The organism is Pseudidiomarina aquimaris (genome assembly GCF_003987395.1).
Classification (GTDB): Bacteria; Pseudomonadota; Gammaproteobacteria; order Enterobacterales; family Alteromonadaceae; genus Pseudidiomarina; species Pseudidiomarina aquimaris.
In genome coordinates this window covers 514,760-571,530 of record NZ_PIPT01000001.1, presented here as the reverse complement: position 1 = coordinate 571,530, position 56,771 = coordinate 514,760, and the positions used below count along the sequence as shown (strand labels likewise).

Annotated in this window: 55 protein-coding genes, 8 tRNA genes and 1 other annotated feature (2 of these 64 running past the window's edge); of the genes, 25 read left to right on the top strand and 38 right to left on the bottom strand. The window is 50.9% G+C overall.

Annotation, left to right across the window (positions count from 1 at the left end; genetic code table 11):
* The 10 genes in view from CWE21_RS02840 to rsxA are tightly spaced (at most 33 nt apart) and all read right to left on the bottom strand, a layout consistent with a single transcriptional unit that may run on beyond the window.
* Positions 1-10, bottom strand: the beginning of a protein-coding gene (locus tag CWE21_RS02840; RefSeq protein ID WP_241970200.1) for an ion channel protein Tsx. It extends 689 nt beyond the left edge of the window; only the first 10 of its 699 coding nucleotides appear in the window; it begins with the start codon at positions 8-10; the stop codon falls past the left edge of the window.
* Position 11: 1 nt separating this feature from the next.
* On the bottom strand, positions 12-674 hold the full coding sequence (gene rnt / locus CWE21_RS02835) for a ribonuclease T (protein ID WP_126832927.1): 663 nt from the start codon (positions 672-674) through the stop codon (positions 12-14).
* Positions 671-1,069 (bottom strand): lactoylglutathione lyase, encoded by a 399-nt coding sequence (gene gloA, locus CWE21_RS02830; protein ID WP_126832925.1) that lies wholly within the window; start codon positions 1,067-1,069, stop codon positions 671-673. Before gloA ends, rnt begins: the two co-directional genes overlap by 4 nt.
* Positions 1,070-1,080: 11 nt before the next feature.
* Complete coding sequence (gene nth, locus CWE21_RS02825) at positions 1,081-1,719, bottom strand: endonuclease III (RefSeq protein ID WP_126832923.1); 639 nt, start codon at positions 1,717-1,719, stop codon at positions 1,081-1,083.
* A gap of 33 nt (positions 1,720-1,752) precedes the next feature.
* Entirely contained in the window at positions 1,753-2,439 is a 687-nt protein-coding gene (locus CWE21_RS02820; RefSeq protein ID WP_126832921.1) for an electron transport complex subunit E, read from the bottom strand.
* Positions 2,436-3,068, bottom strand: coding sequence for an electron transport complex subunit RsxG (rsxG, locus tag CWE21_RS02815; RefSeq protein WP_126832919.1), 633 nt, complete (start codon positions 3,066-3,068; stop codon positions 2,436-2,438). The genes CWE21_RS02820 and rsxG overlap by 4 nt, the downstream gene beginning before the upstream one ends.
* A complete protein-coding gene (gene rsxD, locus CWE21_RS02810; RefSeq protein ID WP_126832917.1) occupies positions 3,065-4,123 on the bottom strand; it encodes an electron transport complex subunit RsxD in 1,059 nt (352 codons plus the stop codon). Before rsxD ends, rsxG begins: the two co-directional genes overlap by 4 nt.
* A complete protein-coding gene (gene rsxC / locus CWE21_RS02805) occupies positions 4,120-5,754 on the bottom strand; it encodes an electron transport complex subunit RsxC (RefSeq protein WP_126832915.1) in 1,635 nt (544 codons plus the stop codon). The genes rsxD and rsxC overlap by 4 nt, the downstream gene beginning before the upstream one ends.
* Position 5,755: 1 nt before the next feature.
* Positions 5,756-6,316, bottom strand: a complete 561-nt coding sequence (gene rsxB, locus CWE21_RS02800) for an electron transport complex subunit RsxB (RefSeq protein ID WP_126832913.1) — start codon at positions 6,314-6,316, stop codon at positions 5,756-5,758.
* Complete coding sequence (gene rsxA, locus CWE21_RS02795) at positions 6,313-6,897, bottom strand: electron transport complex subunit RsxA (RefSeq protein WP_126832911.1); 585 nt, start codon at positions 6,895-6,897, stop codon at positions 6,313-6,315. The genes rsxB and rsxA overlap by 4 nt, the downstream gene beginning before the upstream one ends.
* A 196-nt stretch (positions 6,898-7,093) precedes the next feature.
* Between rsxA and CWE21_RS02790 the strand changes: the two genes are divergently transcribed.
* On the top strand, positions 7,094-7,657 hold the full coding sequence (locus CWE21_RS02790) for a phosphatase PAP2 family protein (protein ID WP_126832909.1): 564 nt from the start codon (positions 7,094-7,096) through the stop codon (positions 7,655-7,657).
* On the top strand, positions 7,612-8,676 hold the full coding sequence (locus CWE21_RS02785; protein WP_126832907.1) for a glycosyltransferase family protein: 1,065 nt from the start codon (positions 7,612-7,614) through the stop codon (positions 8,674-8,676). The genes CWE21_RS02790 and CWE21_RS02785 overlap by 46 nt, the downstream gene beginning before the upstream one ends.
* Before the next feature lie 4 nt (positions 8,677-8,680).
* Here the strand turns inward: CWE21_RS02785 and CWE21_RS02780 are convergent.
* From CWE21_RS02780 to CWE21_RS02770, 3 genes are all read right to left on the bottom strand, one after another.
* Positions 8,681-8,757: transfer RNA gene (locus CWE21_RS02780), tRNA-Asn, on the bottom strand.
* A gap of 30 nt (positions 8,758-8,787) precedes the next feature.
* Positions 8,788-8,864, bottom strand: a tRNA-Asn gene (locus CWE21_RS02775).
* 534 nt (positions 8,865-9,398) lie between these two features.
* Entirely contained in the window at positions 9,399-10,613 is a 1,215-nt protein-coding gene (locus CWE21_RS02770; RefSeq protein ID WP_276567298.1) for a pyridoxal phosphate-dependent aminotransferase, read from the bottom strand.
* A gap of 180 nt (positions 10,614-10,793) precedes the next feature.
* Here CWE21_RS02770 and CWE21_RS02765 point away from each other — a divergent pair, with 180 nt between their 5' ends.
* From CWE21_RS02765 to CWE21_RS02755, 3 genes are read left to right on the top strand one after another with little or no spacing between them, the layout of a single operon-like run.
* Positions 10,794-12,164: an MATE family efflux transporter gene (locus CWE21_RS02765; RefSeq protein ID WP_126832905.1), complete on the top strand. Its 1,371-nt coding sequence runs from the start codon at positions 10,794-10,796 to the stop codon at positions 12,162-12,164.
* Positions 12,164-14,188, top strand: coding sequence for an excinuclease ABC subunit UvrB (uvrB, locus tag CWE21_RS02760; RefSeq protein WP_126832903.1), 2,025 nt, complete (start codon positions 12,164-12,166; stop codon positions 14,186-14,188). Before CWE21_RS02765 ends, uvrB begins: the two co-directional genes overlap by 1 nt.
* Positions 14,189-14,190: 2 nt before the next feature.
* Positions 14,191-14,691, top strand: coding sequence for a DUF2919 family protein (locus CWE21_RS02755; RefSeq protein WP_126832901.1), 501 nt, complete (start codon positions 14,191-14,193; stop codon positions 14,689-14,691).
* 89 nt (positions 14,692-14,780) lie between these two features.
* Here CWE21_RS02755 and CWE21_RS02750 read toward each other — a convergent pair.
* Positions 14,781-14,856, bottom strand: a tRNA-Val gene (locus CWE21_RS02750).
* Between the two features lie 30 nt (positions 14,857-14,886).
* Positions 14,887-14,962: transfer RNA gene (locus tag CWE21_RS02745), tRNA-Val, on the bottom strand.
* A gap of 247 nt (positions 14,963-15,209) precedes the next feature.
* On the opposite strand from CWE21_RS02745, the gene gltX reads away from it, so the two are divergent.
* The 6 genes from gltX to CWE21_RS02715 all read left to right on the top strand — a co-directional run bounded on the left by gltX (position 15,210) and on the right by CWE21_RS02715 (position 17,949).
* A complete protein-coding gene (gene gltX, locus CWE21_RS02740) occupies positions 15,210-16,619 on the top strand; it encodes a glutamate--tRNA ligase (RefSeq protein WP_126832899.1) in 1,410 nt (469 codons plus the stop codon).
* 14 nt (positions 16,620-16,633) lie between these two features.
* Positions 16,634-17,263 (top strand): carbonate dehydratase, encoded by a 630-nt coding sequence (can, locus tag CWE21_RS02735; RefSeq protein ID WP_126832897.1) that lies wholly within the window; start codon positions 16,634-16,636, stop codon positions 17,261-17,263.
* A gap of 146 nt (positions 17,264-17,409) precedes the next feature.
* A tRNA-Ala gene (locus tag CWE21_RS02730) sits at positions 17,410-17,485 on the top strand.
* Positions 17,486-17,512: 27 nt separating this feature from the next.
* Positions 17,513-17,588: transfer RNA gene (locus tag CWE21_RS02725), tRNA-Glu, on the top strand.
* Between the two features lie 97 nt (positions 17,589-17,685).
* A tRNA-Glu gene (locus CWE21_RS02720) sits at positions 17,686-17,761 on the top strand.
* A 112-nt stretch (positions 17,762-17,873) separates the two neighbouring features.
* Positions 17,874-17,949, top strand: a tRNA-Glu gene (locus CWE21_RS02715).
* A gap of 105 nt (positions 17,950-18,054) precedes the next feature.
* Here the strand turns inward: CWE21_RS02715 and CWE21_RS02710 are convergent.
* Positions 18,055-18,678: an arylesterase gene (locus CWE21_RS02710; protein ID WP_126832895.1), complete on the bottom strand. Its 624-nt coding sequence runs from the start codon at positions 18,676-18,678 to the stop codon at positions 18,055-18,057.
* A gap of 2 nt (positions 18,679-18,680) precedes the next feature.
* On the opposite strand from CWE21_RS02710, the gene CWE21_RS02705 reads away from it, so the two are divergent.
* Positions 18,681-19,361, top strand: coding sequence for an ABC transporter ATP-binding protein (locus tag CWE21_RS02705; protein WP_126832893.1), 681 nt, complete (start codon positions 18,681-18,683; stop codon positions 19,359-19,361).
* On the top strand, positions 19,351-21,864 hold the full coding sequence (locus CWE21_RS02700; protein ID WP_126832891.1) for an ABC transporter permease: 2,514 nt from the start codon (positions 19,351-19,353) through the stop codon (positions 21,862-21,864). The genes CWE21_RS02705 and CWE21_RS02700 overlap by 11 nt, the downstream gene beginning before the upstream one ends.
* Before the next feature lie 11 nt (positions 21,865-21,875).
* Here the strand turns inward: CWE21_RS02700 and CWE21_RS02695 are convergent, their stop codons facing one another.
* Positions 21,876-22,724 (bottom strand): alpha/beta hydrolase family protein, encoded by an 849-nt coding sequence (locus CWE21_RS02695; RefSeq protein WP_126832890.1) that lies wholly within the window; start codon positions 22,722-22,724, stop codon positions 21,876-21,878.
* A complete protein-coding gene (locus CWE21_RS02690) occupies positions 22,717-23,271 on the bottom strand; it encodes an inner membrane-spanning protein YciB (protein WP_126832888.1) in 555 nt (184 codons plus the stop codon). The genes CWE21_RS02695 and CWE21_RS02690 overlap by 8 nt, the downstream gene beginning before the upstream one ends.
* 112 nt (positions 23,272-23,383) lie before the next feature.
* Between CWE21_RS02690 and CWE21_RS02685 the strand changes: the two genes are divergently transcribed.
* On the top strand, positions 23,384-24,310 hold the full coding sequence (locus CWE21_RS02685; RefSeq protein WP_126832886.1) for a TIGR01777 family oxidoreductase: 927 nt from the start codon (positions 23,384-23,386) through the stop codon (positions 24,308-24,310).
* On the opposite strand, the gene trpA is transcribed toward CWE21_RS02685, so the two are convergent.
* The 7 genes from trpA to smpB form a co-directional block, all read right to left on the bottom strand.
* Positions 24,237-25,073 (bottom strand): tryptophan synthase subunit alpha, encoded by an 837-nt coding sequence (gene trpA / locus CWE21_RS02680; RefSeq protein WP_126832884.1) that lies wholly within the window; start codon positions 25,071-25,073, stop codon positions 24,237-24,239. The genes CWE21_RS02685 and trpA overlap by 74 nt on opposite strands.
* A complete protein-coding gene (gene trpB, locus CWE21_RS02675) occupies positions 25,070-26,287 on the bottom strand; it encodes a tryptophan synthase subunit beta (protein WP_126832882.1) in 1,218 nt (405 codons plus the stop codon). The genes trpA and trpB overlap by 4 nt, the downstream gene beginning before the upstream one ends.
* The gene (gene trpCF, locus CWE21_RS02670; protein ID WP_241970199.1) at positions 26,280-27,668 is read right to left on the bottom strand and encodes a bifunctional indole-3-glycerol-phosphate synthase TrpC/phosphoribosylanthranilate isomerase TrpF; all 1,389 of its coding nucleotides are present in this window, start codon (positions 27,666-27,668) and stop codon (positions 26,280-26,282) included. Before trpCF ends, trpB begins: the two co-directional genes overlap by 8 nt.
* The gene (trpD, locus tag CWE21_RS02665) at positions 27,661-28,665 is read right to left on the bottom strand and encodes an anthranilate phosphoribosyltransferase (protein WP_126832878.1); all 1,005 of its coding nucleotides are present in this window, start codon (positions 28,663-28,665) and stop codon (positions 27,661-27,663) included. Before trpD ends, trpCF begins: the two co-directional genes overlap by 8 nt.
* On the bottom strand, positions 28,665-29,270 hold the full coding sequence (locus tag CWE21_RS02660; RefSeq protein ID WP_126832876.1) for an aminodeoxychorismate/anthranilate synthase component II: 606 nt from the start codon (positions 29,268-29,270) through the stop codon (positions 28,665-28,667). The genes trpD and CWE21_RS02660 overlap by 1 nt, the downstream gene beginning before the upstream one ends.
* 2 nt (positions 29,271-29,272) lie before the next feature.
* Complete coding sequence (locus tag CWE21_RS02655) at positions 29,273-30,874, bottom strand: anthranilate synthase component 1 (protein WP_241970198.1); 1,602 nt, start codon at positions 30,872-30,874, stop codon at positions 29,273-29,275.
* 47 nt (positions 30,875-30,921) lie between these two features.
* Positions 30,922-31,018 (bottom strand) — a sequence feature (Trp leader region).
* 126 nt (positions 31,019-31,144) lie between these two features.
* Positions 31,145-31,624: an SsrA-binding protein SmpB gene (gene smpB / locus CWE21_RS02650; RefSeq protein WP_126832874.1), complete on the bottom strand. Its 480-nt coding sequence runs from the start codon at positions 31,622-31,624 to the stop codon at positions 31,145-31,147.
* Positions 31,625-31,760: 136 nt separating this feature from the next.
* Between smpB and CWE21_RS02645 the strand changes: the two genes are divergently transcribed.
* From CWE21_RS02645 to CWE21_RS02615, 7 genes are read left to right on the top strand one after another with little or no spacing between them, the layout of a single operon-like run.
* Positions 31,761-32,198, top strand: a complete 438-nt coding sequence (locus CWE21_RS02645) for a type II toxin-antitoxin system RatA family toxin (RefSeq protein ID WP_126832872.1) — start codon at positions 31,761-31,763, stop codon at positions 32,196-32,198.
* On the top strand, positions 32,199-32,558 hold the full coding sequence (locus CWE21_RS02640; protein WP_126832870.1) for an RnfH family protein: 360 nt from the start codon (positions 32,199-32,201) through the stop codon (positions 32,556-32,558). It abuts the gene before it with no gap.
* On the top strand, positions 32,555-33,076 hold the full coding sequence (gene sixA / locus CWE21_RS02635) for a phosphohistidine phosphatase SixA (RefSeq protein WP_126832868.1): 522 nt from the start codon (positions 32,555-32,557) through the stop codon (positions 33,074-33,076). Before CWE21_RS02640 ends, sixA begins: the two co-directional genes overlap by 4 nt.
* A gap of 30 nt (positions 33,077-33,106) precedes the next feature.
* On the top strand, positions 33,107-34,021 hold the full coding sequence (gene prmB / locus CWE21_RS02630) for a 50S ribosomal protein L3 N(5)-glutamine methyltransferase (RefSeq protein WP_126832866.1): 915 nt from the start codon (positions 33,107-33,109) through the stop codon (positions 34,019-34,021).
* Between the two features lie 22 nt (positions 34,022-34,043).
* Complete coding sequence (aroC, locus tag CWE21_RS02625) at positions 34,044-35,117, top strand: chorismate synthase (protein ID WP_126832865.1); 1,074 nt, start codon at positions 34,044-34,046, stop codon at positions 35,115-35,117.
* A 14-nt stretch (positions 35,118-35,131) separates the two neighbouring features.
* Positions 35,132-35,695 carry an elongation factor P hydroxylase gene (locus tag CWE21_RS02620; RefSeq protein WP_126832863.1) on the top strand — a complete coding sequence of 188 codons (564 nt, stop codon included), beginning with the start codon at positions 35,132-35,134 and terminating at the stop codon, positions 35,693-35,695.
* Entirely contained in the window at positions 35,692-36,831 is a 1,140-nt protein-coding gene (locus CWE21_RS02615; protein WP_126832862.1) for an ATP-NAD kinase family protein, read from the top strand. Before CWE21_RS02620 ends, CWE21_RS02615 begins: the two co-directional genes overlap by 4 nt.
* Before the next feature lie 2 nt (positions 36,832-36,833).
* Here the strand turns inward: CWE21_RS02615 and CWE21_RS02610 are convergent, their stop codons facing one another.
* Entirely contained in the window at positions 36,834-37,154 is a 321-nt protein-coding gene (locus CWE21_RS02610; protein WP_126832860.1) for a 2Fe-2S iron-sulfur cluster-binding protein, read from the bottom strand.
* A 144-nt stretch (positions 37,155-37,298) separates the two neighbouring features.
* Here CWE21_RS02610 and CWE21_RS02605 point away from each other — a divergent pair, with 144 nt between their 5' ends.
* A complete protein-coding gene (locus CWE21_RS02605; RefSeq protein ID WP_241970197.1) occupies positions 37,299-38,609 on the top strand; it encodes an NCS2 family permease in 1,311 nt (436 codons plus the stop codon).
* 6 nt (positions 38,610-38,615) lie between these two features.
* Entirely contained in the window at positions 38,616-39,101 is a 486-nt protein-coding gene (gene gpt, locus CWE21_RS02600) for a xanthine phosphoribosyltransferase (RefSeq protein ID WP_126832858.1), read from the top strand.
* A 98-nt stretch (positions 39,102-39,199) separates the two neighbouring features.
* Here gpt and CWE21_RS02595 read toward each other — a convergent pair whose 3' ends face one another.
* Together CWE21_RS02595 and tsaA are read right to left on the bottom strand one after the other, a co-directional pair.
* Entirely contained in the window at positions 39,200-40,912 is a 1,713-nt protein-coding gene (locus CWE21_RS02595; protein WP_126832857.1) for a proline--tRNA ligase, read from the bottom strand.
* A 56-nt stretch (positions 40,913-40,968) separates the two neighbouring features.
* A complete protein-coding gene (tsaA, locus tag CWE21_RS02590) occupies positions 40,969-41,673 on the bottom strand; it encodes a tRNA (N6-threonylcarbamoyladenosine(37)-N6)-methyltransferase TrmO (RefSeq protein WP_126832987.1) in 705 nt (234 codons plus the stop codon).
* A 269-nt stretch (positions 41,674-41,942) separates the two neighbouring features.
* Here tsaA and CWE21_RS02585 point away from each other — a divergent pair, with 269 nt between their 5' ends.
* Entirely contained in the window at positions 41,943-42,590 is a 648-nt protein-coding gene (locus CWE21_RS02585; protein ID WP_126832855.1) for a hypothetical protein, read from the top strand.
* 62 nt (positions 42,591-42,652) lie between these two features.
* On the opposite strand, the gene CWE21_RS02580 is transcribed toward CWE21_RS02585, so the two are convergent.
* From CWE21_RS02580 to CWE21_RS02535, 10 genes are all read right to left on the bottom strand, one after another.
* Positions 42,653-43,057: an H-NS family histone-like protein gene (locus CWE21_RS02580; protein ID WP_126832853.1), complete on the bottom strand. Its 405-nt coding sequence runs from the start codon at positions 43,055-43,057 to the stop codon at positions 42,653-42,655.
* 119 nt (positions 43,058-43,176) lie between these two features.
* The gene (locus tag CWE21_RS02575; RefSeq protein WP_126832851.1) at positions 43,177-44,820 is read right to left on the bottom strand and encodes an electron transfer flavoprotein-ubiquinone oxidoreductase; all 1,644 of its coding nucleotides are present in this window, start codon (positions 44,818-44,820) and stop codon (positions 43,177-43,179) included.
* Between the two features lie 9 nt (positions 44,821-44,829).
* The gene (locus CWE21_RS02570; protein WP_126832849.1) at positions 44,830-47,058 is read right to left on the bottom strand and encodes a putative bifunctional diguanylate cyclase/phosphodiesterase; all 2,229 of its coding nucleotides are present in this window, start codon (positions 47,056-47,058) and stop codon (positions 44,830-44,832) included.
* A gap of 8 nt (positions 47,059-47,066) precedes the next feature.
* Positions 47,067-49,016 carry an acetoacetate--CoA ligase gene (locus CWE21_RS02565; RefSeq protein ID WP_126832847.1) on the bottom strand — a complete coding sequence of 650 codons (1,950 nt, stop codon included), beginning with the start codon at positions 49,014-49,016 and terminating at the stop codon, positions 47,067-47,069.
* 17 nt (positions 49,017-49,033) lie between these two features.
* Positions 49,034-49,948 (bottom strand): hydroxymethylglutaryl-CoA lyase, encoded by a 915-nt coding sequence (locus CWE21_RS02560; protein WP_126832845.1) that lies wholly within the window; start codon positions 49,946-49,948, stop codon positions 49,034-49,036.
* Positions 49,945-51,915, bottom strand: coding sequence for an acetyl-CoA carboxylase biotin carboxylase subunit (locus CWE21_RS02555; protein WP_126832843.1), 1,971 nt, complete (start codon positions 51,913-51,915; stop codon positions 49,945-49,947). The genes CWE21_RS02560 and CWE21_RS02555 overlap by 4 nt, the downstream gene beginning before the upstream one ends.
* On the bottom strand, positions 51,912-52,700 hold the full coding sequence (locus tag CWE21_RS02550; protein WP_126832841.1) for an enoyl-CoA hydratase-related protein: 789 nt from the start codon (positions 52,698-52,700) through the stop codon (positions 51,912-51,914). The genes CWE21_RS02555 and CWE21_RS02550 overlap by 4 nt, the downstream gene beginning before the upstream one ends.
* Before the next feature lie 11 nt (positions 52,701-52,711).
* The gene (locus tag CWE21_RS02545; RefSeq protein ID WP_126832839.1) at positions 52,712-54,319 is read right to left on the bottom strand and encodes a carboxyl transferase domain-containing protein; all 1,608 of its coding nucleotides are present in this window, start codon (positions 54,317-54,319) and stop codon (positions 52,712-52,714) included.
* A 14-nt stretch (positions 54,320-54,333) separates the two neighbouring features.
* Positions 54,334-55,503 (bottom strand): isovaleryl-CoA dehydrogenase, encoded by a 1,170-nt coding sequence (locus CWE21_RS02540; protein WP_126832837.1) that lies wholly within the window; start codon positions 55,501-55,503, stop codon positions 54,334-54,336.
* Positions 55,504-55,505: 2 nt separating this feature from the next.
* Positions 55,506-55,925: a MerR family transcriptional regulator gene (locus CWE21_RS02535; RefSeq protein ID WP_126832835.1), complete on the bottom strand. Its 420-nt coding sequence runs from the start codon at positions 55,923-55,925 to the stop codon at positions 55,506-55,508.
* 218 nt (positions 55,926-56,143) lie between these two features.
* On the opposite strand from CWE21_RS02535, the gene CWE21_RS02530 reads away from it, so the two are divergent.
* Positions 56,144-56,771, top strand: partial view of an acetyl-CoA C-acyltransferase gene (locus tag CWE21_RS02530; protein WP_126832833.1) — the 5' portion only. It continues 551 nt past the right edge of the window; 628 of the gene's 1,179 nt are visible here — the first part of the coding sequence; it begins with the start codon at positions 56,144-56,146; its stop codon lies beyond the right edge, outside the window.

Here is a 56,771-nt window from a genome sequence, read left to right as displayed (position 1 = left end):
GGTATTTCAACTTAGTCTTCCTTTAGAGATGTTTCAATCGATGAGGAAACGAGCGGCCAGCCACCGAGGTTTTTATAGCGGTTGACCATCCAACAAAACAATTCTGCCGTGCGTTCAGTGTCATACACGGCTGAATGAGCTTCTTTACTGTCAAAAGCGATACCAGCGGCTTGGCAGGCTTTGATAAGCACTGTTTGGCCGAGGGTTAAGGCCGCGAGGGCAGCGGTATCAAAGGTGACAAACGGATGAAACGGATTGCGTTTTAGATTTGCGCGTTCAGCGGCAGCCATAACAAAACCATGATCGAAGGTCGCATTGTGGCCGACCAAGACGGAGCGTTGGCAGCCAGCGTCTTTCTGTGCTTTGCGGATCGGCTTGAAGATCTCCTTCATGGCTTCTTCTTCTGGTACCGCACCGCGTAACGGTGAGTCAGGATCGATGCCGTTAAAGTCGAGTGCTGCTTGCTCGATGTTGGCACCTTCAAACGGATCGACATGGTAGTGGAAGGTTTGATCTGGATGAAGCCAACCTTCGTCGTCGAACTTCAACGTCACTGCCGCGATTTCCAATAGGGCATCGGTTTTCGAGTTAAAGCCGGCGGTCTCGACATCGATGACCACCGGCAAGTAACCGCGAAAGCGTTGTTTCATTAGACTTGCGTCTGAATCACTCATAGATCGTCGCTTGCTTTACGTTCAATAAGTTCGATGGCGTAGCCGTCTGGATCGCGAACAAATGCAATCACGGTTTTCCCGCCTTTTACCGGTCCAGGTTTACGATAGACGTCTGCGCCTTTGGCTTCGAGCTCTTCGCATAAACCATAGATATCTTCGACACCTATGGCGATATGGCCATAAGCTTCGCCCATGTCATACTTACTTTTACCCCAGTTGTAGGTTAGCTCGAGTACGGTGTGGTCCTTTTCGTCGCCATAACCGACGAAAGCAAGGGTGTATTTGTACTCTTCGTTGTCGGCTTGACGTAGTAATTTCATGCCCATTAGTTCAGTGTAGAACTTGATGGAACGGTCTAAATCGCCTACACGTAACATGGTGTGTAACATTCTCATGGTCGTACTCCTTACTCGTCTGAGGTCTTGTCTTTAAATTCGCATAAATCTTCAATAATGCAACTGCCGCAGCGTGGCTTGCGCGCAATGCAAGTATAGCGGCCGTGCAAAATAAACCAGTGATGAGCGTCGACTTTGAACTCGGCTGGGATCACTTTTTCTAGCTTATCTTCAACCGCGCGCACGGTTTTACCAGGGGCAAACTTGGTACGGTTCGAAACGCGGAAGATATGGGTGTCGACAGCAATCGTCGGCCACCCGAACGCGGTATTGAGTACCACGTTGGCGGTCTTGCGTCCGACGCCGGGCAGAGCCTCAAGGGCTTCACGGTTTTCTGGGACTTCGCCGTCGTATTGGTTGACCAAGATCTCACAGGTCTTAATTACGTTCTCTGCTTTGGAATTAAATAAACCGATAGTCTTGATATAGTCTTTTACCCCATCCACGCCAAGCGCAAGCATTGCCGCAGGAGTATTCGCTGCGGGGAATAACTTACGTGTGGCTTTGTTGACTCCCACATCGGTTGCTTGCGCCGATAGCAACACAGCAATTAAAAGCTCAAAGCTCGAGTTGTACTCGAGCTCTGTGGTGGGATTTGGATTGTTTTCACGCAAGCGCGTAAGAATTTCAATGCGTTTTTGTTTGTTCATAATTTTATCTATTGGCGTTCTTCATGAGCGCTCTTATTGAGAAGTAACGCGCGCGCGTGTGACTTCTTTCACGGGTTTAGCCGCGCGTTGTTCGCGGTAATGATCAATCCAGTTTTTACCGGCAATAATAAAGCCCATGGCAATAAAGGCACCCGGTGGCAAAATCGCGAGCAGTAATGGGTAGTCGACCGCGAAAATCTCGATGCGCAAAGCAGCGGCCCAGTCACCGAGCAGTAGGTCAGCACCATCGAACAGGGTTCCGTTACCGATAACTTCACGAATGCCGCCTAGGACTATCAACACCAAGGTAAAACCAATTCCCATCATTAACCCGTCGTACGCGGCGCGTTGCCAAGGGTTCTTTGAGGCAAAGGCTTCGGCGCGACCAATGATGGCACAGTTGGTAACAATCAACGGGATAAAGATACCGAGTGACTGATAGAGGCCGTACACGTAGGCATTCATTAACAGTTGGATCACGGTGACAAAGGTCGCGATGACCATCACGAATACCGGAATCCGAATTTCCTTAGGCACCCATTCGCGTACCAGAGAGACGGTAATGTTTGAGCCGACCAATACCAATAAGGTCGCTAGACCCAGCCCCAGTGCATTGGTTACGGTCGCCGTTACTGCCAACAGCGGACACAAGCCTAAGAGCTGCACCAGCGCTGGGTTGTTTTCCCATAGGCCGTTCCAGGTGATTTCTTTGTAATTCATGCGGCACCTCCACAATTGGTAGGTTGTTGCGCCCACTCTTGCTTGTTTGCTTTGAAGGTTTGAACAGCGCGTGCGACGGCTTGCACCACAGCGCGCGGGGTAATCGTGGCGCCGGTGAACTGGTCGAACACGCCGCCGTCACGTTTGACAGCCCAGCGTGAGTCGTCGCTGCCTTGCACGGTCATGCCGTTAAACCTGGTGATCCAGTCACTTTTACGGATCTCGATTTTGTCACCAAGCCCGGGGGTTTCTTGGTGTTTCAGCGTACGTACACCCGCCACATTGCCATCCCAACGAATTGCAACGAGCAGACGAATGTTACCCGAATAGCCATTCGGAGCGACCACCTCAATGCCGGCGGCAGTCGGCTCGCCATTGAGTGTCGCAAGGTACATGGGCGTCGCTTCGCTTGCTAGGGCGTCGTGCTCGATTAAACGACACGAGGCATAGAGGTCGTTATCGTGTAATTCGGTAGGTAATAATTGGTTCAATACCTGAAGTAACTCACGTTGCTCTTCACGTGCAATGGGTTCGGCAGTGAGGCGTGCCGTCAGCATCACCAGTAGTGTTGCGACGATTGCAAAGGCGGCGAGGATCAAACCATTGCGTTGCATACTCTTCGCAATCATGAGCGACCTCCGTGACCGTAAGCGACCGGCTGGGTGTATTTATCGATGATCGGCACCGTCATGTTGGCAAGCAGCACGGCGAAAGCGACTGCGTCGGGGTAGCCACCCCAAGTCCGAATCGCGAATACGATAAAACCAATAAGCAAGCCAAAGTATAAGCGCCCACGATTCGATGTTGCTGCTGTGACAGGATCGGTGGCGATAAAGAACGCGCCCAGCATGGTCGCGCCGCTCAATAAATGCATGAGTGGTGAGACACTCTGGTCGGGTGCAAACATCCATGCGAGGGTGGCTGGAATCAAGAGGCCTAGCAGCATGCCGCCAGGGATGTGCCAGCTAATAATACGTTGTTTCAACAGCACGAGACCGCCCAGCAAGAAGGCAATGTTGACCCATTGCCAGCCAAGTCCGGCAAGGTCACCAAAAATAGGCTGCTGCAGTGCTTCGCTCATGGTTAATTGATGATTCAACGCGGTACGCAGGCTGTCGAGTGGGGTGGCCATCGTCAAGCCGTCAGCACCCATACGTAATTGCTCGAGGTTGTAACCTGCTGGAGTGAAACCCGTGAAGATCACCGATGCACTGTCCATAAAACTAAGATCGAATTGGCTGATTTCTTGCGGTAACGGCCAACTGGTCATCTGCACTGGAAAGCTGATCAGCAGCAGCACATAACCGGCCATTGCAGGATTAAAGATATTTTGCCCCACGCCGCCATACACATGCTTCACCACCACAATTGAAAAGGCGGTACCGATAACGATCAACCACCATGGCGCCAAGCCCGGAATACTGATGGCCAATAATATCGCAGTCACTAGTGCGGTATGGTCGCGCCAAGCAAAGCCAATCGGACGTCCACGCAAGCCCATGCAGGCCGCCTCAGCCCCCCAAGCGGTGATGATGGCTAAGCCGAGTTGCCACACTACGCCCCAACCAAAAAAGTAAATCAATGCGATGACACCAGGGATCAGCGCCAGGTAAACCCAACGCATGACCTGCTGCGTGGTGCGGCGCTGATGACTATGCGGAGAGGCTGCTAACTTAAAGGTCATGCGTTGTTCTCTCCATTCTTGGTTTCATTCTCGGTTTCGTTTTTGGACTGCTCTGCTGCAGCTTTTTGTTGTGCAGCTTTGCGCGCTTTAGCGCGGGCGATAGCAGCCTGAACGGCATCTTGTGGGTTTTCACCGCCAGCTTTTACCTGCTCGGCCTGTGCTTTCTTGCGTGCTTCAGCGGCTTTGCGATGACGTTCTAAACGCTCTTCTTTCTCGCGTTCTAAGCGCTCTTGTCGTGCTTCGAACCGTTCGCGCGCTATTTCAGCTTTGGCTTTTTCGCGCGCCATATTGCGCACTTCCGCTTTCGCTTTTCGATAGTAGTGCACGAGCGGAATTTCGCTTGGGCAAACATAAGCGCAAGCGCCACATTCAATACAGTCAAATAGGTTCTGTTGCTCAAGTCCGTCGTAATCTTTGGCCTTGGCTAACCACTGAAGTTGTTGTGGGAGTAGTTGAGCCGGGCAGACATCCGCACAAGCACCACAACGAATACAAGGCATTTCTTGTTGCGCTGGCGCTAGTTCGCTGACACTCGGCAGTAGTAAGCAGTTGGTAATTTTAACGACTGGCACATCGGTATCGGGTAGGGTGAAGCCCATCATAGGGCCGCCCATGATAATACGTTGCTCGTCGTTTTCGCGGGCAAAGCCGGCTTCGCGCAGAACTTCTCCGACCGGCGTACCGATGCGAACCCAATAGTTTCCTGGGCGTCGTACAGCCTCGCCGGTAACCGTCACCACGCGTTGCGTTAGGGGTTCCCCGTGTCGAATGGCGCGGCTTACCGCAAAAGCGGTCCCCACGTTCTGCATCAGCAAGCCAATATCGATGGGCAAACCGCGACTCGGTACTTGGCGTCCGGTTAAGAGTTGTATGAGTTGTTTTTCGCCACCCGACGGATACTTGGTGGGTACCACGCGCAAGCTGAATTGCGGGTAGTCTTCTAATACTTCTTTAAAAGCCGCAATGGCTTCGGGTTTATTGTCCTCAATTGCGACCAGACCTTTCTTCGCATCTGCTAAATGCAGCAATATTTTCGATCCGTCTAAGATGGTCTCGGCTTGCTCACGCATCAAGCGATCATCAGCACTGATGTATGGTTCGCACTCGACACCATTAATGATGAGGTAATCAATCGGACGCTGCAGCGCTAACTTTTGCGCAGTTGGAAAGCCTGCACCACCAAGGCCAGCGATGCCTGCGCAACGAATACGTTCCAGTAAATCGGCACGCGCGACCTGTTCGTAATCGGTCAGCCCGGTATGGCTGATACTCTCATCTTTGCCGTCTGCGGCAATGCGCACGACAATGTCGGCCATGCCAGAAGGGTGGGCAATACGTCCGGGCCCAATGGCAGTCACCGTCCCAGAGGTTGGTGCGTGGACCGGTAAGCCCATGCTCACGCCACTTTTCGTAAGCTGCTGGCCGCGCAATACACGTTCGCCTACAGCAACGCAGATTTCACCTGCGGCGCCCGAATGCTGTTTGATTGGCACAATATAATTGTCTGCCAACGGCATGTCGGCAATCGCCGCTTGATTGGATAATTCTTTGCGCTCAGGTGGGTGGATACCACCGGGGAACGACCAGATCTGGCCTGCTTCAATGGCTTTGATGTTCGCGCTTGAGGACATACTACTTAGCCTCCACAATTTGCACGGGGATTTGCTCTAAATCCCATTGCCAGTTTTCCGGGCGCGTAGGCACTGGAACCATATCAATACAGTCGACTGGGCAGGGCTCAACACACAGGTCACAGCCGGTGCATTCATGGGCTATGACGGTATGCATTTGTTTTGCCGCACCTAAAATAGCGTCGACCGGGCAGGCTTGGATACATTTAGTACAACCAATACATTCATCTTCGCGAATGACAGCTACTTTTTTGACGTCTTCTTCGCCGTGCGCAGCATCCAGTGGCTTCGCTTCGACACCCATTAAATCGGCCAGCGCTTTAATGGTCGCTTCACCGCCTGGCGGGCACTTGTTGATATCGTCGCCATTCGCGATGGCTTCGGCATACGGACGACAGCCTGGATAGCCGCACTGGCCACATTGTGTTTGTGGCAGAATCGCATCGATTTGGTCAACGATTGGATCGCTTTCAACTTTAAAGCGCACTGCTGCAAATCCCAGCACAAGGCCGAAGACGAGGGCAAGTACACCAATGGCAATGAGAGCTGAAACTAAACTCATGACAAGGTCACCAAACCACTAAAGCCCATAAACGCAAGCGACATGAGGCCAGCGGTGATCATGCCCACCGCGGCACCTTTGAAAGGCAAGGGCACATCAGCGGCGGCTAAGCGCTCACGTAATGCCGAGAACAGAATCAACACCAGTGAAAAGCCGAGTGCTGCACCAAGGCCGTAAATAATAGATTCAATAAAATTGTGCTGCTCATTGATGTTCAGCAAAGCTACACCTAACACCGCGCAATTGGTGGTGATCAAGGGCAGAAAAATGCCGAGCAAGCGATAAAGGGTTGGACTGGTTTTGTGCACCACCATTTCGGTAAATTGCACCACAACCGCAATCACCAAAATAAAACTGAGGGTTTGCAAGGCCATCAAGTCGAGCGGTAATAGCAAATAGTGATTCACCAGGTACGAACAGACCGACGCAAGGGTTAACACGAAAGTGGTCGCAGCCGACATACCCACAGCTGTTTCAAGCTTGTTGGATACCCCCATAAATGGGCATAAGCCAAGAAACTTAACCAGCACGAAATTGTTCACTAATACCGTTGCCACCAGCAACAGCAGGTATTCACCCATGTTTCCCGTCCAAATTAGCGCTAATAACTTGCGTATTATCGAATGTTTGCCGCTTTGAAACAACCGACAGACTGTAGTGTTATTCGACTTTTGCGGAATTTTTCGACGATTGTCATCGAATTTTCATCTGACTGTCGCATAAACGCCATGTTTGCCACGTACTTTAGCTGCAGTTACAGGAACAAAGGAGCCTGTTATGGTGCGGTGGCTAGCTACTTTAAGCCGTTACGACCAGCAATGGTTTTGTTGGTGTTCACAGCGCTCACAAAGCTTCCAGCAGCAGTCGTGGATCCGCTGGATTTCGCGTAGCGGTGATGGCTACATGTATGCGATTGTTGCAGGCCTACTTTACCTTAATCATCGGCAAGATGGCAGTGTGTTACTACAGCTTTTAGCGCTTGGTTTTGCTATTGAAATACCTCTATTCATGTTTATCAAGCGGGTGCTAAAACGTCCTCGTCCTTATCAGCAACTCTCAATTCAGGCCGTTATTCAAGCGCACGATCAATTTAGCTTCCCGTCCGGCCATACAACGGCCGCCTTCTTATTTGCGGGTCTAGCCGCCGCCTATTTTCCCGAGCTTTCTCTGCTGTGGTTCAGTTGGGCGACCGCTGTTGGTTTATCTCGTTTATTGCTTGGAGTGCATTATCCAGGCGATATCCTTGCTGGTGCGCTATTAGGAACCGCACTGGCGCAATTGGTAAGGAGTAGTGCATGCGAATTCTTATTGGAGTGCAGGGTACTGGCAATGGTCATTTGAGCCGTTGCAGTGCGTTAGCAGAAGCCTTAGCCAACAAGCCGGTACAAGTCGATTATTTAGTTTCAGGTCGCGCCCCAGAGCATTTCTTTGATATGGAAGCCTTTGGATCCTGGCAATGGCGTAAAGGCTTGTCTTTCGCAGTGAAAGGCGGCCGCATTGATCTCGCGGCGACGCTACAACAAAATGACTGGCGGCAATTTTGGCGTGATGTGGGGGCGCTAGACCTGAGTCATTACGATATGGTGGTGACAGATTATGAACCCGTCGTGGCTTGGGCCGCGAAGCGTCAAGGTAAGCGTTGTATTGGCATGGGGCGACAGTATGCCTTCATGGGAAGGACCAAGTCGCTGCGTTTGCCTTGGCTGTATAAGCAGATGCTCGGCTGGTTTGCACCGGCTACCGATACCGTTGGTATGCACTGGGTGAACGATGGAGCTCACATTGTGCCACCTATTGTGCATCAACGGGTTCCGGCACAGCAGGCGGCTCAAGATCACTATCTAGTCTACTTACCGTTCGAGTCGTTGCTAAGCGTACATCGGCTCTTGGTTAAGTTTCCACAGTATAGTTTTAGTGTTTTTCATCCTGAGGCGAAGCGGCAGAAAATCGCTGGGATTGACTACTATCCTCCGTCACGGATGCGCTTTGCCGAGCAATTTGTGCGCGCCGAAGGGGTGATCAGCAATGCCGGCTTTGAGACCAGCTGCGAGGCACTGAGTTACGGTAAAAAGCTGTTGGTACGACCGTTGGCAGGGCAGTTTGAGCAAATCGCTAATGCACGCTGTTTAGCTGAGCTTGGCTTAGCCTCGCAGTTACCTCAGTTGTCTGAACAAGGGCTTGCGGATTGGTTTGCCAATGCAGAAGCACAACAGTGCTATTGGCCGAATGTTGCAGAAGCGCTATCACAATGGCTAACCAGTGGTGCACACGAACGCGTTGCGGATTTAAGTCGGCGGTTATGGAAGCGGGCAGAGGTCGATAATTACAGGGCGTTATTGCGTTCGGAGTTGCTTGCTTAAAGCTTGGCTCCCCAGGTTGGATTCGAACCAACGACACATGGATTAACAGTCCACCGCTCTAACCAACTGAGCTACTGGGGAATCGAAAGGGAATTGGTTATTTGATGATGTTGGCTCCCCAGGTTGGATTCGAACCAACGACACATGGATTAACAGTCCACCGCTCTAACCAACTGAGCTACTGGGGAACACATCAAACAACGGATGCGAATGTTAAAGGTGCCCGCGCAGGCTGTCAATAGTAAAAACAAGCAAAAATGCGCGTTTGCACGTTTTCTGCGCAGGGCCTCTGAGAATTCCTTTTGTCAAGTCACAAAATCAATCGCATCTATAACATAAATCATAATACGCAATAGCCCTCGGTTATCCACAGTAGGGGCAAACTCACGCCATTCGTGGGGTTGCCGATCTTATCCACTAAATCTGTGGATAACCTTGTGGGCAAATGTGTGAGAAGCCTTAAAACTCGTGCGGTAGGGGCGAATTCGTGGGTTGCTTAAAAAGTGACTGTCTATTTATATGTTGTTTTAAATCAATACCTTACAATAAGTCATTGATTTGCGCTCAATTGCATTTACACAATCTAAAAACTGTATAGCAAAACAACAGAGGTTGTGTATTTCTTCATAACTTTGGTGAATTTTTGACAGCTAACAAGGCCCGAAACAAGGTGTTTTCGGGCTTTGTTATAAAAACTTCATATGACAGGATTGTCGTATTTGTTAACGACCGCTGTTCGCGAAGGCCTTAATGCGTGCAACAGCTTCTTTTAGCGTGTCTAAGTCGGTTGCAAAGGATAATCGGCAATGACCCGGTGCTCCGAAAGCTGAACCAGGCACCAAAGCAACTTTATTTTCATTCAATAAAGCTTCGCACCATTCAACATCGGTCGCCAATGCTTTGCTTTGCATCATTTCTTCGATATTGGCGAACGTGTAGAAAGTACCGTCTCCCTCGATACAGCGAACACCAGGAATCTCATTGAGTGCTTTGACCAAGTAATCATGACGCTCTTTGAAAGCTTTAATCATGGTATCGATACAGCTTTGGTCGCCAGTTAGCGCCGCTAAAGCAGCATATTGACTAATACTTGCTGGATTCGAGGTGCTTTGCGATTGAATTTTCTTCATTGCCGCGATTAACGGGGCAGGGCCGGCGGCATAGCCGATACGCCAACCTGTCATCGCATAGGCTTTTGAGACGCCAGAGAGCAATACGATGCGGTCTTTAAGATCTGGTGCTGCCATGGCGATGTTTGCGAATGGGAAATCGGCCCAAAGGATATGCTCGTACATATCATCACTGGCGATTAATACCTGCGGATGCTGACGCAGCACTTCAGCCAATGCAGCGAGCTCTTCTTTGCTATATGCAGTACCCGTAGGATTCGACGGACTATTCAAAAATAGTAAACGCGTTTTAGGAGTGATCGCCGCAGCAAGTTGTTCTGGAGTGATCTTATAGCGCTGTTCAATACCAGCTTGAATAAACTTTGGCTCGGCGCCGACAAGTTTCGCCATATCAGGGTATGAAACCCAGTAGGGCGCTGGTACTAAAACTTCGTCGCCAGGATTCAGCCACGCGCTTAGCAAGTTAAAGATACTGTGCTTACCACCGGCTGAGATGAGAATCTCGTTTTTCTCGTAATTCAGATCGTTATCGCGCTTGAACTTATCAATGACCGCTTGCTTCAATTCGACGATACCATCTACCGCAGTATATTTGGTATGACCGGCATCGATCGCTTGCTTGGCCGCTTCTTTAATGAAGTCAGGTGTATCAAAATCCGGCTCGCCGACACCGAGACCGATAACGTCATGGCCTGCAGCTTTCAGTTCGGCTGCTTTTTGTGAAACAGCAAGCGTAGGAGAGGGTTGAATTGCATTAACACGATCAGACAATGTGTAGTTCACGGCGATTTCCTGTGGATCTAACATAAGCAGGTGGTTCGTAAGAAGGTATGTACTATATGATCCTCGCAGATTGTTGTCCATGATCGGAATGGGATCATCGCGCAAATTTCTGTGCTTTTTTGGCGCCAAGATAGCGGCAAAAACCGATTTCCGTTACACTAGGCGACTTTAGATTTCACCCGCAAAAACACCTTAGGAAGCTTAATGGCCTCAGCAGTATCGGCACGATCTTTGGTAAATGACCCTATCCCGCGTACGTTATGGCAAATGACGTGGCCGGTGATCATTGGGGTGCTGACGCTGATCAGCTTTAACGTGGTCGATACCTTCTTTGTCGGTATGCTAGGTACGGATCCCTTGGCCGCGGTGAGCTTTACCTTTCCGGTGACCTTTACTGTGGTCAGTCTTGCGATTGGCTTGGGGATTGGCACCTCTGCCGTACTCGCGCGCAAGCGCGGCGCGGGGCGTCAAGAGCATGCGCGCTTTGACGGCACGATCGCGCTTGTGGCTTCTGCACTTTTAGTCGCGGCGCTTTCAGTGGTCGGTTTGTTTCTGATGAATCCGATTTTTACTGCGTTGCAGGCGCAAGAACGCCTGCTACCGCTGATCCATGAGTATATGTACATTTGGTTTGCCGGTGCGACCTTGCTGGTGATCCCGATGGTCGGCAATGCGGTGTTGCGTTCTTCGGGTGACACGCGAACGCCTTCACTGATCATGGCATCTGGCGGGTTATTGAACGCTATTTTTGATCCGATTTTGATTTTTGGTCTTGGTCCCATCCCAGCTTTAGGCGTTCAGGGCGCAGCCTTAGCGAGCCTCATCAGCTGGACCATTGGTACCGTATTGGTGCTTTGGTACCTCAAATACAAAGATCTTATTAGCCTCAAAGTTCCGCAAGATGCCCATCCCATTCGTTCGGCGCGACAAATATTGTCGATAGGTTTACCCGCTGCGGGCGCAAATATGCTCACACCAGCTGCTATGGCCGTGTTAACCGCAATCATTGCCGGTTACGGCGCACCAGCGGTTGCTGCATTTGGGGTTGGTACGCGGCTTGAGTCGCTCGCCAGTGTCATTATTTTGGCGCTGTCGATGAGTTTACCGCCGTTAATTAGTCAAAACTTCGGCGCTATGCAGTTTCAGCGGGTAAAAGATGCATACCTAACGGCCTTGCGGGCGGTTATTGTCTTGCAGTTTGCTATTTACTTGCTGTTACTGGTAACGGCACCTTACATTGCGATGGTGTTTACAGATGATCCTGAAGTGGCTCGACTGATACGCCTGTTTATTTACATCATGCCCCTAGGCTATGGCATGCAAGGCGTGATTATTCTCACCAACTCCAGTTTTAATGCCATGCACGCACCGATGTCGGCGCTGTGGTTGAGTATCGTGCGTTTGTTCGTGATGTTCGTCCCGCTGAGTTACATTGGCTCACTCATTGCCGATATGACAGGCCTGTTTATGGGTGGTGTTATCGCGAATTTCATTACCGCGTTGATCGCTTGGCAATGGTTTAAACGTTTCTTGCAGAAAGAATGGGCGCAAGAACAGCAAAAGGAGGCTGTTTAATGGCACGTGCTTTTGAGCTCGTTTCCGATTATCAACCGGCGGGGGATCAGCCCCAAGCTATTGAAAAACTCGTCGATAACCTTGACGCTGGTTTAGCACACCAAACCTTGCTGGGAGTTACCGGCTCGGGTAAGACGTTTACCATGGCTAATGTGATTCAAAAAATCCAACGGCCGACGTTGATCCTTGCGCATAACAAAACGCTCGCGGCGCAGTTGTATGGCGAAATGAAAGAGTTCTTTCCCAATAATGCCGTTGAGTATTTTGTCTCTTATTACGATTACTATCAGCCCGAAGCCTACGTGCCGACCACTGATACCTTTATCGAGAAAGACGCCTCAATTAACGACCACATTGAGCAAATGCGTTTGTCAGCGACTAAGGCTTTGATGGAACGCCGTGATGTCGTCTTGGTTGCGTCTGTTTCGTGTATTTATGGTTTGGGTGATCCTGAGTCGTACATGAAAATGATGTTGCACTTACGCCGTGGTGACATCATCGATCAGCGCGATATTTTACGCCGCTTAGCGCAACTGCAGTACAAGCGCAACGATGCTGCGTTTGAACGTGGTACCTACCGAGTGCGTGGTGAAGTGATTGATATCTTCCCAGCCGAGTCGGATGAGATGGCGGTGCGGGTAGAGTTGTTCGACGACGAAATCGATCGGATTAGCTTTTTCGAGCCGTTGACAGGGCAAGTGATGCAGGCGGACGTTGCGCGAGCAACGATTTATCCGAAAACGCACTATGTGACGCCACGCGAGACGCTATTAAAGGCCATTGACCAGATCAAAGAAGAATTGAAAGAGCGTCGTCAGCAGTTGCTGGATGCCAACAAACTCATTGAAGAGCAACGCATCACGCAGCGTACCCAATACGATATCGAAATGATGCTTGAACTCGGCTATTGCTCCGGTATCGAAAACTACTCACGTTACCTCTCTGGCCGCGCACCGGGCGAGCCACCGCCAACGTTGTTAGATTATTTGCCGGACGATGCTTTGATGATCATCGACGAGTCGCACGTGACGGTGTCACAGATAGGTGCCATGTATAAAGGCGACCGTTCGCGCAAGGAAAATTTGGTGAACTATGGCTTTCGTTTGCCATCGGCACTCGATAACCGCCCGTTAAAGTTTGAAGAGTTTGAAGCCATTGCGCCACAGCGCGTCTATGTGACTGCAACTCCGGGACCTTATGAGCTAGAAAAGTCAGCGGGCGAGGTCATTGAACAAGTGGTGCGGCCAACAGGCTTGGTGGATCCAACGATTGAAGTGCGGCCGGTCGCAACTCAGGTCGATGATTTAATGTCGGAGGTGCGCGAGCGTGTCGAACGTAATGAGCGCGTACTCGCGACAACACTAACCAAGAAGATGGCGGAAGATCTCAGCGACTATCTTGATGAGCATGGGATTAAAGTGCGCTACTTGCACTCCGATATCGACACCGTCGAGCGCATGGAAATCATTCGTGATTTGCGTTTAGGCGAGTTTGATGTCTTGGTGGGGATCAACCTGCTGCGTGAGGGGCTCGATATGCCAGAGGTCAGCTTGGTCGCGATTTTAGATGCCGACAAAGAAGGCTTCCTGCGTTCTGATCGTTCGTTGATTCAGACCATGGGGCGTGCCGCCCGGAATGTGAATGGTAAAGCTATTCTGTACGCCGACAAAATAACGGGTTCGATGCAACGCGCGATGGATGAGACGGAGCGTCGTCGGGCCAAACAGATTGCCTATAACGAAGAGCATGGCATCACTCCGCAGGGACTGAATAAACGTATCACCGATGTGATGGACTTAGGTGGTGCCCGGCAACGTCGCCGCAACTACGATGAACGTAAAGCGATTGCGGAAGCTGAAGCGAAGTACGACGTCGACCTCAATGATCCAATTGCCATCATGAAGGTCTTAGAGAAAAAAGAAAAAGAAATGTACCAAGCAGCTAAAGACTTGGAGTTCGAGAAAGCTGCACAGCTTCGTGACGATGTGTCTAAATTACGTGAACGCATCAAGTTGTTGGGGTAGGGATGCAACTTCAGTTCGGCGATGAGCGCTACTTAACCAACGATGGACAGTTACGGACACCGCTTGCTTTGGTGTTCGTACTTGCACTATTTCTGCGCGGTTATATCGCTTGGATAATTTCGCTTACGTTCAGGGAAGATCGCAGCCGCTTATTGCAGTTTTTCTATAGCAACACTGAACAGTTCGTGCTGACGCTGAGTGTTGGTTTGCCGGCATTGGCAGTGTTGGTCATGCTTACCCAAATGAAAGCCAAATTGCCTAAGTGGGTTCCTAGGTTTGCGCGAATCGCGCCATGGTTATTGTGGGCGAGCTGGATCGCCGATGGTGTTTTGTTAGCAAGCTTGGTTGCCAGTAATTGGCCACACTTTGCCTTCGCAAAGGCATTTATTATTTTTGCTTGGTTAGTGGCTTTCTGGCTGCTGCTTTATTCGCGGCATCTGAAAAGGTTTTTTCAGCTATTAGCAAGCGACAAACATAGCGATAAGGGATGGTCTGCCCCGTAGTAGAACTACGGGCTACGTGTGTTTTGTTTTGGTTTTAAACAAACAACGAACAGCGAATAGCAAACATCGCTTTTGAATTTCAAGGGAAGTGGTGGATGGTACTGGGCTCGAACCAGTGACCCCCGCCTTGTAAGGGCGGTGCTCTCCCAGCTGAGCTAACCATCCTGGGATTCGGTCTGCAGAAAAATTAAAGAGTGGTGGATGGTACTGGGCTCGAACCAGTGACCCCCGCCTTGTAAGGGCGGTGCTCTCCCAACTGAGCTAACCATCCGTTTTCTCTGCGTTGCGGGGCGGTATTATAGGGCGCTGCGCAAGCCTGTCAACAAAAAATAATAGCCAAAAGTACTGTTTGCTGTCTTTTTCACCGATTCGCGCGAGTTTCGAGCAATTCGGGCGAAAAGTCCTTCGCTTTTCGCAAAACCCCGCTGCTTTTTAGCAAAACCAGTGATGCGACCACCCCTAGTTATTGCTAAACTACGCAGCAAAATAACCCGAATGATGCGGAGAATGCAACTAATATGACGGTCGTAACTCGATTTGCCCCAAGCCCAACTGGTTATCTTCACGTTGGTGGCGCGCGTACAGCGCTTTATTCATGGTTGGTAGCCAAGGCTGCTGGCGGAAAATTTGTTCTACGAATTGAAGATACGGATCGCGAACGCTCAACACAGCCTGCGATCGATGCCATTTTAGAAGGTATGGAATGGTTGGGCTTGAACTGGGACGAGGGCCCGTTCTATCAAACTAAACGCTTTGACCGCTATCAGCACTACATCGATAAGTTGCTCGACGAAGACAAAGCCTATAAATGTTATTGTTCGACTGAGCGTCTCGAGAAAATGCGTGACGAGCAGATGGCGCGTGGCGAGAAGCCTCGCTATGACGGCCACTGCCGTGACAATCCGAATGTCGGTGGCGACCGTTATGTCATCCGTTTTCGTAACCCGCAAACGGGCTCTGTGAAGTTCAATGATCACATCCGTGGCCCAATTGAATTTGCCAACACCGAACTCGATGACTTAATCATTGCCCGTAGCGATGGTACGCCGACCTACAATTTCTGTGTGGTGATTGACGATTGGGAAATGAACATCACCCATGTGGTGCGTGGCGAAGACCATATCAACAATACACCTCGGCAAATCAATATTCTCCAAGCCTTGGGTGCACCGGTACCCGAGTACGCGCATGTTTCAATGATTTTGGGTGACGATGGTAAGAAACTCTCCAAGCGTCACGGTGCGGTGAGCGTCATGCAATACCGTGATGACGGTTACTTGCCGCAGGCCGTGCTAAATTATCTGGTACGCCTCGGTTGGTCACACGGCGATCAAGAAATCTTTAGCGTTGATGAAATGATTCGCTTGTTCAAGCTTGACGACGTCAACAAAGCGGCATCTGCGTTTAACACTGAGAAGCTTAACTGGCTTAATCAACATTACATGAAAGCGTTGCCAGTGAGCGAGGTTGCCGAATATCTACAGTGGCACTTTACCGATCAGGCCATCGACGTGAGTAAAGGTCCTGCTTTAGAAAAAATCATTCCGTTGCTGGCAGACCGCGTGAAGACCTTGAAAGAGATGGCGAGTTCAGCACGCTATTTCTATGAAGAATATGAAAACTTTGATGAGGCTGCGGCGAAGAAGCATTTGCGTCCAGTTGCCCGTGAAGCGCTCGAAGCGGTGCAAGACCGCCTCGCGAGTGTAAGCGAGTGGAATGCCGCAAACATCCAAGCGGCGATTCAAGCGACTGCCGATGACCTCGGTGTAGGTATGGGCAAAGTAGGGATGCCATTACGTGTTGCCGCTACCGGCTCTGGGAACTCACCATCACTTGACGTTACTTTAGAACTTCTTGATCAAGAGCAAGTGGTCGGACGCATTGCGCGGGCGATTTCGTTTATTATGGAGCGCGAACAAGCGCAATAATAGGAAAAGACGCAATGCCAAAAGTTCGGCAGCTCATTGCCAACAATAAAGAGTGGGCCAAATTAATGATTGAAGAAGATCCGCAGTTCTTTGCGGATCTTGTGGCGCAACAAAGTCCTGAGTACTTGTGGATAGGGTGTTCGGACAGTCGGGTGCCTGCGAATCAGGTGGTTGGCATGGCGCCGGGTGAGCTCTTCGTCCATCGTAATGTTGCGAATCAGGTTATCCAGACGGACTTCAACTGCCTATCGGTGGTGCAATATGCGGTCGATGCGCTAAAAGTAAAGCATATTCTCGTGGTCGGACATTACGGTTGTGGCGGCGTTCGTGCAGCAACGGAAAATTGCACACACGGCCTCGTTGATCACTGGCTCTATCCTATTAAAGATATTTATCGTGATCACCATTTAGAGCTTGAGGCTCTTGATGAACACGCGCGAATTGACCGTTTGTGCGAGTTGAACGTTATCGAACAGGTTCGTAACTTAGCCAAAACCACGATTATTCAGAATGCATGGGAGCGAGGCCAAGAGCTCGCCATTCACGGGTGGGTGTATAGCTTGGAAGATGGCTTGGTACGAGATATGGAAGTGACGGTACAAGATCGCGAATCACTCGAGCGTATCTATCATTTTGCCGAGTAGGGTGCTTTTGTCATACTTATTAGGCAATCATTGGCGAGCATTTGTGCGAACTGCCTAATTTTTTAGCAAACGATTCAAATTGCCGAAAAAAAGGGTTGACGGTTAGCAACGATTTACCATAGAATTCGCCCCGCTGTCAGGGTACTGGGGCTATAGCTCAGCTGGGAGAGCGCTTGCATGGCATGCAAGAGGTCAGCGGTTCGATCCCGCTTAGCTCCACCACATACACTGGCAGGTTTGGAAGACTGCGTCCCCTTCGTCTAGAGGCCTAGGACACCGCCCTTTCACGGCGGTAACAGGGGTTCGAATCCCCTAGGGGACGCCACTTTCAAAACCGTTGTTCGCTATTCGATGTTCGCCGTTTGATTAAACCAACAGCGAACAGCAAAGAGCAAACATCGCAGTTAGTTTTTTTGTCCGGGGTCCCCTTCGTCTAGAGGCCTAGGACACCGCCCTTTCACGGCGGTAACAGGGGTTCGAATCCCCTAGGGGACGCCAACAATTTAAAAACGTTGTTCGCTATTCGCACGCTCACTGCGTTTGCTCTTCGCTCTTGGTTTAAACCAACAGCAAACAGCAAATAGCAAACATCGCTTTCCAGTAGTCCAGGGTCCCCTTCGTCTAGAGGCCTAGGACACCGCCCTTTCACGGCGGTAACAGGGGTTCGAATCCCCTAGGGGACGCCATATTTCCAAAAACGCTACTCGCTATTCGCACGCTCACTGCGTTCGCTCTTCGTGGTTTGTTTAAACCAACATCAAACAGCAAATAGCAAACATCGCTCTTAGTTTTTAGCCTTTTCCTAGTAATTCTAGAAGATGCGGCTCCATAATGTCCGCAATATCGTCTTGCGCCTCACGATTCGGGTGAATTCCGTCGTTTTGCATCAATTCAGGCTTGACCGCAATCTGTTCCATAAAGAATGGGATCAACAGTGTATCGGTGCTTTCCGTCACGTCTGGAAAAATATCCGCGAACATATCGCTGTAGCGACGGCCGTAGTTCGGCGGAATTCGCACCTGACTCACCGCAACTTTAATGCCTTCCTCTTGCAAGCGCTCAATGATTTGTAACAAATTAGATTTAATCGCCATCGGGGTGAAGCCACGTAAGCCATCATTACCGCCTAATTCAACGAAAACCGCATCGGGTTGGTGGGTTTTGATTACGCCATTGAGGCGATTAAGCGCACCTTGGGTGGTGTCACCGCTAATGCTAGCGTTGACGAGCGTGATAGAGGGGTAGGTCTGCTGCCAACGTTGCTGTAGGATGCCTACCCATGACTCTTTTTGTGACATGCCGTAACCGGCACTCAGGCTATCGCCGAGCACGACCAGTGAGACATTTGCCGAAACTGGACGTATAAGGACAACGACGAACAAAATTAAACCCAATTTAACTAGGAAGTTTTTCATAGATGCTTATTCAAACCACTCAATTAAAGAAAGATGTTGAAACTAGTGAGGGTATTTTACACATTTTACAACCCACTGACCTGCAAATTGCTGCGGGCGAAACCGTTGCCATTGTTGGCGCGTCGGGTTCGGGTAAATCCACACTACTCAGTTTACTTGCAGGCTTGGACCTCGCTAGTGCCGGAAATGTTTCTATAGATAACGTAAATTTGGGCGATTTGGATGAAGAGCAGCGTGCAAAAGTCCGTGCTGACAAGATCGGTTTTATCTTTCAGTCGTTTTTGTTGATTCCAAGTCTTACGGCGCTCGAGAACGTGATGCTTCCTGCTGAACTCGCTGGCAATCGAGATGCGGAGAAGCAGGCGCGTGAGCTGCTAAGTAAGGTAGGTCTGCAAGATCGCTTGACCCATTACCCGAATCAGCTATCAGGTGGTGAACAGCAGCGTGTGGCGATTGCGCGGGCCTTCGTCGGCACGCCCAAAATTTTATTTGCCGATGAACCTACCGGCAACCTTGATGCTGCCACCGGGCAAAAAGTCGAAGATCTATTGTTCCAAATGAACGAAGAGTCAGGCACGACCTTGGTGATGGTGACGCACGACAGTGAGCTCGCGAAGCGCTGCCAGCGCGTATTGCGGATGGACGCAGGGCAGTTATCAGAGGTGGTGCGCGATGTGGCATAAAATCTCGTGGCGTTTGTTAAAGCATGAGTTGCGCCGCGGTGAACTGACCATTATGGCCGCGGCTATCGTGTTATCGGTGACCGCTGTTTTGTCGTTGGCACTATTTACCGATCGGTTACAAGCGGGACTTACCGAGCGTAGCGCTGAGTTTCTTGCCGCCGATCGCGTGCTCAGTTCGCGTCGTGACGTGAGCGAAGACTGGATTGCTCGCGCGCAAGCGGAAGGTCTACAGACCGCGCAGCGAGTGGTGTTTAACTCGATGGCGTTCGCCGGTGAGCAACTGGCGTTGGTCGACGTTAAAGCCGTGAGCGATGGTTATCCATTGCGGGGCGAGTTGCGGGTCGCCGAACAACCCTATGCGCAAGATGCATTAGCTGAAGGGTTGCCTGCTGCGGATGAAGCGTGGGTGGCCGCCGCCTTGTTTCAGGAGCTCCAGCTAGAGATTGGCGATACCATTGAAATAGGCGATAGCGGTTTTATCGTAACGAAAGTGTTGACCTATGAGCCGGATGTTGGCTTTTCGGTCTTTACCGATAGCCCAAATGTCTTGATTAATTATTCTGAGCTTGCGGCAACCGGTTTGATACAGCCGGGCAGTCGCGTGCGTTTTAACGTGCTCTATGCGGGCGAGCCAGCGGCGCTCGATGCCTACGAAGCGTGGTTACGGCCACAGTTGAACGACGACACCCACAATTGGCGGAGTGTCGAGGACGGTGATTCACCGTTAGCGCGCAGTTTACGCCGTGCTGAGCGCTTTATGCTATTGGCAAGTTTGCTTGGTGTAGTGTTAGCGGCAACGGCCGTCGCAGTCGCGGCGCAGCGTTACTGCCAGCGAAACTATGATGTGGTAGCTATCTTCAAAACTATGGGCGCGCAACGCAGCCAGATCCAGAAAATCTTTATTTTGCATTTGCTGTTGTTGACCACTTTTAGTATTGGTATTGGCGTCGCGTTGGGTTGGTTGATTCAAAGCCAAGTCGTTGATTTAGTAGCTCAATATTTTGACGTGAATCTCCCGCCTGGTAGTGGCCGTGGCTATTTGCTAGCCATCGGTACCGGCTTGGTCAGTGCGGTGATGTTTACCTTGTATCCGCTCCTGCGCTTGGTCGGGATTCCGCCTTTGCGGGTGTTAAATCGTCAGCTTACCGGTACTGACCGTCTACGTTGGCTACACTGGGTGGCATCCGGTGGGACGATTTATCTGTTGCTATGGTTGTACAGCCAGCAGTGGCTACTCTCCACCGCATTGTTCGTTGGCGGTGCTTTGGCAGCGGTGTTGCTGCTGGTCGTAGGGCGTTTGTTCATTCGCGCCAGTCGCCAGGCTGGCATGCAGGCGGGAAGTGCGTGGCGTCTTGCCATGGCAGGTTTGCAGCGTCGTGCGCAGGCAAATAGTGTGCAGATGCTGAGCTTTTCGACCGCCATTATGCTGTTGTTACTGGTGCTTGCCTTGCGCCACGAGCTGTTGGCGGATTGGCAGCGTCAGCTCCCTGACGATGCGCCGAATTACTTTCTGATCAATGTTGCTGAGGACGATGTCGAGCAACTGCAACAGCGCTTTGCTGAGCGTGATATTGCCGCTGAAGACATGTATCCGATAGTACCGGGGCGCATGACCGCAGTGAATGGTGTGCCAGTAGTGGATGAGGTCTCCAAAGAAGAGCGTGAAAGCGATGCCGAAGTTCAAGGTGAGCAGCGTGAGGGCTTTGGTCGTGAGTTATCTCTAACCTGGCGCGATACCTTGCCTCCAAATAATGAAATCACCGCAGGTGAGTGGTGGGGCGAGAACGCAGAACCACAAGTTTCTATCGAAAGTGAAGTTGCCGAGCGTATGCGTGTTGGTCTTGGCGATGAGCTGGAGTTCAATATTGGCGGTGAGGTCTTCACAGTGCCAATTACCAGTATCCGCGAAGTGAACTGGGGCTCGTTACAGCCGAACTTCTTCATGATCTTCAACACTTCGACCCTCGAAGAGTTCCCGGCAACCTATATCTCAAGCTTTAACTTACCGCAGGAGCGTAAGTCAGAGCTCTATGAGTTGTTCAAACCCTTCCCTCAGGTCTCTTTGATTGATCTCGATGCTATTATGGACCAGTTGCGAGAAGTCATTGAACAAGTGAGTGTGGCGATTCTCTTTGTGTTGATCTTGGTGATCGTCGCCGGCATTTTGGTGCTGCTGGCCCAAGTACAAGCTTCCTTAGAGGAACGCGAGAAGGAGTTAGTGATTCTACGTACATTAGGTGCGCCGGCGAAGCTTTTGAGTCGCGCAGTGACCTATGAGTTTGTCATTTTGGGCGCAATCAGTGGCTTAATTGCAACTCTAGCGATGGAGCTATCCCTGTATATTTTGCAAACGCAAGTGTTCGAATTAGGGGCGACATTCCATTGGCGCTTCTGGTTAGTGGGTCCGCTTGCCGGCGCAGTAATTGTCGGTTTAATGGGCCGTATCGCGTGTGCTCGACTGATTCGTCGCAATACGGCTCAATTGATTCGTCGTTTAGCTTAGGCGGCTGGGATTTATTCAGGTAGCGCCGCAGAAAGTTGCGGCGCTAGCAACTTCTCCCAAACCTGCTGGCTACGAGGGCGAAATAAGGAAAAGTGTCGAATCGCGTCGACATCAAGATCTTCGGGCGTAACGAAATGGCGGCGTTGTGGTGCCGATGCATAAAAATCGTGCATCGCGGTAATATTTCGCGGCGTGAGCAGCTCGTCATCACTAAACGCCAAGCTAATGATTGGTGTCGACACGCGCGCATAGCGCTTGTAGAGGTCTTCCGCTCCCACCAGATAGTCAGGGTGCAGGCACCATTTACGCCACTGTGCCATCGCACTACGTGGCACATTACCAACAATACCTAGACGCTCACCAGGGAAGTAGCCAACTAGAGGCAATAGCCAGGGCACAATGCCGCGCCACAATACCCATGATTTGTACTTGAGGCTAGGCTTGGTGTCACGCCAGAATCCAGTGCCAGTGGCGACGGTAACCATGCGTTCCACCTCGTCATGACGCTCAAGCATACCGAATAATTGCCCGCCAATGCTGTGGGCGAACCACACTACGGGCACCTTAAAGTTATCTAAGGCGTAATTAAGTACCGTTTGCGCGTCATAACGCGCCCAATCACTGATGCTGCTGTCCACTTGGCGTAAATTACCACCGTGACTGTCGCCAATACCAAAGTAGTCAAAACTGAGCACATGGTAGCCTTGCTGGGCTAACCATTGGCAAAATTCATGGTAGTAGCGTTGCGGGACGGCCATCGCCGGCGCCATGATCACCACTTTTTCCGCGTTATCCGTGGCAAATTGATGAACTCGGATGGACCTTCCTGGGGCGCTTTCGAGGGTAAAGGAGTTACTCAATTTCTTCGCTGTCCTTGTCGCGATCGGTGTGATGCTTAAACATATAAGCGCCGGTAAAGATGGTAAAGACGAGCGTCGCACCCAGCGTACCGAACACTTTGAAGTTAACCCAGACGTCCAGACTCATGCGCTCAGCGATATAGAGGTTTACCGCAGCCAGAGCGAGCGTAAAAATAACCCATGCGTACGTCAGGCGTCGCCAGGCAAAATCGGGGAGGTTGATTTCTTCGCCGAGAAACTGCTGCAGCGGACTGCGCTTTTTCCACCACAGGCCTACAAGTAAAAAGAGCGCGATCGCGACGTAAATAACGCTCACTTTGATCTTAATAAACCATTCATCGTGTAAGAATAAGGTGATGGAGCCGAAAATCAGCACCATCCATAGGATGATCCAGTGGCGTGGGGTAATCACTTCACGCATAAACTTAAGGGCAACGATTTGCAAAACCGTGCCGAGCATCAGTACGCCGGTGGCGAGGAAGATATCGCCCAACAAGTAAAAGACAAAAAACAGCGCAATAGGTAAATATTCAAGTACAAACAGCATGGTGGTTTCCGTTCACATTTTATGTGTCGAGTTTGCCAGAAAAGTTTGTTGACGACTACCAGCAATGTCTACACTTACCTTAAGCAAAGGTAGCTGAACGAGGAAAGATTGCATGAAACTTTTAATCACCGGTGGTACGGGCTTAATTGGTACCGAGCTAATTCAACGCCTTCGCGAGCGATACAGTATTACGGTGTTAAGCCGTCAGCCGAAGCGCGCGATTGAACGGTTTGGTAAAGGTGTGCATGCGCTCTCAAGCCTTAATGAAGTGGAAAATATCGGTGATTTCTACGCTGTCATTAATCTACAAGGCGAAGGTATTGCTGACAAACGTTGGAGTGACAAGCAAAAACTTCGTATTCAGCAAAGTCGCTGGGGTATTACCCGTGAGCTAACCGAACGTATCCAGCAAAGTGAGACGCCGCCGCAGGTATTTATTAGTGGTTCGGCCATTGGCTATTACGGTGATCAAGGCGATAAGGTCATGACCGAAGAGGCGAAGGTTGAGCGGCCCGAGGATTTTGCTCACCAGTTATGCGCCGAATGGGAACGCCTAGCCCTTGCGGCGCAATCCGAGCAGACGCGTGTTTGTGTTGTGCGCACCGGCGTTGTTTTGGCGCGCGAAGGCAGTGCTTTGCAAAAAATGCTTCCGCCGTACCTACTTGGACTCGGTGGGCCGTTGGGCTCGGGCCAGCAGTATTTTTCGTGGGTTCACCTAGAAGATATGGCGCGCTTGCTCGAGTTTCTACTTGAACAAGACAGTTGCCAAGGCGTCTACAATGCGACGGCGCCGGAACCGGTTCGCCAAGAGGAATTCAGTGCGACTATCGCGAAAGTGCTACGCAAGTCGCACTTTATGCGGGTGCCAGCATGGGTAATGAAATTGATGCTGGGTGAAATGTCGCAAATGTTGCTGACTGGCCAGCGGGTGGTGCCGGCCAGGTTGCAACAGGAAGGGTTTGAGTTTAACTATCCGAGCCCTGTAACAGCGCTGCGCGATTGCTTGTTGCCGCCTTCATCGAAGCAACAAAGCGAGTAAGCTCCGCAGTCATCTGGCTGGGGTTATCAAGGTGCTCCGCAATAATATTCACCACTGCGGAGCCACTAATTGCGCCTGCTGCACCGGCTGCGAGCGCAGCTTTAACGTGCTCCGGTTTGGCAATACCGAAGCCAAGCAATGGTGGGGCGCTATTGGCGGCTTTCAAGGCGTCTATGACTGCGGTAGCAGGTCGTTGCATTCCAGTTTCTGCGCCAGTGACGCCGGCGCGACTTAGCAAGTAGACATAGCCTTCACTCAGTTCCGCGATACGCTGCAAGCGTTCGGCGTTAGCATCTGGTGGAGCAATGAAAATGGGTTCAATGCCGTTGGCTTTTGCCGCTGCAATAAAGTTACGACTTTCACGGGCTGGAACGTCCGCAATTAAGACCGAATCAACACCCGCCTCAGCGCAGCGTTGGTAGAATCGTTCGATACCTGAACTGGCTACCAAATTGGCGTAGACCAGCAAGCCAACAGGGATATCTGGATGACGGCTGCGTATTTCGCTGAGCATGGTGAAGCAGTCGGCAATCTTTGTTCCCGAACTAAGCGAACGGATGGCGGCTTTTTGGATAGTCGGGCCATCAGCAACAGGATCGGAAAACGGAAAGCCTAACTCGAGGGCATCGGCACCGCCTGCAACTAGAGCATCGATAATGGCGAGACTTTGCTCTGCGTTTGGGTCGCCTAAGGTGACGAAGGGCACGAAAGCGCCTTGGTCGGCGGCTTCAAGTTTCTTGAACATGGCTTGATAGCGGCTCATGAGCGGTCCTCCGTGGCTTTTTCAGCTTCAGCTTGAGCAGCAAATATGCGGCGTACGTGGTCAATATCTTTATCACCACGGCCGGAGAGATTCAGTAGTAGAATTTCGGGTGCATCGGGTTCCTGCGCACGACGGATGGCGTAGGCGAGGGCATGTGCCGACTCAAGCGCCGGAATAATACCTTCTTTTTCGGCCAACAGTTTAAAGGCATCCAAGGCCTCATCGTCGGTCACAGATTCATAGCGTGCACGGCCAATACTAAGTAAATAAGCGTGCTGCGGACCGACGCCTGGGTAGTCGAGACCGGCGGACACAGAGTAGCTTTCTTCAATTTGCCCTTCATCGGTTTGCATCAGAAATGATTTGCAGCCATGAAGGATCCCAGGTTTACCCGCGCTCAAAGTCGCACCGTGGTGTGCGGTTTTAACACCTTTACCAGCGGGTTCAACGCCTACCAGTGCTACGTCTTTTTCGTCAATAAAGTCTGCGAACATGCCGATGGCATTGGACCCCCCCCCAACACAAGCGATAACTTCATCGGGTAGACGGCCGGCTTGTTCCAGAATTTGACGTTTGGCTTCGGCGCCAATCATGCGGTGGAACTCTCGCACGATAGTCGGGAAAGGGTGCGGACCGGCAGCCGTACCGAGCAGGTAATGCGTGTCATGGTAGCTTGCAGTCCAATCACGCAATGCCTCGTTAACCGCATCCTTTAAGGTGCCGCTACCGGTATCGACAGGCACCACCTTAGCGCCCATGAGCTCCATCCGGAATACGTTTGGCTGTTGGCGTTCGACGTCTTTCTTGCCCATGTAAATGGTGCAATCCAGGTCGAGGAGTGCACAGGCGAGAGCGGTAGCTGTACCGTGCTGGCCGGCCCCCGTTTCGGCAATGATGCGCTGCTTACCCATACGCTTGGCAAGCAGTGCTTGGCCGAGTACCTGGTTCGTTTTATGTGCGCCACCATGTAATAGATCTTCGCGTTTGAGATAGATCTTCGTGCCATTTGGACTGTCGACCGGCAGATTACGGCATAATGAGACCGGCGTCGGGCGACCCAAGTAATTTTTTAATAAATCACTGAATTCCTTTTGAAACTCAGGATCTTTCTGGGCGTCATTAAAAGCTTGTTCGAGCTGATCAAGCGCGGGCAAAAGAATCTCAGGCACAAATTGGCCACCAAATTCACCAAAATAAGCTGGGTTATCACTCATGGTTCGTTTTCCCATACTGTCGAATGTGTTGAAAGAGCTGCAGGATCAAGCCTGCGTCTTTGTCGCCTTTGCTGCGTTCAAGGCGTGAATTAAAGTCAAAACGTGTGAGCCCTGTGGCTTGCGCTGCGGCAAAATTATTCAGCCCTAAGCCACCGGCAAGAATACAGCGCTGGCGTTGTTCTGGCGTCAGCTCACTGAGGAGTTCCCAAGCAAATTCTTGGCCACTACCGCCACGCACGTTGTCGAGTAAGTAGTAATCAGCGCCGAGCGCCGGCAGTTGAAACGGCCGTTCTACTCCCAGTGCGCGCCATATTTCAACGTTCGCTGGCAGTTCTTTGCGCAACTGTGCAAGGTAATCAGCGTCTTCATGGCCATGCAGTTGAACTGCGTGTAAGCCAAGTTCGGTGGCGCTAGCCACAATGTTTGCGAGGGGCTGATCGGCAAAAACACCAACCCACGCCAACTTAGGTTCAGCCGCTACTAATTGCGCCGCCGTTGCCGTGGTCACGGCGCGTGGCGATGAAGGTACGAAAATCAACCCACCATAGGCAGCGCCTGCGGCTCGAGCGACCATGGCGTCCTGCACTTTATTGAGACCACAGACTTTATGTTTGCCGTAAATCAATTCACGGCATGCTTGGTCGATGTTGCTTTGCGCGGTAAGCGCACTGCCAACCAAAAAACCATCAACGAATGGTGCACTGTCGCGTACCTGTTCGTTGCTGCTATAGCCCGACTCAGCTACTAGCAATGCATCGTCCGGTGCGAGCTTGCTGAGTGTTTTGCTACGCTGCGGATCAACACTCAGATCATGTAAGTTACGATTGTTGATGCCGATAATTTTAGCACCCAACTGTTTGGCCCGAGCCATTTCTTCCTCGGTACTGACTTCAGTCAAGATATCGAGTTGCAGTTCGTCAGCAACTGCGGCCAGCACTTGGTATTGCTCGTCATCCAAAATGGATAGCATGAGCAAAATCGCGTCCGCACCAAAGTGCCTTGCCAGCAACACTTGCAAGGGCTCGACAATGAAGTCTTTACACAGGACCGGCACATCCACGCTCGCACTGACCGCGCTCAAATAGGCAAAGTCACCTTGAAAAAAGTCAGGCTCGGTTAATACCGAAATCGCATCGGCGTATCGCGCGTAGGTTTGCGCGATTTGTACTGGATGAAAATCTTCTCGTATTAGACCTTTGGATGGCGACGCTTTTTTACATTCCAGAATAAAGCTACTGCGCGGTTTCGCGAGCGCGTCGGCAAGGCTGCGTGTGCTTGGCGTCAGCCGTGAGCGCAAGGTCGCTTCACTGTACTGTTGTGCCAGTTCAGCTAAGCGTTCGCGCCGCTTAGCGACGATGGTATCAAGAATACTATTAGCCACGGTTAAACTCCTGTAACTGCTGCAAGTGTTGCATGGCTTTGCCACTGCCGAGATGCTCGAGCACGGCATTTGTGGCGTCTTTTAAAGTGTCATGGTGTCCGGCTAGGTAAAGCAACCCAGCGGTGCTAATTGCTACAGCGTCACGTTGCGCAGCTGGTGCTTGGCCCATCAAAATCTTGATTAGCGCAGCGGCGTTGAACTCGGCATCACCTCCACGTAAGTCTCTCACCGGGGCTTGCTCCACGCCAAAGTCAGTCGGACTCAACTCATACTCAAAGAGTTCGTTGTCGCGTAGCTCAACTACCTGTGTGGTGCCATGTAATGCGATTTCATCTAGACCCGAACCATGTACCACCATGGCGCGCTTACAACCCAACAGGCGCAGCGTTTCCGCCAATGGGCGTAACCAAGCAGGGTCATATACACCGAGCTGTTGTACGTCAGGACTGGCAGGGTTAACGAGTGGCCCCAGTAGATTGAACAGTGTACGGGTTTTCAAGGTTTGTCGCACTGGCATGGCGTACCGTATACCAGGGTGATAATGCGGGGCAAATAAGAAACAAAAGTTGAATTGTTCAAGTTGCGCTGCTGCGACTTCCGGATCTTGCGTAACCGATAAGCCAAGACTCTCGAGTACATCGGCGGAACCTGAGCGTGATGACACACTGCGATTACCATGCTTGGCAACAGTTAGGCCCATGCTCGCCGCAACCAGTGCGGCGGTGGTGGAAATATTGATCGTATTGCTTCCATCACCACCGGTACCGCAACTGTCAACGATCAGGCGGTTTGGACGCTGAAAAGGCTTGGCGGCGCGACGCAAGGCGAGCGCCGCTCCGGCCATTTCTTCAGGCTGTTCGCCACGCATTTTCATTGCGGTCAGTAGGGCGGTAATTTGGATCTCATTCAGCTCGCCTTTGACTAAGCGGTCAAATAGCTGTTCTGTGGCCTCAAGTGATAGGCTTTCACCAGCGAGTAGTCGTTTGATAACTTCCATTACTGCGGCTCCGAGGAAAGTAAAAAGTTTACGGTTTGCGTCAGCAACTGCGTGCCGCGCCCGGTTAAAATCGATTCTGGGTGAAATTGAAAGCCCATGGCATGGTGGTCTGGAAAGTAGGCCGCCATCGGAATGGCTTGACCCGCTGCATCAGTGTCGGCTAATACTTGGACTTCAGTCGGCAAGTCGTAGCCCGCTAAACTGTGATAGCGGGCGACCACCAATGGATTAGGCAAATCTGCAAAGATCGCATGTGGTAAACAGCGAATTGCCGAGCTTTTACCATGTAAGGTTTCACCGCAGCGTTGAACACGAGCGCCATAAGTTTCGAGTAGCGCCTGAAAGCCTAAGCAAATACCAAGCAGAGGGTAACGCCCTTTGGCATACGCAATAACCTCCATCAAATTGCCCGCTTGCCGCGGATGACCGGGCCCAGGTGATAAGCAAATTAACTGTGGGCCGCGATAGTTCTCGAGTTCAGTTTGGATGGTTTGCAGGGAAACCGTATTGCGATAAATCTTTAATGGGTAGCCCAATTGACGCAGTTCATCGACGAGGTTGTAGCTAAACGAGTCGATATTATCGATCAGTATAATGCGTGCCATGCTCATGCCTGCGTCTCCGTTTCACTTGAGTACGTTGCTTGGATAGCGGCGATCACAGCGCGCGCTTTATTTTCGGTTTCCGCAATTTCCGCGTCCGCCACAGAGTCGGCGACAACGCCTGCGCCAGCTTGTACATAAGCGATACCTTCTTTTACGAACGCTGAGCGGATAACGATACAGGTGTCCATGTCGCCGCAACCATTCAAGTAACCGACGGCGCCACCATAACTGCCGCGGCGCTGCTGTTCATACGCGCGGATCAAACGGGCCGCGCTCACTTTTGGCGCGCCAACGAGGGTTCCCATATTCATGCAGGCGCGATAGGCATGTAAGGCATCAAAGTTTTCGTCGAGTTGAGCAACCACGCGAGAGACCAAATGCATCACATGGGAGTAGCGATCCACTTGTAGCAAATCGGCGACATAGCGTGTGCCTGGCTGCGCAATACGCGCTAAATCGTTGCGCGCGAGATCGACGAGCATCAGGTGTTCGGCCAATTCTTTCTGGTCGCAGCGCAACTCAAGTTCCAGGCGGCTATCGAGATCTGGGTTAATGCTGCCATCGCTATTTTTGCCACGTGGACGCGTGCCGGCAATGGGGTACAGCTCAACTTGGTTGGTGCGTGCAGTGTACTTTAGCGCTGACTCAGGCGAAGCACCGAACAAAACAAAGTCATCGCTGCGCAGGTAAAACATATAGGGCGAAGGATTATTCGCCTTCAGTTGTTGGTAGGCCGCCAAGCTGTCTGGGCAGGCGAGGCTAAACTGACGTGATGGCACCACCTGAAAAATATCGCCATCTGCAATATGTTCCTGTAATTCAGCAACCCAACGGGCATAAGTCTCGCGACTTGGGCTCGCAGTCACACTTTTGTCTGTCGGCGCCGCGGGTGTCTGTGCAGAAGGCATCGCTGGCAGTTGGCAGTGCGCAGCGATTTCACCCAATTGTGCGGCAATTCGCGGGTAATAATCTGCAGATGCAGGGCCGCTGAGCAAAGTTGCGAGTAACTCTGTAGTTTGCGCTTGATGGTCGATGATCACCAAACTTTCAGCAAGATAGAATTGGTAATCAGGGCAACTATTCGCTGCCGTTGGCACGTCCGGTAACTCTTCCATGCTAGCGATGTAGTCGTAGCCGAACACGCCGCCGACAAACAAAGCAAAATCATGGGCATGGCTGGCGACCAGCGGCTTGAGTTGCTGCTGTAAGATGCGTAAAACTTGTTCGGTACTGGCTTGGCGTAAGCGCTCAACTTCATCGAGTTCATGCGCATCAGCGGGTTGGAATTGACAATTTAGTGTCGCTGCGTCGCGCTGGCATTGTGCGTAGGGTTCGAGTTGTTGTTCCAAAAACGGCAGTAATTGCGCACCATTATCGGTTAACGCCCGTACCTGTACTTCGTATCCGTTGCAGGTGACTTGCAACGACGCTTGTGTCATTAACAGACTCTTCAGGTGCTGTCGCGACTGGATTTCAGCTGAATCAAGCAGCAGTGTATGTGGCTTGTTACCACATAGCGTCGCAAACAGTTGCTGTGTAGTGGCGCTGTAGGGAAGTTGCATGTGCAACGTCTGGTAATAGCCTAATTGATTTTCAAAATGCACGTTGTTGCCCTTTTTTAACTCGTTATTCTGCTAGCTAGTGTGCGGGCAATAAAAAACCCGCTGATGCAGCGGGTTTCTCATGAATCGACGTGTAAACACGCACAGATGCATCGCCCGCTAGTTCGGGAAATGCCACCACCACTGTGCTGATTTCATCGCTTGCGCGAGGTTTAGTGTGTTCATCACGATTCTCAATTAACTTGTCTAACTCTATTTGAGGATTAATTTACGGTGCGACTGTTTCAGTGTCAACCCGGGAATTCAAAAAAATTAGCGAATACTATGTTTCAAAATACGCGACTTCTGTCGTTGCCAATCACGCTCTTTAATTGTGTCACGTTTGTCGTGAGACTTTTTACCTTTCGCTAGATAGATTTCAAGCTTGACCAAGTGGCGTTTCCAATACATCGCAGTCGCGACGATCGCGTAACCTTCGCGTTCACTTGCTCCGATCAACTTGTCTAACTCGCGCTTTTTCAGCAGCAATTTGCGCGTGCGCTCTGGATCGCATACGACGTGCGAGGACGCTGACAATAGCGGCTGAATTTGCGCGCCTAATAGGTAAGCCTCGCCGTCTTTGACGATGACATAGGTGTCCGCAATATTGACCTTTCCGGCGCGGATGCTTTTCACTTCCCAACCTTGCAGGGCAATACCAGCTTCGAATTTGTCTTCCAGGAAATACTCATGGCGCGCTTTTTTATTAAGCGCGATAGTACCTGAATTTGCGGGGGATTTTGCTTTGCTCATGGCGGCTATTATACGCATCCAATATTAAAAGAAAATTCGTTTCTGCAGAGAAACTTCGCGGTCAATTGAGAATGGGTGATCACGCCCTGAATTTACGGTATCATGCGGGCATTTTAACGCAAGGCAAGGAATCGGTATGCCCAGCATTGAACGAAGCGCACTAGTGCCGTACAGCGATGCGCAGATGTATGCGTTGGTCAATGACATCGAAAGTTATCCGCAATTTGTCCCTGGTTGCCGCTCAGCACAGGTGCTTGAGCAAACAGAGCAGACCAAAGTGGCGCGCCTCGATATCAGTAAAGCGGGCGTCGGTAAATCGTTCACGACCCGCAATACCTTGGAACCGTCGAGCCGCATAGGTATGGAACTCGTGGATGGTCCGTTTCGCTACTTGCGCGGTGGCTGGCGCTTCCAGCGTTTAGATGAGAACGCTTGTAAGATTATCCTTGAGCTCGAGTTTGAGTTTGCGAATCGCTTGCTCGGCTTGGCTTTTGGTAATATCTTCAATGAATTGCAAAGTCGCATGGTAGATGCTTTCGTGAAGCGTGCGGAACAGGTGTACGGAACTTCCTAAATGAGCCAAGAGCAAATCCAAATCGAAGTTGCCTATGCAACCCCTGAGCGTCAGCAGATTGTACCTTTGCGGGTGCGCAAGGGTACCTCGGTTGCCGATTGCATCGCGCAATCACAAATTGCTCGGTACTTTCCCGAAATCGATCTAAACGAGCAAAAAGTCGGTATTTGGAGTAAAGCGGTGAAACTAGATCATGAACCGCGCGACGGCGATCGTATCGAGATTTATCGGCCTTTGATAGCCGATCCGAAGGCGATTCGGCGCAAGCGCGCCGAACAAGCGAAAGATGATGGTCGCGCCGATCCGGTAACCGGAGGGCGACGTCGTCGCGCCACGAATGCCGATGGTGAAGACGAGTGAAGCATCACAGCACGAAAAAAGTGAAGTTTTACATTATGCGTCATGGTGAAGCAATGCCAGCGCAGGCCTTACAAGGCGATGCGATTCGTCCGTTAAGCGCCTATGGCGAGCAAGAAGTTATCATGAACGCGCAATGGTTGCGGCACTATCTTGCCGAGCAAGGGGCCGAGCAGCTCGATTGGCTTTTGGTCAGCCCCTACGTTCGCGCGCGGCAAACTGCCGCCATTCTTGCGCAGCAGGTCAAGGTGTCCGAGCAATCTGATTGCGATGACATTACCCCCGAGGGCGATGCCCAACATTTTGCCGACTGGTTGTTTGCGCAACTGCAACAGCGCGGTCGCGGTGTGCAACATGTGGCAATCGTATCGCATATGCCATTCGTGAGTTATTTGGTGGCAGAGTTGGATGCGCGCATGGAGCCGATTTTATTCCCTACGGCGGGTATCGCTGAAATCACGCTCGATGTGGACGGCCTCAAAGGGCGTTTTGAGCGCATGGCCGTGGCTGAACTGGCGTAATTAATTTATTTTGACGAGCGGAGAACAACGTTGACGCACAATTCTGAAAGCGTGGCTCAACAGCTAACAACCATTGAAGATCATTGGCGCTGGGGCATCAGCTGCATGCATGGTGCGGAGGTGTTCTTTGGCCATGGTACCGATAACGCCGATTCTGAGACGCAAGTTTTATTGGCGCATGTGCTGCATCTTGATTTGATGCAATTAGATCGTTTCCGTAAGGCTGTTATGACCGATGCGGAGCGCGAACTATTTTTGCGACTCTTGCAGGAGCGTATCGAAGCGCGTAAACCGGCCGCTTATTTGACCGGGGAAGCTTGGTTTGCAGGCTTACCCTTTAAAGTCGACGAGCGTGTTCTGATCCCGCGCTCACCGATTGCCGAGCTTATAGAAAGCGAATTTCAGCCTTGGCTGACTGAACCGCCGCAGCATATTCTGGACCTCTGCACGGGCAGTGCGTGTATTGCGATTGCTTGTGCGTATGCGTTTCCTGATGCAGAAGTAGATGCGCTTGATATTTCGCCGGACGCCCTTGCGGTGGCGGAAGAAAATATTGCCGCGCATCAGCTTGAACATCGCGTGTTTCCGATGGTGTCAGATCTCTACAGTGCCGTGCCCGAGCAGCGCTATGATTTGATTGTTACCAATCCGCCGTACGTGGATGCAGAAGATATGGCTGATTTACCTGCCGAGTTCCACCATGAGCCTGAATTAGGACTCGCGGCTGGCGAAGATGGCCTTGATTTAGTGCGAACGATTTTGCGTGAAGCACCACAACATCTCACCGAACATGGTATCTTAATTTGCGAAGTCGGTAATTCCATGGTGCACATGATGGAGCTGTATCCCGAGGTACCATTTACTTGGCTGTCGTTTGAGCGCGGCGGGGACGGTGTTTTCCTGCTGACCCGACAGGAATTACTGGAACATCAAGCTAGCTTTTAACCTTTAGATTTTAGGACTTACTATGCCCGGTAACAGTTTTGGCGAACTTTTTCGTGTCACAACTTTTGGTGAGAGCCATGGTGCTGCCATTGGCGCTATCATTGATGGTTGCCCGCCGGGCTTAGAACTCACTGAAGCTGACTTACAACACGAGCTGGATCGCCGCAAACCGGGGCAAAGCCGCTATACCACAGCACGCCGTGAAGCAGATGAAGTGAGAATATTGTCTGGGGTATTTGAAGGGCGTACCACAGGCACGCCCATTGGCTTACTGATTGAGAATACCGATCAGCGCAGCAAAGATTATTCTGCTATCAAAGATCTCTACCGTCCGGGACACGCAGATTACACCTACGATAAAAAATACGGCTTTCGTGACTATCGTGGCGGTGGTCGTTCATCGGCACGCGAGACGGCAATGCGAGTTGCTGCGGGTGCGGTTGCACGTAAGCTGTTAAAGCAAGAATTGGGCATCGAGTTTTATGCGGGTGTGACGCAAATCGGTCCGCACAGCATTGCGCGAGACAGCGCTGATTTCGCTTGGGAGCAAGTTCACCAGAATCCACTGTTTATGCCGAGTGCAAGTGTGGCGGAGACCACAGGTGAGTACCTAAAAGCGCTTTTAAAGCAAGGGGACTCGGTGGGTGCGCGCGTGCGCCTCGAAGTCACCGGTGTGCCAGCCGGGCTAGGTGAGCCAGTATTTGACCGTTTTGACGCCGATCTCGCGAAAGCGCTAATGAGCATCAATGCGGTGAAGGCGGTAAGCATTGGCGATGGCTTTGCCGCCGCAGGGCAATTAGGTAGTGAACATCGCGACGAAATAAGCCCGGAAGGCTTTCTAAGTAATAACGCAGGTGGTGTGTTAGGCGGTATTAGCAGTGGTCAGACGGTGATTGCTGAAGTGGCATTTAAGCCAACCTCGAGCATCACCAAGCCGGGTCAGACCGTCGACCGTTTTAATCAACCGCAAACCGTGGTCACGCGGGGCCGCCATGACCCATGTGTGGGCATTCGTGGCGTACCGATTGTGGAAGCGATGGCAGCCTTAGTGATAGTCGATCACTGGCTGCGACAGCGCGCACAGAATGGTTCATAACAAGTTATAAGAGTATGTGCAGTCACCATTATTCGACGCTCATTGAGCTCTTTCACCAATGTTTTTATCACGAGTTTCGCACTGAGTTGGTTGCTGGCGACGATGAACCGCTTTACCGACCCGCCTCTGACGCGACGGGTACGCATCAAATTATCTTCGCTCACGGTTTCTTCGCCTCGGCGCTGCATGAAATTGCACACTGGTGCATTGCCGGTGAACAACGTCGGCAGTTAGAAGATTATGGCTATTGGTATGAACCCGATGGTCGAAATGCCGCACAACAGGCCCAATTTGAGCAGGTCGAGCGTAAGCCTCAAGCGCTAGAGTGGCTATTCGCGCGTTGTGCAGGCATACCCTTTCAAGTAAGTATCGATAACCTCGGTGGTATTGACGTCGACCGTGCTGCCTTTACTGATGCTGTGCACCAGCAGCTGTGTACGTACTTGGCGAAGGGTGTTCCGCCCCGCGCTGAACGTTTCGCGCGGGCGCTTGCAGCGCATTATCAACAACCGTGGCCACAGCTCGATCTCGTGCGCGCAGAGCGTCTACAAACACGCCAATTGCAGGGGGTTGCATGACAGAGTTTCGTTTAGGCTTAGTGGTGAATCCAGCAGCAGGTTTAGGTGGAAGTGTAGCGCTTAAAGGCAGCGATGGTGCTGAGACGGCCCAAAAGGCGCGCGAACTTGGCGCTGAACCGAAAGCGCCCAAACGCGCCGCACAAGCATTGACTGAACTCAGTAAGCATCAGCTTGCTTGCAAGATCCTCACCGGCGCAGATGGCTTAGGTGAAGAAAGCTGTGCCCAAGCGGGACTGCCTTGTGAAGTGGTCTACACGGGCAATACGCCCAGCACAGCAGAAGATACCAAAGCCACGGTAGCGGCACTGATCGCTGCTGGAGTGGATTTACTATTATTTGCTGGCGGTGATGGTACCGCACGCGATGTTTTCGCTGTGGTGCCTGAAGAACAGCCGGTATTGGGTATTCCCGCAGGGGTGAAAATCCACTCCGGCGTGTACGCGGTGAGCCCGCGTGCGGCCGGAAAAGTGGTCGTGCAAATGCTGCAAGGTCAGTTAACTACGGTAACTCATGCCGATGTCATGGACATTGACGAAACGGCTTTTCGTGCCGGCACCGTGCGCGCTAAGCGCTATGGTGAAATGCTCGTACCCGCCGAGCTACGTTATGTGCAAGCAGTAAAAATGGGCGGTAAAGAGAGTAACGAGCTGGTACTTGCTGATATCGCTGCGGATATTGTCGAGCGTATGGAAGATGATCAGCTTTATATTATGGGTTCGGGCTCGACCGTCGCCGCGGTAATGGAAGAGCTCGGGCTGGAAAACACCTTACTTGGCGTTGACGTGGTTAAAAATGGTGAGCTCCTGGCCCGTGATGTAACCGCGCGGCAATTGGAGCAGATGGTGATCAGCGCAGGTCAGCCAGCGCGTTTAATCGTCACCGTGATTGGTGGTCAGGGCCATATTTTCGGGCGCGGCAATCAACAACTCAGTGCGGCCTTGCTGGCACACTTGCTCGAGACAGAAGGAAAAGAGGCGATTTGGGTCGTGGCAACCAAAGCCAAACTACAACAGCTCGACGGAAAACCTTTGTTAGTCGATACCGGTGATGCCGAAGTCGATGACCAGCTATGTGGCCTGATTCGTGTCACCACCGGTTATCACGACGAAGTTTTTATGCAGGTAGACGCACCCTAAACTTAGAACTGCGAGCGCGGCATATGCACAACGATGCCGTCAAGTTCTTCGGTCATCTCAATTTGACAGCTTAAGCGACTGTTATCTTGCGGGTCGACCGCCATGTCGAGCATATCTTCTTCGCGCTCAGAAGCGGGCGGAAGTTTGTCTTCCCACTCTTTCGGAACGTAAACATGGCACGTCGCACATGACATGACGCCACCACACTCGCCAAGGATGCCATCAATCATATTGTCCACCGCACCTTCCATGAGGTTTTGGCCTACCGGAACTTCTGCTTCAAATTCGCCACCATTGGCATCGATATAGATTACTTTTGGCATGAAAACTCCTTGCTGCCGATCATTTTGCGGCGATTCTACCATAATTCTAGAGCATATTGACCGAGCAATTTTGCGCACTTTCAGGTACACTAGCGCAATTTTTTAACGTGCTTAAATACTGCAAAAAGAGTGGGGGAATGACCTGTGAGTGGATTCCAATCTGTATTGGAAAAGCTTTTCAAGATTAGGGCTCAAGGGAGTTCAGTGAAAGCCGAGGTGATCGGTGGTGTCACCACCTTTCTGACCATGGCTTACATCATTTTCGTAAACCCTTCTATTTTAAGCCAAGCGGGTATGGATCAAGGTGCGGTCTTTGTCGCAACCTGTCTTGCCGCTGCGATTGGTTGCTTGATCATGGGCCTCTGGGCCAATTATCCGGTAGCTCTAGCGCCCGGCATGGGGCTCAATGCTTTTTTCACTTACAGCGTCGTGCTTGGTATGGGTTACACCTGGCAGGCGGCCCTTGGCGCCGTGTTCTTTTCTGGCATTTTATTCTTTTTATTGTCAGCGCTGCGTATCCGCTCGTGGATCATCAACTCGATTCCAGCGACCTTACGCCTTGCGATTGCTGCTGGCATCGGTGCTTTCTTGGCGCTTATCGGTCTACAAAACGCCAATATAATCGTTGCGCATGAGGCAACGTTGGTGACGCTGGGCGATATGTCGCAGCTGTCGGTGTTGCTTGCCGGGCTGGGCTTCTTCCTGATCATTGGCTTGGTGGCACGTCAAATACAAGGCGCCGCGCTCATAAGTATTTTGCTAATCACCTTTATCGGTTGGTTACTCGGTGACGTCACCTATACTGGAATTGTCGCGACACCTCCTAGCTTAGCGCCGACCTTTATGCAACTCGATATCGCGGGTGCATTTGATGTCGCCATGTTGAGTGTCATCTTTGCGTTCTTGTTTGTTGATTTGTTTGATACCTCGGGCACGCTTATGGCGGTTGCGCAACGCGCCGGAATGACGGACAAGAATGGTAAGTTACCAGGTTTAGAAAAAGCTCTTATGGCCGATTCAACCGCATCCGTGGCCGGCTCAATGCTGGGTACTTCGACCACCACTAGTTATATCGAGTCAGCATCAGGGGTCGCTTCAGGCGGTAAGACCGGACTCACCGCAGTTGTGGTGGGTGTGCTGTTTGTTTTGGCTATCTTCTTTGCACCGCTAGCCGGCATGGTGCCGGCATACGCGACCGCAGGAGCGATTATTTACGTTTCAGTGCTGATGCTCTTTACCTTACGCTCAGTCGACTGGGACGACGTTACCGAAGCGGCTCCGGTCGCAGTGGTGTTGCTTATGACGCCGCTAACCTATTCAATCGCCGATGGTATCGCGCTTGGCTTCATCAGTTACGTTGTCGTAAAAGCGCTAGGTGGGCGTTATAAAGAATTAAATTGGAGTGTTGCTGTATTAGCAGCATTGTTTGTCGCAAAATTCATTTGGTTGGGGTAAGACATCATGGGATGGCATACAAATCGCGAATTTTTCGTATCTTGGGAAGAGTTACATCGAGCTACTAAAGAGTTGGCACGCCGCCAACTACCAGCTGAGCAATGGCAAGGTATTATCGCAGTGAGCCGTGGTGGCTTAGTGCCGGCTGCTATCGTCGCACGAGAACTGAATGTCCGCTTAGTAGAGAGCGTCTGTGTAAGTTCATATGACCACGACAGTCAGCGTGACAGTGTGACCTTATTAAAAGATGTCAGTTGTACCGACGACGGCGAAGGCTTTTTGGTGATCGATGACTTAGTCGATACCGGTAACACGCTGAAGTTTCTGCGCGAGCGCTTACCGAAAGCGAAGTTCATTACGGTCTATGCGAAGCCTGCGGGTATGGACTTGGTTGACGATTATGTGGCAGATCTCGAACAGGAAACGTGGATTCACTTTCCGTGGGATATGCATTTGCACTACGTTGAGCCGCTCGCCGGTCAAGAAAGCTAAAAAAAAGCCTCGCTTCGGCGAGGCTTTTTCGTTGTTTGATGTTCGCTGTTTGTTCTTTGTTGAAACAAACATCAAACAGCGAATAGCGAATAGCGCATTTAGTCTTTGAGGGCCTTTTGGACTGTGGCGACAGCTTCGCTGATGGCGACTTTAGTTTTTTCGCCTGAACGACGGTTTTTGTATTCGACCGCTTGCTCGTCAAGGTTGCGTTCACCGATAACGATTTGATGGGGGACACCGATCAATTCCATATCTGCAAACATAACGCCAGGGCGCTCTTTGCGGTCATCGAACAAGACATCTACACCGGCAGCTTTTAGCTCGCTATAGAGCTGCTCAGCTGTTTCTTGCACGCGCACTGACTTGTGCATGTTCATTGGTACGATAGCAACTTGGAACGGCGCTAAGGCTGCCGGCCAGGTAATGCCGAACTTGTCGTGATTTTGCTCAATTGCTGCGGCGACAATACGTGAAACGCCGATGCCGTAGCAGCCCATCATTAAGTTCTCGTGTTTGCCGCTTTCGGTGAGGACACCGACTTTCATGGCGTCTGAATACTTCTTGCCGAGCTGGAAAATATGTCCGACTTCGATACCACGTTTGATTTGCAACGTACCTTGACCGCAAGGACTGGCATCGCCTTCGACCACGTTACGTAAATCAGCAACGGTTGGCATTGGAACATCGCGTTCCCAATTAATATTGAAGAAGTGGAAGCCATCTTCGTTAGCGCCTGCACCGAAGTCCGCCATGACCGCCACACTGCGATCGATAACCAGTTCGAGCGGTAAGTCGACCGGACCGAGAGAGCCTGGACCTGCGCCGATGGCTGCACGGATTTCCTCTTCACTGGCGAATTCGAGTGGACTTGCCACCTGTTCAAGTTTCGCTGCTTTGATTTCGTTTAAGCTGTGGTCGCCTCGAACCATAAGCGCAACCAGTTTACCTTCATCAGCGCCGTGCACGATCAGCGTTTTGACCGTTTGCGTGATCGGTAGCTTGAACTGCTCTACTAAAGCTTCGATGGTTTTAGCATTGGGCGTCGCGACTTTTTCCATCGCTGCGCTTGGCGCTGGACGGTCAGTGGCAGGGGCTAACGCTTCTGCCAATTCAACGTTCGCAGCATAATCAGAGCTATCTGAGAAAGCGATATCGTCTTCGCCTGAATCGGCTAGTACATGGAATTCATGTGATGAGCTACCGCCAATCGATCCTGTGTCAGCAATGACTGGGCGGTAATCCAAACCTAAGCGCTCGAAAACGCGGCAGTACGCCGCATGCATGGCGTCATAAGTCTCTTGCAGGCTGGCTTGATCGAGATGAAACGAATATGCATCCTTCATGATGAATTCGCGGGCGCGCATGGCGCCAAAGCGTGGGCGGATCTCATCACGGAATTTGGTTTGAATTTGGAATAGGTTCAACGGCAGTTGCTTATAGCTGTTCACTTCTTTGCGAACCAGCTCTGAGATAACTTCTTCGTGGGTTGGGCCTAAGACGAAGTCTCGTTGGTTGCGATCTTTGAGGCGCAGCAGTTCAGGGCCGTAATCTTCCCAACGTCCAGACTCTTCCCAAAGATCTGCGGGCTGCACCATCGGCATCAGCACTTCAAGCGCCCCAGCACGCTCCATTTCTTCACGTACGACAGCTTCGACCTTACGCAAAACGCGCAAGCCGGTGGGCGTCCAAGTGTAAAGACCTGCTGCGACTTTGCGGATCATGCCCGCGCGCAACATAAGCTGATGACTGATAACTTCGGCGTCGGCAGGCGTTTCTTTGAGCGTGCCAAGAAGATAATGACTGGTGCGCATGATATCCCTTTTCGATTCGTTTAATTGCTGAGGATTCTACCAGCAGCGGGGCTTGGTCAAAAGTCTTTCGTGATGTTTAAAACGATGTTTTGTTGATCTTCGACTCGCCATTGAATATTGAGATCATAAAGTTGCATGCCGTAGATTTGCTCAGATGGCTTGCCACGTTTGTAAGCTGGACGCGGATCTTGCGCGAGTACCTGGCAAATCAATAGCTCTAATTGAGGATAGTTTGGCGTTAATTGCTGTAGTTGCTGTTCAGCTTGTGCGTCGAAACTTACATTTAGCGCCTTATCTGGGGCTGTTGCCGCGTAACCGCCTTGGGCCTCGGGAATCGCATCTGCATAAGGCAGGTAGGGTTTGATATCGATGACGGGGGTACCATTGACCCAGTCGCCACCACGCACCACCAGTGTTGTTTTGTTTCCTTGCTCTATGACCTCAACGAGCTCGACCACGGACATACCTATCCCATTGGGTCTGAAGGTCGAACGGCTGGCAAAGACACCAACCTTGCTGTTGCCACCTAAACGGGGAGGACGCACCAACGGCTGCCAACCCTGGGAGAGATTTTCATGAAATAGGAACAACACCCAAATATGACTAAACCCACTCAGGCCACGAACCGTGTTGGCGTCATAGCCTGCATGCAATTCGATGTGAGCCTGTGCAGCGGTCACTAAACCCGGTTGTCGCGGTATCGCAAACTTTTGCGCGTAGGGCGAGTGAATGGTCCCGATGGCTTCAATGCTGTGGCTCATGATCGTAGGGCTATTAGGGTCGATGAAAACGTTGGTGAATTTCATCATATTTTTGTGAGTTTGGCGAATTGCTTAGCTGTCAGTAGCGCCAAAAGAATGACGTTGAAATAACTAACTAACTGAAAAATAAATATAAAAATAAGTTGGCATGGTATCTGCATTGTAATCTACGAAGTTTAATTTTCTTGATGCTGTCAACTATTACAACATCGCCAGCGTCTAAAGTTTCGTAGCGAGCAATACAAATTGCTAAATGTGGGAGAATAACAATGACACGCCAACAAACAGTTTGGTTTTCCGCTTTATTTTTAATTGCGTCGGTAACTGCTTTAAGTCTGCCGTTTGCGAGCACCGCGAATGCCAATGAGCGAACGTTTCATGCAACGTATCAAGTGACCTCAGACACGCGAGTCGATCTAGAAACAGGTGTTGGTACCGTGCGTTTTGAACGTGCCGAAGGCAACGAGCTTGAAGTAAAACTGGTTGCGGAAGAGGGTGACTCGGGATTCTTTAGCGGCGGTAATTTAGATGCGGTGGAACTAACGGCAGAACAAAATGGCGATACGCTTCGTCTTCGTGTTCCAGAGCAAGACGATATTGAATTGAACTGGGTTCTCTATTTACCACAAGTTGCTGAAGTTGATCTCGATTTAGGAGTCGGTGAGATAAGTGGCGAAATGTACGCTGCAGATTTTCAAGTTGATTTGGGTGTTGGCGCGGTGGATTTAGCCATTTACGGTGACATCGCGGATGTTAAAACGGATGTTGGTATTGGTGAGGTAGATATTCGTGGCGGTGATAATAGTAATAACGAACGCCACTTTATTAGCGCCTCAGGTCGTGCCTCAGGAAAAGGCGAAGCACGTATCAATATTGATGCAGGTATTGGTGAAGTAAAAATTACTCTGCATGATTAATTAAGAATGAATTGACGAAGAGAGAAAGCAAAAGCCCCTTCAATTAAGGGGCTTTTTTTTATCTAGATGAGGTAGTCATCTAAGCTTTTGCCTTGGGCTAATGCCTCTTTTAAGGCATTCGGCATACGGCCTTGTCCAGTCCACGTTTTACGTTCGCCATTGGCATCAACTATGGCATATTTAGCCGGCTTGGGTGCGCGCTTACGTTTGGGTTTTGAAGTAGTCTTAACTTCACCTTCCAAAAGTTCTGCAGCATCAATACCAGCGGCTGCCATCGCTTCACGAAGCTCTTTTATTTTACGTTGCTTCTCTGCTTCAAGCTTTTGTAATTCAGCTTCTTCTTCGCGGCGGTCAGCAATAACCTTCGCTAACTTTTGTTCGACTTCTTCTAATTCTTGAATAGATAGTTCCTTTACCGCAGCTTTAAGACGACGTCCGTGCGTCAGGATATCTAAAAAGTCACTCATTGTTTTTTAGTCCAAAGTTATTAAAAGGATTTCTATTAAATAAAAAATAAACGCCGACGACAATCTTATTTTGTCGTCGGCGATATCTTACAATTATTGAGACGGGAGATTCACCGTATTTACATATTTGGATAATTCGGTCCGCCAGTGCCCTCAGGTGTTACCCAAGTAATATTTTGGCTTGGATCTTTAATGTCACAAGTTTTGCAATGAATACAGTTTTGCGCATTGATTTTAAAGACAGCTTTGCCGTCCTCTTCAACAACTTCATAAACGCCTGCAGGGCAATAACGCTGCGCTGGTTCCGCATAGTCAGGTAAATTAACCGTAAGAGGAATATCTGCGTCTTTAAGTTTTAAGTGACATGGCTGATCTTCTTCATGGTTGGTATTTGACAAATACACCGAAGAAAGACGATCGAAAGTTAATTTATTATCAGGCTTCGGATAATCAATCGGTGAATAAGAACTTGCTTTACCGAGGCTCGCATAATCCGCAGTTTCATCTTTAATGGTAAAAGGTAATTTACCGCCGAAGAAGTTTTGATCGAGAGTGTTATATGCGCCGCCCATCCATGTACCGAATTTATGGATCGCAGGGCCAAAGTTGCGTGAACGATAAAGTTCATCATACAGCCATGAATCTTTAAATTTATCAGTAAAGCTATTGAGTTCCGTTTGAGCTTGTTCAGCACTTAGGGCTTCGTGGATGGATTCTGCTGCCAACATACCTGACTTCATTGCGGTATGATTGCCTTTAATTTTGGCAAAGTTTAATGTGCCTGCATTACAACCAACGAGCATACCGCCTGGCATCGTCATTTTCGGTAACGAATAAAAACCACCTTTGGCAATGGCACGCGCACCATAGGTGACACGTTTCGCATCTTTCAATACTTTGGCAATTTCGGGATGCGTTTTGAAGCGCTGGAACTCCTGGAATGGATTCAGGTAAGGGTTGGCATAGTTTAGATCAACAATCAGCCCCACATAAACTTGCCCATCTTCGGCGTGATACAAGTAACCGCCACCGGTTGCGTCATTATTCAGCGGCCAGCCAGTGCTGTGTACCACTAAACCCGGCTGGTGCTGTTCTGCTGGCACATCCCAGATTTCTTTAAAGCCTATCGCGTAGTGTTGGGGGGAAGCGTCTTGGTTAAGTTTGAATTCGTCCTGTAGACGCTTGCCTAAATGCCCGCGGCAGCCTTCAGCAAAAACAGTGTACTTGGCGCGTAATTCCATACCAGGCTCAAAACTATCTTTTTCTTCGCCTGTTGCAGATAGGCCCATATCGCCGGTAATCACACCAGCAACTTTGCCGTCTTCGATAATGACGTCGGCAGCCGGAAAGCCAGGAAAGATTTCCACGCCTAATGCTTCGGCCTGCTCCGCTAGCCAGCGGCAGACATTTCCCATGCTGGTAATGAAGTTACCTTCATTATGAAAGGTTTTCGGAACCATGAAATTAGGTAAACGACGTGCCGATTCAGCGTTATTGAAATAAAAAATATGGTCTTCAGTAACAGGTGTTGATAACGGCGCGCCTAATTCTTTCCAATTCGGCAAGAGTTCGTCCAATGCACGCGTCTCGAAAACCGCTCCTGATAAGATGTGAGCACCGACCTCAGAGCCTTTTTCTACGACGCAAATCATACGTTCCTGCTCTTGCTCTTGTGCCAGTTGAGCGAGCCGGATAGCGGTCGCGAGTCCGGCAGGACCAGCTCCGACGATAACGACATCAAATTCCATACTTTCGCGTTGCATAATGGACTCCTATAAAGACGCTAGTGGCGGTTGCGAGCCTGAGAAAGGGCTCTGCAATAACGGGCCTAGTTGTTCTGCTGTAAGCACTGTAGCAAGTAAATTGCCTTGCGCTAAATAACAGTTTCGTTGTTTCAAAAAGTCGATTTGCTGATGGTTTTCAACGGCCACAGCAATGACCTGACAATGTGAATTTTGTGCGAGACGAATGATGCTTTCAACCAGCTCTGTCTGTACCGGCTCGTTGGGAATGTCGGCAACGAGTTCAGGTGCAATTTTTATCGCATGCGGACTACAAAAGCGCATGGCTTGCAGTAATTGATGACTCACGCCCAGAAGATTAACACAAAGGCGTACGCCGAGCTTTTTAAACTGCATAAGGGTTTCGTGGTGATGGTCACAAAGCTGCAGAAAAGCTGCCGCATCAATATCGAGTTGAATATCATCGGGTGCCAATTGCGCGCGCTTGATGTGTTGCTCTAACAATTTTGGTAGTTCGGGCATGGTCAACTGACGTAATGAAAAATTAAGCCCCATGCTTAGCGGTTCAATACCTGCTTGATGCCAGCGCTTGAGTTGTTGACAGGCGCTGCGGATGACAAACTCGGTCAGCGAAAAGATCAGCCCTGTTTGTTCCATCAGATTGAGGAATTGACGGGGCTCAATAACGTCTCCCTGTGCGGTACGCCAGCGTAATAAGCCCTCAACACTCTCAGCGCGATGACTGCGCAACTGAATGATTGGCTGATAATTTAGCTCTAACTCGTGCTTCTCTAATGCGACACGCAAGGCATGCAGGCGTTCACGGCGCTCGCTTAACTCAAAGCGTTCTTCCGGCTGGTAATGCTCAATACCAAAATAGCCTTGCAGTTTGGCGTTGTAGAGTGCCGCATCGGCGTTATGGAATAATGTTTCGAGCTGGTAATTAGCATCTTTAGCGGAGGCGATCCCTATGGATGCCGAACAGTAGATTTCGTGGTCATCGATAAATAACTGAGGACTGATTGCTTCGCGTATCGAGCGGGCGAGGGCATCGACTGAGTTACCAGGCTCCTGAGCACTTTGTACGGCAACGAAAGTATCAATCGTAGTGCGTGCTAAATAGACAGCATCGGGTAAAGCTTTGTTGATTCGCAAGGCGATCCGCTGGATTATTTCGTCGCCCACCGGATGACCGAGTGCATGGTTTAGTTCGCGCAGTGAATCAATACTGATAACCAATAAATGTAAATCGTGCTGCTCGTTAGCTGTACTTTCAAGTTGCTGCAGTAAGTAATTCTTCAAGCCATTCTTATTAGGTAACTCTGTTTGTGCATCATGGTCAGACAGAAATACCAGCTTGGCTTCAGTTGCATGCATATTTTTTAAGCGCTTGCGTAATTGCTTAACTTCTTTTTGCTGTTCGCTCACGGTTTTATGTAAGCGCAGAGAGCGCCAACCGAGCACAAGACCGCCAGCGGTTAAAAGCAAGCCACCGAAGAAGACTAATTGCGCACTGGCCGAATACATTTCGCTGAGTTTTTCTGGCGTCGGCCACAGTTCAAGTGTCCAGCGGTTTGTGGTGAACGAAAGTGGACGTTCCACCAACCATTCATCACGTAAGTCGTCGTTGCCAGCAAATCGGTAGATGCTTTGTTCATTCAGTTTAACTGCGACTTGATAGCCTTCCGTAATTTGCTGTCGAATTAACTGATCGATGAGTTTGTGAATGTTGACGACAATAACCAAATAGTGCGTGGCGCTTGCGCTTTCGAACGGCATAGCGACGAGAATGTCGCTTGCGCTACTGGCAAATTCTTCGTCTAGCAAACTTTGTGCATGTGGAATTTGAGACATGTCGGTGGCGGCTTGAGCAAGCGCACTGTTGGCAAAATTTTGCTTGGCAAGCGGTTGTTCTTCACTGCGGAATCGTTCAAAACGCTTATTGAATTCACTATCCAAGACCAGAATACGCTGTAACGAAGGGTAAAAGAGGAAGAGTGATGAAGCTTCGCTATCAAGCTGCTCACTGAAGCTAAGGTCGTCCGTATCTAACCGTCGAGCCGTCCACTCGGTCGCAAAAGTGTAATTGAGCATAACATGACGCAGCTGATATTGAATTTGACGGCTGTCGTCATGCAAGCGTTGGCGGATGGTCTGCTCTTCGGCCAGCAGAATGAAACGCGTTGACACCAGCGTCAGCACACAGCCGAGCAAAAGGATCAACAATAATCGACGTATCAATCGCCAACGCGTTTGCATTATCTTCGCTACTCCTGCAGCTCAGGGCGCTCTGCGAATTCTTGCAGCGCTTCTGGGTTTGCTAGAGCATCGGTGTTTTTTACCTGTTCACCGTGAATCACCTGACGGACGGCGAGCTCAACGATCTTGCCACTAATCGTGCGCGGAATATCGTGCACTTGGGCGATGACAGCAGGCACATGTCGTGGCGTTGCATTGGCGCGAATAATAGTTCGAATTTGCTGTTGTAACTCTTGGTCTAGCTCAAGTCCTTCACGCAAGCGTACGAAAAGTACAACGCGTTCGTCATCCTGCCAGCGCTGGCCAACAGCGATACTCTCGAGTACCTCATCAATTTTCTCAACCTGACGATAGATCTCGGCCGTACCGATACGCACTCCGCCAGGATTGAGCACTGCGTCTGAACGTCCGTAGATGATCACCCCGTCATGGTCGGTGAGTTCGGCATAATCACCGTGCGCCCAAGTGTTATCAAAGCGCGCGAAATAGGCGTTAAAGTAACGTTCACCACTTTCGTCATGCCAAAACCCAATAGGCATGCAGGGAAAGCTATTGCGGCAGACGAGTTCGCCTTTTTGGTTGCGTACGGCCTCACCGGCTTCATTGAAGATTTGTACATCGAGCCCAAGCCCTCTGCATTGCAGCTCACCGCGATAAACGGGCAGGATAGGGCAGCCTAAGGCAAAACAAGAAACAATGTCGGTACCGCCGGAGATCGATGACAAACAAATATCTGTCTTAATGTCACGGTAGACATAGTCGAAGCTTTCCGGTGCCAGCACTGAGCCAGTGGTCAAAATGGCGCGAAGATCGTCGAGTTGATGACTCTTACCCGGCTTACACTCCGCTTTTTCAAGCGCTGAGAGGTATTTCGCGCTGGTACCAAATACACTGATCGCTTCTTGATCAGCAATATCCCAAAGTACACTCGGTGCTGGATAAAACGGGGAGCCATCAAACAGCACGAGGGTTGCACCTTGTGCGAGGCCAGAAACCAGCCAGTTCCACATCATCCAGCCGCAAGTAGTGAAATAAAAGAACACATCGTCGCGTTTCAAATCGGTGTGTAAGGCATGTTCTTTTAGATGTTGGAGTAGCGTTCCACCCGCACCATGGACGATACATTTGGGGACACCTGTGGTGCCTGAGCTGAACATGATATACAGCGGATGATTAAAATCGGTCTGCACAAAAGTTAATTCGGGCACTTCATGATGCGCAGCCACAATCGAATGCCAATCGGCACTTGCCTCAGGAAGTGACTGTTCCAGTTCCGCAAATGCAACGAAAATCGTGTGTTCTAGCGTGGGCAACTGTGCTCTGATAGCTTTGGTTTTCTCACTAATATCGAGCGTTTTGCCGTTGTAGAAGTAACCGTCAACGGTCAGCAAAACTTTCGGTTCAATTTGACCGAAGCGGTCGAGGACACCTTGCACCCCGAAGTCAGGCGAACAAGACGACCAGATGGCACCCAAGCTGGTGGTGGCAAGCATGGCAATAATGGTTTCGCAGCAATTCGGCATCATTGCCGCAACGCGATCACCTTTCGTTACACCTAATTTGCGCAGATGCGCCGCAACGAGCGCGACTTGGCGATGTAACTCTTGGTAACTCAATGCTTGGCGCGTGCCATTTTCTCCGCGGAACACTAAAGCAATGCGCTCGTCGTTATAACGCATGAGGTTTTCCGCGAAATTCAGCGTGGCTTCAGGGAACCACTGAGCACCCGGTAACTTGTCTTGGTCGGCGACTACCTGCGAACCTGGTTTGCCGATAACACCGAGGTAGTCCCAAGCATAACGCCAAAAGTCAGCACTGTGTTGCACAGACCACGAATGGAGGTCGTGATAGTTAGCAAGCGCTAAATCTTTGTCTTGATTCAAGCACTGCATAAAATGTGTCATGCGGGCATTGGCAATGGTATCCGCTGAAGGTTGCCACAGCATTTTCGTTGTCATTATCTGGCCCCCAATAATTAATTTGTGTGTTTTGCGATTTCCGCTAAGGCGACATTAGAACGGGGTTGTTGCCCTAAAGCGTCGCAAATGTCTTGCCCAGCGGCGATGAGTTTTGCTAAGTCGATACCGGTATTAAAGCCCATACCATGCAGCATATAAATGACATCTTCACTGGCGACGTTACCACTCGCACCTTTTGCGTAAGGACAGCCGCCTAAACCGGCCACCGCGCTATCGATAGTGCGCACGCCCAATGGTAAGCAGCTGGCGATATTTGCGAGTGCTTGGCCATAGGTGTTGTGGAAGTGCAGGGCGAGCTTTTCCATCGGAACTTTGCTGGCGACCGCCTCGAGCATGCGCTGCGCTTTACTTGGCGTACCGACACCGATAGTGTCGCCCAAGGACACTTCATAGCAGCCCATTTGATAGAGCTTCTCGGCCACCCAAGCAACCTGTTCGGGCGCGATCTCGCCGTCATACGGACAGCCTAAGACGCAGCTGACATAGCCACGGACCTTGAGGTTTGCTTGGCTTGCCGCTTCGAGTACTGGGGCGAAGCGCTCGAGGCTCTCGGCAATACTGCAATTGATGTTCTTTTGGCTGAAGCCTTCGGAGGCAGCACCAAAGATGGCGACTTCGTCAGCACCCGCGGCTAGCGCAGCTTCAAAGCCTTTCAAATTGGGTGTCAGAGCCGCATAGGTTACCCCGGCATGGCGCTCGATTCCAGCAAACACTTCGCTGCTATCTGCCATTTGCGGGACCCACTTCGGACTGACGAAAGATCCCGTTTCGATGTAGCCAACGCCTGCTCGTGCGAGGTTATCGACTAACTGGATTTTGGCGGCAGTGGTGACGGCCTGCTCATTCTGCAAGCCATCGCGTGGACCCACCTCAACGATTTTAATGTCTGGAGCTGTTAGATCTTGGCTCATGCGTCGGACTCGTCTGCTTTGATACTGACTAACTCGGCACCATCGCTAACCAAGTCACCGGCTGCGTAGAACACTTGTTCGACTTCGCCGGCATGGCTGGCACGAATGGTGTATTCCATTTTCATTGCTTCCATAATCACCACCGCTTGCTCGGCTGCCACGGTATCCCCTGGCTGCACCAAGACCTCGACAATGGTGCCGTTCATCGGCGCATTCATGGAACCGGCAGCGCTATCTTGTACCAAGGTATCTGCGACTAAGTGGCGGGCAAAGCGCACGCTAAGCTCACTCGAGAAGACCGTGATGTCGTGTTCAGTGTGCATTACATAAACACTGTAGCGATGGCCGTCTTTACTAACTTGCAGTTCATCGCCGTGCAACTCCGCTTGCCAACAACTGTCATTGTAGTTGCTTTGCCAACCGCTCGCCGTAGCGGTGAGCGTAACCGCATAATCTTCGTCATTATGCTGGAGCTGGAGGCCAAATTGTGCCGGCTGATTCAGGCGGAAATTTCGTGCATGACGCCACACATCTGCTGCTGAGCTTTGCTCAATCAAGTTTTCTGCCAGTGTAGCCAACACTGCATAATCCTCAATCACCTGTGCTGCAGGCTGCTGGAAGAGGGCATCGTGGTGCTTTTCGATAAAGCGCGTGGTTAATTCAGCCCGTTGGAAATCTTTGTGGCGAGCAATAGCACGCAGAAAATCAATATTCGTGCGAACCCCGGCAATACGGTAATCGTCCAAAGCTTGCAACAAACGGCGTAACGCAATCGTGCGGTCTTCGCCCCAGACCACCAGCTTCGCAATCATCGGGTCATAGAAGGCACTGACTTCGTCACCTTCAACTACGCCACTGTCGATGCGGACAAAGGCAGAGTCTGCTGGTGTGCGTAAATGATGCAAAACGCCGGTACTCGGAAGAAAGTCATTGGCCGGGTCTTCGGCATAAATACGTGCTTCAAAGGCATGTCCGTGCAGGGTGATCTGGTCTTGCGCAAGTGGCAAGGTTTCGCCGCTGGCGACCCGTAACTGCCATTCAACCAGGTCCTGACCGGTCACCATCTCGGTGACGGGGTGCTCAACTTGAAGCCGCGTGTTCATTTCCATAAAGTAGAAACTGTTGTCGGTGTCGAGCAAGAACTCCACTGTGCCCGCACCCACATAATCAATCGCCTGGGCAGCACGCACGGCGGCTTCACCCATGGCTTTCCGAGTGCGTTCACTGAGGGCAGGGGCCGGCGCTTCTTCAATCACTTTTTGGTGACGACGCTGCACCGAGCAATCACGTTCGGCAAGATAGACGGCGTTACCGTGCTCGTCACAGAACACTTGGATCTCAACGTGACGCGGGCGGGTGATAAACTTTTCCACCAACATTTTATCGTTGCCAAATGAGGCTTTTGCTTCACGTTTGGCCGACTGCAATGCTTCATCGAAATCTTGCGCTTTTTCGACGACACGCATCCCTTTACCGCCACCACCGTAAGCTGCTTTGAGTAGCACCGGATAACCAATAGCATCGGCTTCGTCTTTCAGCTTTTTAACGCTTTGCTCATTGCCATGATAACCAGGGACCAAAGGTACATCGGCTTCGCTCATGATGGATTTGGCGGCACTCTTTGAGCCCATGGCAGCAATCGCACTGGTCGGCGGGCCAACAAAGATAATGTTGTTGGCGGCACAAGCATCTGCGAAGGTTTCATTTTCTGACAAAAAGCCATAGCCAGGGTGAATGGCATCGGCACCAGTTTGTTTTGCCGCGTTGATGATCTTATCAATCACCAAATAGCTTTCGGCGCTAGCTGCCGGGCCTATAAAAATACTCTCGTCGGCCTGTTGCACATGTTGTGCATGGCGGTCCGCTGCTGAATAAACAGCAACGGTCGTGATGCCCATTGCGCGCGCTGTGCGGATGATACGACAAGCAATTTCACCACGGTTGGCGATTAGCAATTTGTTGATCATTGCGGATCCTTTTTCCAGTTCGGACTGCGTTTCTCAAGGAAGGCGGTTAAGCCTTCTTGGCCCTCTGCTGAGACACGGATCTCAGCAATGCGCTCAATCGTTAAGCGCTGGCTTTCGGCGGCAATTGGCTGTTGATCGATGTCAGCAATCAGCTTTTTGCAGGCGCTGACAGCGGCTGGGCTGTTGGCTAGAAAAGTTTCAGTGAGTTCCGCCAGCGCGGTATCGAAATCTTCGACAATGCTATGAACCAACCCCATTTGTTGGGCTTGCGCGGCACTGAAACGTTCGGCAGTAAGCATATAACGGCGCGATTGGCGCGTGCCAATGGCGCGCATGACATAGGGACTAATGACTGCTGGGATTAGCCCAATTTTGACTTCGCTTAGGCAAAAACTACTGCGCTCTTCGGCGAGCACGATATCGCTACACGCAGCGAGACCTACAGCACCACCAAAGGCTGCACCTTGTACGACCGCGATAGTGGGTTTGCTGAGCGCGTCGAGGTTGGCCATTAGACGTGCGAGCTCGTTGGCGTCGGCGATATTTTCGTCATAGTTTTTGTCGGCCATCGAGCGCATCCAAGCTAAATCGGCACCGGCGGAGAAATTGCGCCCGTTGGAGCGCAACACCAAGAGTCGCGCCTGCTCATCTTGTTCAACCTGTTGCAGAGCATCGATAAGCTCGGCAATCATGACATCGTCAAAGGCGTTATGCACCTCAGGCCGATTTAACGTTAGGGTGGCGACGCCGTGGGTAATAGCAAGCGTAATGTACTGATAATTCATAAGCCCTCCTATTACATGCGGAACACACCGAATTTCGTTTCGGTGATCGGTGCATTATTCGCGGCAGCGAGGCTCAAGCCCAGTACCGTACGAGTTTGTGCAGGGTCAATAATGCCATCGTCCCAGAGGCGTGCTGAAGCGTAGTAGGGATGGCCTTGCTTTTCGTACTGCTCGACAATCGGCTGCTTAAGTTTTTTCTCGGCTGCGGCGGACATTTTCTCGCCTTTGCGCGCCATGTTGTCTTTGGTCACTTGTGCCATAACGCCGGCTGCCTGTTCGCCGCCCATCACCGAGATACGGGCATTAGGCCACATGAACATAAGAGTAGGGTCGTAGGCACGACCGCACATGCCGTAGTTACCAGCACCGTAGCTACCGCCAATCAGGACAGTAAACTTCGGCACTTGGGCGCAACTTACCGCGGTCACCATTTTCGCCCCGTGCTTGGCGATACCTTCCGCTTCATACTTCTTGCCGACCATGAAGCCAGTGATGTTTTGCAAGAATACCAACGGAATATTACGTTGTGCGCACAGCTCAATGAAGTGCGCGCCTTTTTGGGCCGATTCCGAAAAGAGAATGCCGTTATTAGCAACAATCCCAACCGGATAGCCATGAATACGCGCGAAACCAGTAACCAAGGTGTTGCCGTAATTCTGTTTGAACTCGTCAAAATCGGAGTCATCGACAATACGGGCAATGACTTCGTGCACATCGTAAGGCTTACGCAGATCGGTGCCGACGATGCCGTAGAGCTCCTGCGCGTCGTAGCGCGGTGGCTTGACCTCTGCAGGGGTGAGCGGCTTAGCGCCTTGATAGTTCAAGCGGGCAACTGAACGGCGGGCCAGCGCTAACGCATGCTCATCGTTCATTGCATAATGATCGGCAACGCCAGAAACACGGGTGTGAACGTCGGCACCACCGAGTTCTTCAGCACTGACTTCTTCACCGGTCGCCGCTTTAACTAACGGCGGGCCAGCGAGGAAAATCGTACCTTGCTCTTTAACGATGATACTCTCATCCGCCATGGCTGGCACATAGGCACCACCAGCGGTACAGAGTCCCATAACGACGGCAATCTGTGGAATACCTTTGGCTGACATGTTGGCCTGGTTAAAGAAGATCCGACCAAAGTGATCACGGTCTGGGAAAACTTCGTCTTGGCGCGGTAAAAACGCACCACCGGAATCTACTAAATAGATACACGGTAGGTGGCAACGCTCGGCAATCTCTTGCGCGCGCAAATGTTTCTTCACGGTAAGCGGGTAGTAGGTGCCGCCTTTGACCGTCGCATCATTGGCGACGATCATGCACTGCACGCCTTCCACTGTACCGATACCGGCCACAACGCCTGCGGCAGGGACGCTATCGTCATAACATTCCCAGGCCGCAAACTGACCGACTTCGAGAAACGGAGAACCGCTATCGAGCAGCTTTTCGATGCGCTGGCGTGCGAGCAGCTTGCCGCGGGCAAGGTGGCGTTCTTGATATTTCGGTCCGCCGCCTTGCTTGATCAGGTCGACCTTCTGATAAAGATCATCGACGACTTCTTGCATGGCTTTGGCATTGGCAAGAAAGGTTTCGTCTTTTGGATTAATTGAACTGGATAATACCGTCACAATAAAGCTCCTGCTTAAGCGGATTCGCTAAAAAGTTCGCGACCAATCAACATACGACGGATTTCTGAAGTACCTGCGCCGATCTCGTAGAGTTTAGCATCACGTAGCAGGCGCCCGGTTGGATATTCATTAATGTAGCCGTTTCCGCCAAGCAACTGAATGGCGTCAAGCGCCAACTGGGTCGCCAATTCCGCCGCGTACAAAATAGCACCCGCCGCGTCTTTTCGCGTGGTCTCGCCACGGTCACAGCTTTGCGCTACGGCATACACATAAGCACGCGCCGCGTTGGTGCGCGTGTACATGTCGGCAACTTTACCTTGAATTAATTGGAACTGACCGATGCTTTGGCCAAATTGCTTACGGTCGTGGATATAAGGCACAACCACGTCCAAACAGGCCTGCATAATGCCAAGTGGACCTGCAGCTAGCACGGCCCGCTCGTAGTCAAGGCCGCTCATTAACACTTCGACGCCGCGGTCGAGTTCACCAAGAATATTTTCTGCCGGAACTTTGCAGTCCTCAAATACCAGCTCACAAGTGTTTGAGCCGCGCATACCTAATTTGTCGAGTTTTTGCGCAGTGCGGAATCCTGGGAAGTCTTTTTCGATAATAAAGGCGGTAATGCCGCGCGAGTTTTTCTCAGGGTTGGTCTTCGCATAGACAACTAACACGTCAGCGTCAGGGCCATTGGTGATCCACATTTTATTGCCGTTGAGCACGTAATGGTCGCCTTTCAGCTCCGCACGCAATTTCATGCTCACAACATCTGAGCCGGCGTTGGGTTCACTCATCGCCAACGCACCCACATGCTCGCCAGAACATAGCTTCGGTAGGTATTTTTGTTTTTGTTCTTCATTACCGTTACGGGCGATCTGGTTAACGCAAAGATTCGAATGGGCACCGTAGCTCAAGCCGACTGAGGCAGAGGCACGGCTAATTTCTTCCATTGCGATGACATGCTCAAGATAGCCCAGACCAGAACCACCATATTCTTCCGGTACCGTCATACCCAAGAGGCCTAACTCGCCAAATTTCTGCCATAAGTCCGCAGGGAATTCATTTTTCTCATCAATTTCTGTGGCGCGCGGGGCGATTTCATCACGCGCAAAGGCGTTCACCGACTCGCGAATCATATCTGCGGTTTCACCGAGACCGAAATTTAAACTACTGAATTGGCTAATCATAACTACTCCTGGCTAACTTTGGCTGGTTGGGCTGCGGCGTTTTGCAACTCGTTTAACTCATCACGACAACGCTCTTCGAGGTTGCCCAGCTCCACTAAAATAACTTTGATGTCTTCCAGCTGTTGATGTAGCGAAGCACGCTTCTCATCAATCAGCTCAAAGATGGTTTGTAACTGTCGAGCACTACTGTTTTCCATGTCATACAGATCAAACAAGCGCTTGGTTTCGGCAAGTGAAAAACCCAGGCGCTTGCCACGCAAGATGAGCTTCAAGCGCACGCGGTCTTTATTGGTGTACAGGCGCGTTTGTCCCTGCCGACTCGGTGTCAGTAGGCCCTGATCTTCGTAGAAGCGAATGCTACGGGTGGTAATGTCAAATTCCCGTGCCAATTCGCCGATGCTGTAGGTGGTGGTATCGTTCATTTTTGCTTGCATTCGGTAGTGGTAGAGCGTTAAGCTTAAATCAAGTTGACGTTAACGTAAAGGTTAAAAGCGCAGAGCGTTGTTCGTTCCTCGCTGTTCGTTCTTCGTTTAAACCATTTAAACCTAGAGCGTTTTTGATTTTTGTTTCAACGAAAAGCGAACGCAGTGAGCATGCAAATAGCGAACATCAAGCAACGCTTTTATGTTTAGGAGTTTTTATGTCTGATTCTGTGGTGATTGTGGCGGCGAAACGCACGCCAATGGGTGGTTTTCAAGGAAGCTTGAGTGCTGTAGATGCGCCAAATCTAGGTGCTACAGCAATCAAAGCAGCATTGGCAGAGAGTGGTCTACAGGCCAGTGATGTCAGTGAAGTCATTATGGGTAACGTGCTGCCGGCGGGGCTTGGTCAAGCGCCTGCTCGCCAAGCCAGCTTGTATGCTGAGTTGCCGCAAAGTGCCGGTGCGACCACGATTAACAAGGTGTGTGGCTCGGGCTTGAAGGCGGTGATGTTTGCGCATGATTTACTGCACGTCGGTTCGGCTGACGTGGTGGTTGCGGGTGGTATGGAAAGCATGTCGAACGCACCTTATTTGCTGAAAAAAGCGCGTGCGGGCTACCGCATGGGGCATGATGCCATCTACGACCATATGATGCTGGATGGCTTGGAAGATGCCTACGAAGGTAAGGCGATGGGCTGTTATGCGCAAGGCACAGCAGACGATTACAAACTTGATCGCGAAGCGATGGATGCGTTTGCGATTGAATCGTTAAATCGTGCGCAAAAGGCGATTGCCGAAGGTGCGTTTGCCAATGAAATCGTCAACGTGACCTATAGCACCCGCAAAG

Coding starts and splice junctions, on each gene's coding strand:
- rnt (WP_126832927.1), bottom strand. CDS start 674: ATGAGTGATTCAGACGCAAGTCTAATGAAACAACGCTTTCGCGGTTAC.
- gloA (WP_126832925.1), bottom strand. CDS start 1,069: ATGAGAATGTTACACACCATGTTACGTGTAGGCGATTTAGACCGTTCC.
- nth (WP_126832923.1), bottom strand. CDS start 1,719: ATGAACAAACAAAAACGCATTGAAATTCTTACGCGCTTGCGTGAAAAC.
- CWE21_RS02820 (WP_126832921.1), bottom strand. CDS start 2,439: ATGAATTACAAAGAAATCACCTGGAACGGCCTATGGGAAAACAACCCA.
- rsxG (WP_126832919.1), bottom strand. CDS start 3,068: ATGATTGCGAAGAGTATGCAACGCAATGGTTTGATCCTCGCCGCCTTT.
- rsxD (WP_126832917.1), bottom strand. CDS start 4,123: ATGACCTTTAAGTTAGCAGCCTCTCCGCATAGTCATCAGCGCCGCACC.
- rsxC (WP_126832915.1), bottom strand. CDS start 5,754: ATGTCCTCAAGCGCGAACATCAAAGCCATTGAAGCAGGCCAGATCTGG.
- rsxB (WP_126832913.1), bottom strand. CDS start 6,316: ATGAGTTTAGTTTCAGCTCTCATTGCCATTGGTGTACTTGCCCTCGTC.
- rsxA (WP_126832911.1), bottom strand. CDS start 6,897: ATGGGTGAATACCTGCTGTTGCTGGTGGCAACGGTATTAGTGAACAAT.
- CWE21_RS02790 (WP_126832909.1), top strand. CDS start 7,094: ATGGTGCGGTGGCTAGCTACTTTAAGCCGTTACGACCAGCAATGGTTT.
- CWE21_RS02785 (WP_126832907.1), top strand. CDS start 7,612: ATGCGAATTCTTATTGGAGTGCAGGGTACTGGCAATGGTCATTTGAGC.
- CWE21_RS02770 (WP_276567298.1), bottom strand. CDS start 10,613: ATGTTAGATCCACAGGAAATCGCCGTGAACTACACATTGTCTGATCGT.
- CWE21_RS02765 (WP_126832905.1), top strand. CDS start 10,794: ATGGCCTCAGCAGTATCGGCACGATCTTTGGTAAATGACCCTATCCCG.
- uvrB (WP_126832903.1), top strand. CDS start 12,164: ATGGCACGTGCTTTTGAGCTCGTTTCCGATTATCAACCGGCGGGGGAT.
- CWE21_RS02755 (WP_126832901.1), top strand. CDS start 14,191: ATGCAACTTCAGTTCGGCGATGAGCGCTACTTAACCAACGATGGACAG.
- gltX (WP_126832899.1), top strand. CDS start 15,210: ATGACGGTCGTAACTCGATTTGCCCCAAGCCCAACTGGTTATCTTCAC.
- can (WP_126832897.1), top strand. CDS start 16,634: ATGCCAAAAGTTCGGCAGCTCATTGCCAACAATAAAGAGTGGGCCAAA.
- CWE21_RS02710 (WP_126832895.1), bottom strand. CDS start 18,678: ATGAAAAACTTCCTAGTTAAATTGGGTTTAATTTTGTTCGTCGTTGTC.
- CWE21_RS02705 (WP_126832893.1), top strand. CDS start 18,681: ATGCTTATTCAAACCACTCAATTAAAGAAAGATGTTGAAACTAGTGAG.
- CWE21_RS02700 (WP_126832891.1), top strand. CDS start 19,351: ATGTGGCATAAAATCTCGTGGCGTTTGTTAAAGCATGAGTTGCGCCGC.
- CWE21_RS02690 (WP_126832888.1), bottom strand. CDS start 23,271: ATGCTGTTTGTACTTGAATATTTACCTATTGCGCTGTTTTTTGTCTTT.
- CWE21_RS02685 (WP_126832886.1), top strand. CDS start 23,384: ATGAAACTTTTAATCACCGGTGGTACGGGCTTAATTGGTACCGAGCTA.
- trpA (WP_126832884.1), bottom strand. CDS start 25,073: ATGAGCCGCTATCAAGCCATGTTCAAGAAACTTGAAGCCGCCGACCAA.
- trpB (WP_126832882.1), bottom strand. CDS start 26,287: ATGAGTGATAACCCAGCTTATTTTGGTGAATTTGGTGGCCAATTTGTG.
- trpD (WP_126832878.1), bottom strand. CDS start 28,665: ATGGAAGTTATCAAACGACTACTCGCTGGTGAAAGCCTATCACTTGAG.
- CWE21_RS02660 (WP_126832876.1), bottom strand. CDS start 29,270: ATGGCACGCATTATACTGATCGATAATATCGACTCGTTTAGCTACAAC.
- smpB (WP_126832874.1), bottom strand. CDS start 31,624: ATGAGCAAAGCAAAATCCCCCGCAAATTCAGGTACTATCGCGCTTAAT.
- CWE21_RS02645 (WP_126832872.1), top strand. CDS start 31,761: ATGCCCAGCATTGAACGAAGCGCACTAGTGCCGTACAGCGATGCGCAG.
- CWE21_RS02640 (WP_126832870.1), top strand. CDS start 32,199: ATGAGCCAAGAGCAAATCCAAATCGAAGTTGCCTATGCAACCCCTGAG.
- aroC (WP_126832865.1), top strand. CDS start 34,044: ATGCCCGGTAACAGTTTTGGCGAACTTTTTCGTGTCACAACTTTTGGT.
- CWE21_RS02620 (WP_126832863.1), top strand. CDS start 35,132: ATGTGCAGTCACCATTATTCGACGCTCATTGAGCTCTTTCACCAATGT.
- CWE21_RS02615 (WP_126832862.1), top strand. CDS start 35,692: ATGACAGAGTTTCGTTTAGGCTTAGTGGTGAATCCAGCAGCAGGTTTA.
- CWE21_RS02610 (WP_126832860.1), bottom strand. CDS start 37,154: ATGCCAAAAGTAATCTATATCGATGCCAATGGTGGCGAATTTGAAGCA.
- gpt (WP_126832858.1), top strand. CDS start 38,616: ATGGGATGGCATACAAATCGCGAATTTTTCGTATCTTGGGAAGAGTTA.
- CWE21_RS02595 (WP_126832857.1), bottom strand. CDS start 40,912: ATGCGCACCAGTCATTATCTTCTTGGCACGCTCAAAGAAACGCCTGCC.
- tsaA (WP_126832987.1), bottom strand. CDS start 41,673: ATGAGCCACAGCATTGAAGCCATCGGGACCATTCACTCGCCCTACGCG.
- CWE21_RS02585 (WP_126832855.1), top strand. CDS start 41,943: ATGACACGCCAACAAACAGTTTGGTTTTCCGCTTTATTTTTAATTGCG.
- CWE21_RS02580 (WP_126832853.1), bottom strand. CDS start 43,057: ATGAGTGACTTTTTAGATATCCTGACGCACGGACGTCGTCTTAAAGCT.
- CWE21_RS02575 (WP_126832851.1), bottom strand. CDS start 44,820: ATGCAACGCGAAAGTATGGAATTTGATGTCGTTATCGTCGGAGCTGGT.
- CWE21_RS02570 (WP_126832849.1), bottom strand. CDS start 47,058: ATGCAAACGCGTTGGCGATTGATACGTCGATTATTGTTGATCCTTTTG.
- CWE21_RS02565 (WP_126832847.1), bottom strand. CDS start 49,016: ATGACAACGAAAATGCTGTGGCAACCTTCAGCGGATACCATTGCCAAT.
- CWE21_RS02560 (WP_126832845.1), bottom strand. CDS start 49,948: ATGAGCCAAGATCTAACAGCTCCAGACATTAAAATCGTTGAGGTGGGT.
- CWE21_RS02555 (WP_126832843.1), bottom strand. CDS start 51,915: ATGATCAACAAATTGCTAATCGCCAACCGTGGTGAAATTGCTTGTCGT.
- CWE21_RS02550 (WP_126832841.1), bottom strand. CDS start 52,700: ATGAATTATCAGTACATTACGCTTGCTATTACCCACGGCGTCGCCACC.
- CWE21_RS02540 (WP_126832837.1), bottom strand. CDS start 55,503: ATGATTAGCCAATTCAGTAGTTTAAATTTCGGTCTCGGTGAAACCGCA.
- CWE21_RS02535 (WP_126832835.1), bottom strand. CDS start 55,925: ATGAACGATACCACCACCTACAGCATCGGCGAATTGGCACGGGAATTT.